45 protein-coding genes and 1 tRNA gene (2 of these 46 only partly in view) are annotated in these 57671 nt (G+C 71.1%); 21 read left to right on the top strand and 25 right to left on the bottom strand.

Annotated elements, in window-relative coordinates; genetic code table 11:
- The 4 genes from MQE23_RS32900 to MQE23_RS32915 all read right to left on the bottom strand — a co-directional run.
- Positions 1-901 carry the 5' portion of an ADP-ribosylglycohydrolase family protein gene (locus MQE23_RS32900; RefSeq protein ID WP_243381002.1) on the bottom strand. Its footprint begins 488 nt before the window's first position, so only the first 901 of its 1389 coding nucleotides appear in the window; its start codon is at positions 899-901; the stop codon falls past the left edge of the window.
- Positions 889-2058: an ADP-ribosylglycohydrolase family protein gene (locus MQE23_RS32905; RefSeq protein ID WP_243381003.1), complete on the bottom strand. Its 1170-nt coding sequence runs from the start codon at positions 2056-2058 to the stop codon at positions 889-891. The genes MQE23_RS32900 and MQE23_RS32905 overlap by 13 nt, the downstream gene beginning before the upstream one ends.
- Before the next feature lie 7 nt (positions 2059-2065).
- Positions 2066-3184 (bottom strand): ADP-ribosylglycohydrolase family protein, encoded by a 1119-nt coding sequence (locus tag MQE23_RS32910; RefSeq protein WP_243381004.1) that lies wholly within the window; start codon positions 3182-3184, stop codon positions 2066-2068.
- 86 nt (positions 3185-3270) lie between these two features.
- Positions 3271-4350, bottom strand: a complete 1080-nt coding sequence (locus tag MQE23_RS32915; protein WP_243381005.1) for an ADP-ribosylglycohydrolase family protein — start codon at positions 4348-4350, stop codon at positions 3271-3273.
- Between the two features lie 228 nt (positions 4351-4578).
- On the opposite strand from MQE23_RS32915, the gene MQE23_RS32920 reads away from it, so the two are divergent.
- The 3 genes from MQE23_RS32920 (at position 4579) to MQE23_RS32930 (ending at position 11746) form a co-directional block, all read left to right on the top strand.
- The gene (locus MQE23_RS32920) at positions 4579-5310 is read left to right on the top strand and encodes a VIT1/CCC1 transporter family protein (protein WP_020271846.1); all 732 of its coding nucleotides are present in this window, start codon (positions 4579-4581) and stop codon (positions 5308-5310) included.
- A gap of 381 nt (positions 5311-5691) precedes the next feature.
- Positions 5692-10290 (top strand): glutamate synthase large subunit, encoded by a 4599-nt coding sequence (gene gltB, locus MQE23_RS32925; protein ID WP_243381006.1) that lies wholly within the window; start codon positions 5692-5694, stop codon positions 10288-10290.
- The gene (locus MQE23_RS32930) at positions 10283-11746 is read left to right on the top strand and encodes a glutamate synthase subunit beta (protein ID WP_020271843.1); all 1464 of its coding nucleotides are present in this window, start codon (positions 10283-10285) and stop codon (positions 11744-11746) included. Before gltB ends, MQE23_RS32930 begins: the two co-directional genes overlap by 8 nt.
- Positions 11747-11851: 105 nt before the next feature.
- Here MQE23_RS32930 and MQE23_RS32935 read toward each other — a convergent pair whose 3' ends face one another.
- The 3 genes from MQE23_RS32935 to MQE23_RS32945 are packed head-to-tail and all read right to left on the bottom strand — an operon-like array spanning position 11852 to position 17822.
- Positions 11852-12307, bottom strand: a complete 456-nt coding sequence (locus MQE23_RS32935; protein ID WP_243381007.1) for a hypothetical protein — start codon at positions 12305-12307, stop codon at positions 11852-11854.
- The gene (locus tag MQE23_RS32940) at positions 12304-12645 is read right to left on the bottom strand and encodes a hypothetical protein (protein WP_020271841.1); all 342 of its coding nucleotides are present in this window, start codon (positions 12643-12645) and stop codon (positions 12304-12306) included. Before MQE23_RS32940 ends, MQE23_RS32935 begins: the two co-directional genes overlap by 4 nt.
- Positions 12642-17822, bottom strand: a complete 5181-nt coding sequence (locus MQE23_RS32945; RefSeq protein ID WP_279345168.1) for a caspase family protein — start codon at positions 17820-17822, stop codon at positions 12642-12644. Before MQE23_RS32945 ends, MQE23_RS32940 begins: the two co-directional genes overlap by 4 nt.
- Before the next feature lie 119 nt (positions 17823-17941).
- Here MQE23_RS32945 and MQE23_RS32950 point away from each other — a divergent pair, with 119 nt between their 5' ends.
- Positions 17942-18676, top strand: a complete 735-nt coding sequence (locus tag MQE23_RS32950) for a VWA domain-containing protein (RefSeq protein WP_020271838.1) — start codon at positions 17942-17944, stop codon at positions 18674-18676.
- A gap of 122 nt (positions 18677-18798) precedes the next feature.
- A complete protein-coding gene (locus MQE23_RS32955; RefSeq protein ID WP_020271837.1) occupies positions 18799-20457 on the top strand; it encodes a cytochrome bc complex cytochrome b subunit in 1659 nt (552 codons plus the stop codon).
- Here MQE23_RS32955 and MQE23_RS32960 read toward each other — a convergent pair.
- Together MQE23_RS32960 and MQE23_RS32965 are read right to left on the bottom strand one after the other, a co-directional pair.
- The gene (locus MQE23_RS32960) at positions 20429-21400 is read right to left on the bottom strand and encodes an acyl-CoA dehydrogenase family protein (RefSeq protein WP_020271836.1); all 972 of its coding nucleotides are present in this window, start codon (positions 21398-21400) and stop codon (positions 20429-20431) included. The two genes, MQE23_RS32955 and MQE23_RS32960, sit on opposite strands and share 29 nt — an antisense overlap.
- A complete protein-coding gene (locus MQE23_RS32965; protein ID WP_243381009.1) occupies positions 21400-22539 on the bottom strand; it encodes an acyl-CoA dehydrogenase family protein in 1140 nt (379 codons plus the stop codon). The genes MQE23_RS32960 and MQE23_RS32965 overlap by 1 nt, the downstream gene beginning before the upstream one ends.
- Positions 22540-22606: 67 nt before the next feature.
- On the opposite strand from MQE23_RS32965, the gene MQE23_RS32970 reads away from it, so the two are divergent.
- From MQE23_RS32970 to MQE23_RS32980, 3 genes are read left to right on the top strand one after another with little or no spacing between them, the layout of a single operon-like run.
- Positions 22607-23389: an SDR family oxidoreductase gene (locus MQE23_RS32970; protein WP_020271834.1), complete on the top strand. Its 783-nt coding sequence runs from the start codon at positions 22607-22609 to the stop codon at positions 23387-23389.
- 24 nt (positions 23390-23413) lie between these two features.
- Positions 23414-24037, top strand: coding sequence for a TetR/AcrR family transcriptional regulator (locus tag MQE23_RS32975; protein WP_243381010.1), 624 nt, complete (start codon positions 23414-23416; stop codon positions 24035-24037).
- Between the two features lie 23 nt (positions 24038-24060).
- The gene (locus MQE23_RS32980) at positions 24061-25218 is read left to right on the top strand and encodes an acetyl-CoA C-acetyltransferase (RefSeq protein WP_020271832.1); all 1158 of its coding nucleotides are present in this window, start codon (positions 24061-24063) and stop codon (positions 25216-25218) included.
- On the opposite strand, the gene MQE23_RS32985 is transcribed toward MQE23_RS32980, so the two are convergent.
- The 4 genes from MQE23_RS32985 to MQE23_RS33000 are packed head-to-tail and all read right to left on the bottom strand — an operon-like array spanning position 25202 to position 28550.
- Positions 25202-26251, bottom strand: coding sequence for a nitronate monooxygenase (locus MQE23_RS32985; RefSeq protein ID WP_243382842.1), 1050 nt, complete (start codon positions 26249-26251; stop codon positions 25202-25204). The two genes, MQE23_RS32980 and MQE23_RS32985, sit on opposite strands and share 17 nt — an antisense overlap.
- Positions 26251-26970, bottom strand: a complete 720-nt coding sequence (locus MQE23_RS32990; protein WP_020271830.1) for a CoA-transferase — start codon at positions 26968-26970, stop codon at positions 26251-26253. The genes MQE23_RS32985 and MQE23_RS32990 overlap by 1 nt, the downstream gene beginning before the upstream one ends.
- Positions 26967-27803: a CoA-transferase gene (locus MQE23_RS32995; RefSeq protein WP_243381011.1), complete on the bottom strand. Its 837-nt coding sequence runs from the start codon at positions 27801-27803 to the stop codon at positions 26967-26969. The genes MQE23_RS32990 and MQE23_RS32995 overlap by 4 nt, the downstream gene beginning before the upstream one ends.
- The gene (locus tag MQE23_RS33000; protein WP_020271828.1) at positions 27804-28550 is read right to left on the bottom strand and encodes an enoyl-CoA hydratase family protein; all 747 of its coding nucleotides are present in this window, start codon (positions 28548-28550) and stop codon (positions 27804-27806) included. It lies immediately after the preceding gene.
- Between the two features lie 54 nt (positions 28551-28604).
- On the opposite strand from MQE23_RS33000, the gene MQE23_RS33005 reads away from it, so the two are divergent.
- Both MQE23_RS33005 and MQE23_RS33010 read left to right on the top strand, forming a co-directional pair.
- Entirely contained in the window at positions 28605-29375 is a 771-nt protein-coding gene (locus MQE23_RS33005) for an SDR family oxidoreductase (protein ID WP_020271827.1), read from the top strand.
- A gap of 13 nt (positions 29376-29388) precedes the next feature.
- Positions 29389-30312, top strand: coding sequence for an SDR family oxidoreductase (locus tag MQE23_RS33010; protein ID WP_243381012.1), 924 nt, complete (start codon positions 29389-29391; stop codon positions 30310-30312).
- A 42-nt stretch (positions 30313-30354) separates the two neighbouring features.
- On the opposite strand, the gene MQE23_RS33015 is transcribed toward MQE23_RS33010, so the two are convergent.
- Entirely contained in the window at positions 30355-31242 is an 888-nt protein-coding gene (locus MQE23_RS33015; protein WP_243381013.1) for a hypothetical protein, read from the bottom strand.
- A 121-nt stretch (positions 31243-31363) separates the two neighbouring features.
- Between MQE23_RS33015 and MQE23_RS33020 the strand changes: the two genes are divergently transcribed.
- The 7 genes from MQE23_RS33020 to MQE23_RS33050 all read left to right on the top strand — a co-directional run bounded on the left by MQE23_RS33020 (position 31364) and on the right by MQE23_RS33050 (position 39340).
- On the top strand, positions 31364-31816 hold the full coding sequence (locus tag MQE23_RS33020) for a GNAT family N-acetyltransferase (protein ID WP_020271526.1): 453 nt from the start codon (positions 31364-31366) through the stop codon (positions 31814-31816).
- Between the two features lie 45 nt (positions 31817-31861).
- Entirely contained in the window at positions 31862-32212 is a 351-nt protein-coding gene (locus MQE23_RS33025; protein WP_243381014.1) for a chorismate mutase, read from the top strand.
- 142 nt (positions 32213-32354) lie between these two features.
- Positions 32355-32906 (top strand): response regulator, encoded by a 552-nt coding sequence (locus tag MQE23_RS33030; protein WP_020271528.1) that lies wholly within the window; start codon positions 32355-32357, stop codon positions 32904-32906.
- A 68-nt stretch (positions 32907-32974) separates the two neighbouring features.
- A complete protein-coding gene (gene pepN / locus MQE23_RS33035; protein WP_037668162.1) occupies positions 32975-35470 on the top strand; it encodes an aminopeptidase N in 2496 nt (831 codons plus the stop codon).
- Between the two features lie 113 nt (positions 35471-35583).
- Positions 35584-36417, top strand: coding sequence for an NAD(P)H-binding protein (locus MQE23_RS33040; RefSeq protein ID WP_243381015.1), 834 nt, complete (start codon positions 35584-35586; stop codon positions 36415-36417).
- Positions 36418-36524: 107 nt separating this feature from the next.
- Positions 36525-37931 (top strand): aminotransferase class V-fold PLP-dependent enzyme, encoded by a 1407-nt coding sequence (locus MQE23_RS33045; protein WP_243381016.1) that lies wholly within the window; start codon positions 36525-36527, stop codon positions 37929-37931.
- Positions 37928-39340 carry a SidA/IucD/PvdA family monooxygenase gene (locus MQE23_RS33050; protein ID WP_020271532.1) on the top strand — a complete coding sequence of 471 codons (1413 nt, stop codon included), beginning with the start codon at positions 37928-37930 and terminating at the stop codon, positions 39338-39340. Before MQE23_RS33045 ends, MQE23_RS33050 begins: the two co-directional genes overlap by 4 nt.
- 13 nt (positions 39341-39353) lie before the next feature.
- Here MQE23_RS33050 and MQE23_RS33055 read toward each other — a convergent pair whose 3' ends face one another.
- Positions 39354-41150 carry a 5'-nucleotidase C-terminal domain-containing protein gene (locus MQE23_RS33055; protein ID WP_243381017.1) on the bottom strand — a complete coding sequence of 599 codons (1797 nt, stop codon included), beginning with the start codon at positions 41148-41150 and terminating at the stop codon, positions 39354-39356.
- A 163-nt stretch (positions 41151-41313) separates the two neighbouring features.
- Between MQE23_RS33055 and MQE23_RS33060 the strand changes: the two genes are divergently transcribed.
- Together MQE23_RS33060 and pyk are read left to right on the top strand one after the other, a co-directional pair.
- Positions 41314-42033, top strand: a complete 720-nt coding sequence (locus MQE23_RS33060; protein ID WP_020271534.1) for an SIMPL domain-containing protein — start codon at positions 41314-41316, stop codon at positions 42031-42033.
- Positions 42034-42218: 185 nt separating this feature from the next.
- Positions 42219-43655, top strand: coding sequence for a pyruvate kinase (gene pyk / locus MQE23_RS33065; protein ID WP_020271535.1), 1437 nt, complete (start codon positions 42219-42221; stop codon positions 43653-43655).
- A gap of 6 nt (positions 43656-43661) precedes the next feature.
- Here pyk and MQE23_RS33070 read toward each other — a convergent pair whose 3' ends face one another.
- Together MQE23_RS33070 and MQE23_RS33075 are read right to left on the bottom strand one after the other, a co-directional pair.
- The gene (locus MQE23_RS33070; RefSeq protein ID WP_037668163.1) at positions 43662-44408 is read right to left on the bottom strand and encodes a hypothetical protein; all 747 of its coding nucleotides are present in this window, start codon (positions 44406-44408) and stop codon (positions 43662-43664) included.
- A gap of 107 nt (positions 44409-44515) precedes the next feature.
- Positions 44516-44590: transfer RNA gene (locus MQE23_RS33075), tRNA-Leu, on the bottom strand.
- Positions 44591-44691: 101 nt separating this feature from the next.
- Here MQE23_RS33075 and MQE23_RS33080 point away from each other — a divergent pair.
- A complete protein-coding gene (locus MQE23_RS33080; protein ID WP_037668151.1) occupies positions 44692-45348 on the top strand; it encodes a response regulator in 657 nt (218 codons plus the stop codon).
- Between the two features lie 67 nt (positions 45349-45415).
- Here MQE23_RS33080 and MQE23_RS33085 read toward each other — a convergent pair whose 3' ends face one another.
- The 8 genes from MQE23_RS33085 to MQE23_RS33120 all read right to left on the bottom strand — a co-directional run bounded on the left by MQE23_RS33085 (position 45416) and on the right by MQE23_RS33120 (position 55713).
- Positions 45416-46132 (bottom strand): ABC transporter ATP-binding protein, encoded by a 717-nt coding sequence (locus tag MQE23_RS33085; protein WP_243381018.1) that lies wholly within the window; start codon positions 46130-46132, stop codon positions 45416-45418.
- Entirely contained in the window at positions 46129-47013 is an 885-nt protein-coding gene (locus MQE23_RS33090; protein WP_243381019.1) for an ABC transporter ATP-binding protein, read from the bottom strand. The genes MQE23_RS33085 and MQE23_RS33090 overlap by 4 nt, the downstream gene beginning before the upstream one ends.
- A 5-nt stretch (positions 47014-47018) precedes the next feature.
- Positions 47019-48830: a branched-chain amino acid ABC transporter permease gene (locus MQE23_RS33095; protein ID WP_243381020.1), complete on the bottom strand. Its 1812-nt coding sequence runs from the start codon at positions 48828-48830 to the stop codon at positions 47019-47021.
- Between the two features lie 4 nt (positions 48831-48834).
- Positions 48835-49764: a branched-chain amino acid ABC transporter permease gene (locus MQE23_RS33100; protein ID WP_020271541.1), complete on the bottom strand. Its 930-nt coding sequence runs from the start codon at positions 49762-49764 to the stop codon at positions 48835-48837.
- Positions 49765-49902: 138 nt separating this feature from the next.
- A complete protein-coding gene (locus MQE23_RS33105) occupies positions 49903-51132 on the bottom strand; it encodes a branched-chain amino acid ABC transporter substrate-binding protein (protein ID WP_037668155.1) in 1230 nt (409 codons plus the stop codon).
- A gap of 764 nt (positions 51133-51896) precedes the next feature.
- Positions 51897-52769 carry a trypsin-like serine protease gene (locus tag MQE23_RS33110; protein WP_243381021.1) on the bottom strand — a complete coding sequence of 291 codons (873 nt, stop codon included), beginning with the start codon at positions 52767-52769 and terminating at the stop codon, positions 51897-51899.
- Between the two features lie 118 nt (positions 52770-52887).
- Positions 52888-53376, bottom strand: a complete 489-nt coding sequence (locus tag MQE23_RS33115) for a hotdog fold thioesterase (RefSeq protein ID WP_020271544.1) — start codon at positions 53374-53376, stop codon at positions 52888-52890.
- Between the two features lie 57 nt (positions 53377-53433).
- On the bottom strand, positions 53434-55713 hold the full coding sequence (locus tag MQE23_RS33120) for an FdhF/YdeP family oxidoreductase (RefSeq protein ID WP_243381022.1): 2280 nt from the start codon (positions 55711-55713) through the stop codon (positions 53434-53436).
- Positions 55714-55952: 239 nt separating this feature from the next.
- Between MQE23_RS33120 and polA the strand changes: the two genes are divergently transcribed.
- Positions 55953-57671, top strand: partial view of a DNA polymerase I gene (gene polA / locus MQE23_RS33125; RefSeq protein WP_243381023.1) — the 5' portion only. The gene runs 1008 nt beyond the window's last position; the window shows 1719 of its 2727 coding nt (coding positions 1-1719); its start codon is at positions 55953-55955; the stop codon falls past the right edge of the window.

A 57671-nucleotide genomic window follows, 5' to 3' on the forward strand; every position in this document is an offset into this window, starting at 1 on the left:
TCGCCGCGTAGACGCCGTTGGCGGTGTGGGTGAGGGTGGCGTCGCGGTGGGCCTGTTCCGCGGCGGTGGCCGGGTCGCCGGGGTTGGTCCAACCGTGCATGTCGGCGCGGATCAGGGCGCCGATCCATTCGCGGAACGGGTTGCGGTGGCGGGCGGTGTGCGGGGGTTCCAGGCCGGTGAGGAGGTTGCGGTAGGCGATGCGTTCGGCGGTGAAGGTGCGGCCGGCGGGGAGTTCGTCCAGCCAGGTGCGGGCCACGTCCGTGGTGGTGAAGGACTTGCCGTGGCGTTGCAGGAGGACGAGGTTGAGGAGGGGGTAGTTGAGGTCGTCGTCCTCCGGCATGCCGTCGATGTTTTCGGCGAGGGAGGTTTTCGCCGAGCGGCGGTTCCAGGGGTGCTTCTGGAGGAGGTCTTCTGGGACGCCTCGGGCTGTGAAGTAGGTGGTGAGGGGCCAGTTGCCGGTGGACTTGGCCAGTTGGCGGATGGCTTCGAGGGGGAGTTTCTCGACTGGTTTGCCCAGGAGGCAGCCGACGGCACGGCCCAGCCAGGCGGCTTCCAAGTGCTGCTGGGTTGTGGCTGGAGTTGGGGTGGGGTCGCTCGCCGGCGCTGGCGGGGTGCCGCCTGACCAAGCCGGGCACAGCGACTTGATCGCTGCCAGGTCCGTCGGCTCGTCGTCCGCCAACCTGCTTGGGAGGTCGGCCAGTTCGTCCAGGAGGTCTTCTGCCAGTTGGCGGAGGTAGCGGGACCCCGGAGTCGGGGACGCGCCTGCGGTGCGTGGGGCCTCTGGGCCGCCCGCCGAGCGCCAGCGGGCTGCGATTGCCTTGGGTTCGCGGCCGTCCTGGGTCGCCTGGTGGAGTTCGTGGCCGATCAGGTCCTCCGGCTGGACCCAGGTCAGGCGGAGCATTCCGGGCCTCCGAGGGATGCGAAGGCCTGTTCGTGGGTGCGTCGGCGGGAGATGTCCCGGGTGAAGATCTCGCGGGTGACGGCCGTGAGGGTCGTGGCCGGTTCCCAGAGGTCCAGGCGGCTGGCCTCCGCGACCGTCTTGGCCCAGTCCTGGGGGACCGGCGAGCCGAGCGCGCCCGCCAGGGCGCCGGCCATCGTGGCGATGGAGTCGCAGTCGCGGCCGTAGTTCACGGCGCCCAGGACCGCGTGCCGGTAGTTGCCCTGGGCCACGAGCAACAGGCCCAGGGCTACGGGGAGTTCCTCGATCGCGTGGAGGCGGGAGGGGCGGCGGGCGCCGAGGGACGGGGCGCGGTAGTCGGGGCCGACCGTGTCGTAGGGGGCGACCGCCTCGCGCAGGGGGGCCAGTGCCGACTCGAAGTCCGTGTGGCGGGAGGCCTCCTCGCAGACCCGCTCGATCGCGGTGCGTGTGCCGTCCTTCGCCAGGGACAGGCAGGTCGAGACGACCGAGTCCGGGGTGGCCCCCGGGGTGCACGCCGCCGCGACCGCCGCGGCCAGAACACCCGCCGCCTCGCGGCCGTACGACGACTGGTGCGCGCCGGCGATGTCGAGGGCCTCGGCGTAGGCCGCCCGCGGGTCGGCCGCGTTGACCAGGCCGACCGGGGTCATGTACATCGCCGCACCGCAGTTGACGATGTTGCCGGTGCCGGCCTCGCGCGGGTCGGCATGGCCGTAGTGGATCCTCGTCACCAGCCATTTCTCCGCCAGGAAGACGCGGTGCAGGGGGAGTGTCTCGGTCTCCAGCTCCGGGATCCAGCGGGGCTCGGTCATCAGGTCGGGGACCAGGTGGTCGGCGACCGCGTACGCGTCGAGGTGGTCGCGGACCCGTGCGTAGACGCGGATCAGGGCGTGTGTCATCAAGGTGTCGTCGGTGACGTGGCCGTCGCCCTTGTGGTACGGGGCGAGGGGGCGGGCCGTGCGCCAGTCGTCGCCGTGCCAGGGGCCGACGATGCCGTGGACGCGGCCGCCGTGGCGTTCCAGGATCTGCTCGGGCGAGTAGCCCTCGACGGGGCCGCCGAGGGCGTCGCCGACGGCGGCGCCGACCAGGGCTCCGGTGATCCGCTCGTCCAGGGTGGCGGTTTGGTGCGGTTTGGGCTGCATGGCCGCATCATCCTCCGGGGTGGGCCGGTTGTGCGGCTTCCAGGAGTTCGGCGAGTTCCACGAGGTCCGTGCCGGTGAGGCGGGGCAGGACGCAGCCGGAGAGGGTGCGGCAGGTCTCCCGCCAGGAGGCCGGGATCGAGGCGCCGCCGCCCAGCGCGCCGGTGAGGGCGCCCGCCAGGGCCGGGGCGGAGTCCGCGACGCGGGACAGGCAGGCAGCGGCGGGGACCGCCTCCGCGATGTGGCCGCGGGCCGCCGTGGCCAGGGCGAGGGCGACCGGGACCGTTTCGGCGGCGGCGATGCCGTAGCTGTAGACGTGGTCGACGATCTGGTGTTCCAGGGGCGGGACCAGGGCGAAGGCGCTGTCCGCATCGGCCGCGAGGTGCAGTGCGTGCCGGGCATTGCGGCCGATCTCCGTCTCCTCGGGCAGTTCGGCGAGCGCTGCGGTGACGCAGGCGTGGACGTCCGCGCCGGCCAGGGCGAGGGCGAGGGCCGCGGCCATCGCGCGGGCGCCGTGGACTCCGTCGCCGTCCTGGGTGTACCGGGCGTCGAACTCGGCGAGGTCGGCGGTGCGCCGAGGGTCCCCCGGGTGGGCCACGGCCAGGACGCACGCCCGTACGCAGGCCGCGTCGTCGAAGTAGTGGGGGTTGTCGTGGCCGGTGGCGGGCGGGCGCAGGCCGGTGGCGAGGTTGCCGAGGCCGGCGCGGACGGAGATGCGGGCGCGCAGGGGGAGGACGGCGGACTCGATCTCGGGTGCGCGGTCCGCTGCGGCGGCTACTTCGCAGGCGATGGCGTTCCAGGTGAGGTCGATCGCGGCGCGGATGCGGCGTTCTCGGCTGAGGTCGTTCAGGACGGTGTCGTCACCGGCGCGGAGGAGGGCTTCCGCGGCGAAGGCGGCCCATTCGGCGTCGTCGGAGGGGCCCAGGCGGAGGGGTTCCGGGGGCTGGTTCAGGGCGATGGGGACGGGGAGGGTGGTGGTCGCGTTGTGTTCGGCGAAGGTGTCCAGTTCGCGGGTGAGACGGCGGGTCCAGTCGGGCATGCGGGCGGCTCGGTGGCGGGCGGCGGGCCAGCCGGCGGCGTCGCCGGCGGCCAGGCCGAGCAGGAGGCCTTCGGCCTTTTTGTCTCCCACCCGCGCACCGCGCGTAACGGTCGCCTGAGGGGGCCTGGTCTCCGGTGGGGCGCCTTGTCCGTCGGCGGCTTCCGGTTCGTGCGTCGTCACGAGGCGGCCTCCGTTCCGTCGGCCGCCAGGACGAAGTCCGTCGGGCCCGGCTCCTCGGCGCCCACCGCGGTCCAGCCGTCCTGCGCCGGCGTCAGCAGGTCCGCCACGTCAAGGACGTGGTAGCCCGCCATCGCTGGCAGGCATGACCCCCGGGCCGGGGTGATGGCCGCCGCCCAGGCCGGTGGGATCGCCGAAATGCCCCGGGTCGCGCCCGCCAGGGCACCCGCGACCGCCGCCGTCGTGTCCGCGTCGCGGCCCATGTTCACCGCCGTCAGGACCGACTGTTCGAAGTCGCCGTCGGCCGCCGCGTACGCGCCGAAGGCGAGGGCGACCGCCTCGGGGGCCAGGTCGGTCCACGGGTAGCCGCCGATGACGACCGCGGAGCGGACCGCGCGTTCGCCGCGGTGGGCCACCGCCACCGCGCGGCGCAGGCAGCGGGCCGTCCAGGAGTCGTCGGGCACGACGGCGAGGGCGGCGGCCACGACCGCGATCGGCTGGGCGCCCGCCATCGCCGCCGCCACGCCCGCCGCCACCGCCTGGCCGCCGTAGATGCCCTCGCCGTCATGGCTCACCGAGCCGTCGATCGCCACCAGCCGGGCCGCCTCCGCCGGGCGGCCCGGCGCGAACACCCCGAAGGGGGCCGCGCGCATGGCCAGGCCGTCGCTCCAGGCGTGCCGGTGCTGGGCGGAGATGGGGGCCGCCAGACCCCGGCGGAGGTTCTCCAGCGTGCCGCGTTCGCTGAAGCCGGCGCCTCGGAAGGGGCCCTCGTCGCGGTCGGCGATCCACTCGTGCCAGGCCGCTTCCACATGCGCGGGGGTGAGTGCCGAGCCGTGCCGGGCCAGGAGGAGGCCGGAGAAGATCGCGTACTCGGTGTCGTCCGTGCCGGCGGGGTTCTCGGCGACGTAGCCGGTGATGCGGCCCCACCGGGCCCGGATCTCGGAGGGCTTCATGTTCTCGGCCGGGGCTCCGAGCGCGTCACCGACGGCCAGGCCCAGCAGGGCGCCGCGTGCTCGTTCGCGGAGTTCGGTGGCGTCCCCGGGCGCCGGGACGGAGGGAATGCAGGCGATCGATGCCATACGGGATGTGTCCCACTCCGGTGACCGCCCCGAGCCTCGGGAGCCTCAGCATCACCCGGTCGACATCTGTGCATGATCGCCATCAAGTGAGCGGCAAAGGGTAAAGCCGCAGGTTAGCGCAGCCTTTCCTTGCTGGCGGCGCCGGAATTCACGGCGTACTTTGTGTGTTGTAAAAATCTGGAACTCGTCCAGAGAAGCTTGGTTCGGTAAGGGGATCGGGGACTTTTCATGGCCATCATCGAGACCGAGGCGGCGCTGCACGAGGCGCACCGGGACAACCACACCCACCGGGACGTCAACGGCGGCTGGCTGCGTCCCGCGGTGTTCGGTGCGATGGACGGCCTCGTCTCCAACCTGGCCCTGATGACCGGTGTCGCGGGCGGCTCGGTCAGCCAGCACACCGTCGTCCTCACCGGACTCGCAGGCCTGGCCGCCGGTGCCTTCTCCATGGCCGCCGGCGAGTACACCTCCGTCGCCTCGCAGCGCGAGCTCGTCGAGGCCGAGCTGGACGTGGAGCGGCGCGAGCTGCGCAAGCACCCGAAGGACGAGGAGGCCGAGCTCGCCGCGCTCTACCGGGCGCGCGGGGTCGAGCCGCGGCTGGCCGACGAGGTCGCCCGGCAGTTGTCGAAGGACCCCGAGCAGGCGCTGGAGATCCATGCCCGGGAGGAGCTGGGCATCGACCCCGGCGATCTGCCCTCGCCCACGGTGGCCGCGGTGTCGAGCTTCGGCTCCTTCGCACTGGGCGCGCTGATCCCCGTACTGCCCTATCTGCTGGGTGCGAGCAGCCTCTGGCCGGCCGTGCTGCTGGCGCTGCTCGGGCTCTTCCTGTGCGGCGCCGTGGTGGCCAAGGTGACGGCACGGACCTGGTGGTACAGCGGGCTGCGGCAGCTGCTCCTGGGAGGCGCGGCGGCCGGTGTGACGTACGCCCTGGGCAGCTTGTTCGGGACGGCCGTAGGATAGCTCGGCTCGGACTTATGCGATGGGCCGCATAAGTAGCCGTTACTCGCTGGTTTCGAATGCGCAATCACCGGGCATGAGCCGTAAGCGCTGCGGGCAATGAGGCCCGTGGACGCACTCAGCGGGGTGGGCGAAGACGCCTGTCCCGCTCTCGGGCCCGACGGGCATCGATCTCACCCGGTCGTTCCGTACAGGCCCCCCATAGCTTCCACCGCCGGTGCGGTACCCCCGCCGCGAGCCGCCGGTGTCCGCATGTTGGAACGGATTATCCCGGTTCCCGAGAACCGCTCCATCATGTAACCTGCACGAAATTTTGCGATCACGCGAGGGCCAACGTCGTCCCTCGGCACTTGCACATGCCACATGACGACGACGGGAGAGCCGATGCGTACGCCGCGCCAGCCGTCCCAGCATTCCGCGAATGGCCAGAACTGGTCCTTCATGGATGCTCGCCCTGCTGCGCAGGGTATGTACGACCCCCGCAACGAGCACGACGCCTGTGGCGTCGGCTTCGTCGCCACCCTTACCGGCGAGGCGTCCCACACCCTGGTCGAGCAGGCTCTGACCGTCCTGCGCAACCTCGAACACCGCGGTGCCACCGGCTCCGAGCCCGACTCCGGCGACGGCGCCGGCATCCTGTCGCAGGTCCCGGACGCCTTCTTCCGTGACGTGGCCGGATTCGAACTGCCCGCGGCCGGCGCCTACGCCGTCGGCACCGCCTTCCTGCCGGAGGACTCCGCCGCCGAGGCCGTCTCGCAGATCGAGACGATCGCGGCCGACGAGGGCCTGACCGTCCTCGGCTGGCGCGAGGTGCCGGTCGCTCCCCAGCTGCTGGGTGCCACCGCCCGGTCGACCATGCCGGTCTTCCGCCAGATCTTCGTCGGCGACGGCGTGTCGGAGGGCATCGCCCTCGACCGCAAGGCCTTCGTGCTGCGCAAGCGCGCCGAGCGCGAGGCCGGCGTGTACTTCCCGTCGCTGTCCGCGCGGACCATCGTCTACAAGGGCATGCTGACCACCGGCCAGCTGGAGCCCTTCTTCCCGGACCTGTCCGACCGCCGGTTCGCCTCCGCGATCGCGCTCGTGCACTCCCGGTTCTCGACGAACACGTTCCCGTCCTGGCCGCTGGCCCACCCCTACCGCTTCGTCGCGCACAACGGTGAGATCAACACCGTCAAGGGCAACCGCAACTGGATGGTGGCCCGCGAGTCGCAGCTCGTCTCGGACCTGTTCGGTTCCGACGACAAGGCCATAGAGCGGATCTTCCCGGTCTGCACGCCGGACGCCTCCGACTCCGCCTCCTTCGACGAGGTCCTGGAGCTGCTGCACCTGGGCGGCCGTTCGCTGCCGCACTCCGTGCTGATGATGATCCCGGAGGCGTGGGAGAACCACGACTCCATGGACCCGGCCCGGCGCGCCTTCTACCAGTTCCACTCCACGATGATGGAGCCCTGGGACGGCCCGGCCTGTGTCACCTTCACCGACGGCACCCAGGTCGGCGCCGTGCTCGACCGCAACGGCCTGCGCCCCGGCCGCTACTGGGTCACCGACGACGGCCTCGTCGTCCTCGGCTCCGAGGTCGGCGTCCTGGACATCGACCCGGCCAAGGTCGTCCGCAAGGGCCGCCTCCAGCCCGGCCGGATGTTCCTCGTCGACACCGCCGAGCACCGCATCATCGAGGACGACGAGATCAAGGCCGAGCTCGCCGCCGAGAAGCCGTACGCGGAGTGGATCGAGGCCGGTGAGATCGAGCTCTCCGACCTGCCCGAGCGCGAGCACATCGTGCACACGCACGCCTCGGTCACCCGCCGCCAGCAGACCTTCGGGTACACCGAGGAGGAACTGCGCGTCATCCTCGCGCCGATGGCCAAGGCCGGTGCCGAGCCGATCGGCTCGATGGGCACCGACTCGCCGATCGCCGCGCTGTCGGACCGCCCGCGCCTGCTCTTCGACTACTTCACCCAGCTGTTCGCGCAGGTCACCAACCCGCCGCTGGACGCGATCCGCGAGGAACTGGTCACCTCCCTGCGCTCGTCGCTGGGCCCGCAGGGCAACCTGCTCGAGCCGAGCGCCGCCTCCTGCCGCAGCGTCCTGCTGCCCTTCCCGGTGATCGACAACGACGAGCTGGCCAAGCTCATCCACATCAACGCCGACGGCGACATGCCCGGCTTCAAGGCCGCGACGCTGTCCGGCCTGTACCGGGTGCACGGCGGCGGTGACGCGCTGGCCGCGCGGATCGACGAGATCTGCGCCGAGGCCGACGCCGCGATAGAGAACGGCGCCCGGCTGATCGTCCTGTCGGACCGCCACTCGGACGCCGAGCACGCGCCGATCCCGTCGCTGCTGCTCACCGCGGCCGTCCACCACCACCTCATCCGCACCAAGCAGCGCACCCAGGTGGGCCTGCTGGTCGAGGCCGGTGACGTCCGCGAGGTCCACCACGTCGCCCTGCTCATCGGCTACGGCGCCGCCGCCGTCAACCCCTACCTGGCGATGGAGTCCGTCGAGGACCTGGTCCGCGCCGGCACCTTCCTGCCCGGCGTCGAGCCCGAGAAGGCCATCCGCAACCTCATCTACGCCCTCGGCAAGGGCGTGCTGAAGGTCATGTCCAAGATGGGCATCTCGACCGTCGCCTCCTACCGCGGCGCCCAGGTCTTCGAGGCCGTCGGTCTCGACGAGACCTTCGTCGAGAAGTACTTCAACGGCACGGCCACCAAGATCGGCGGCGTCGGCATCGACGTCATCGCCAAGGAGGTCGCCGCCCGGCACGCCAAGGCCTACCCGGCCTCCGGCATCGCCCCGGCGCACCGCGCGCTGGACATAGGCGGCGAGTACCAGTGGCGCCGCGAGGGCGAGCCGCACCTGTTCGACCCGGAGACGGTCTTCCGCCTCCAGCACTCCACGCGCTCCGGCCGCTACGACATCTTCAAGAAGTACACCGAGCGCGTGAACGAGCAGTCCGAGCGGCTGATGACGCTCCGCGGGCTCTTCGGCTTCAAGTCCGACCGGAAGCCCATTCCGATCGACGAGGTCGAGCCGGTCTCCGAGATCGTCAAGCGGTTCTCGACGGGTGCCATGTCGTACGGCTCCATCTCGCAGGAGGCGCACGAGACCCTCGCCATCGCCATGAACCAGCTGGGCGGCAAGTCCAACACCGGTGAGGGCGGCGAGGACCCGGAGCGGCTGTACGACCCGGCCCGCCGGTCGTCCATCAAGCAGGTCGCCTCCGGCCGCTTCGGTGTGACCTCCGAGTACCTGGTCAACTCCGACGACATCCAGATCAAGATGGCCCAGGGCGCCAAGCCCGGTGAGGGCGGCCAGCTGCCCGGCCACAAGGTCTACCCGTGGGTCGCCAAGACGCGGCACTCGACGCCGGGCGTCGGCCTCATCTCGCCGCCCCCGCACCACGACATCTACTCCATCGAGGACCTGGCCCAGCTGATCCACGACCTGAAGAACGCGAACCCGCAGGCGCGGATTCACGTGAAGCTGGTCTCGGAGGTCGGCGTCGGCACGGTCGCCGCGGGTGTGTCGAAGGCGCACGCGGACGTCGTCCTCATCTCCGGCCACGACGGCGGTACGGGCGCCTCGCCGCTCACCTCGCTCAAGCACGCGGGCGGTCCCTGGGAGCTCGGCCTCGCCGAGACCCAGCAGACGCTGCTGCTCAACGGCCTGCGCGACCGCATCGTCGTGCAGACCGACGGCCAGCTGAAGACCGGCCGCGACGTGGTCATCGCCGCGCTGCTCGGCGCCGAGGAGTTCGGTTTCGCGACCGCGCCGCTCGTCGTCTCCGGCTGCGTCATGATGCGCGTCTGCCACCTGGACACCTGTCCGGTCGGCATCGCCACGCAGAACCCGGTGCTGCGCGAGCGGTACAACGGCAAGGCCGAGTACGTCGTGAACTTCTTCACGTACATCGCCGAAGAGGTCCGCGAGATCCTCGCCGAGCTGGGCTTCCGCTCCATCGAGGAGGCCGTCGGCCACGCCGAGGCCCTCGACGTCACCCGCGCGGTCGACCACTGGAAGGCGCAGGGCCTGGACCTGGAGCCGCTGTTCCACGTGCCCGAGCTGCCCGAGGGCGCGGTCCGCCACCAGCTGATCGCCCAGGACCACGGCCTGGAGAAGGCGCTCGACAACCAGCTGATCAAGCTGGCCGCGGACGCCCTGTCCGCCTCGGACGCCACCGAGGCCCAGCCGGTCCGCGCCCAGGTGCAGATCCGCAACATCAACCGCACGGTCGGCACCATGCTCGGCCACGAGGTGACGAAGAAGTTCGGTGGCGCGGGCCTGCCCGACGACACCATCGACATCACCTTCACCGGCTCCGCCGGCCAGTCGTTCGGCGCATTCGTGCCGCGCGGTGTCACGCTGCGCCTGGAGGGCGACGCCAACGACTACGTCGGCAAGGGCCTCTCCGGCGGCCGGATCGTGGTCCGCCCGGACCGCGCGGCCGACCACCTCGCCGAGTACAGCGTCATCGCCGGCAACACCATCGGCTACGGCGCGACCGGCGGCGAGATGTTCCTGCGCGGCAAGGTCGGCGAGCGCTTCTGCGTCCGCAACTCCGGTGCGACGGTCGTCTCCGAGGGCGTGGGCGACCACGGCTGCGAGTACATGACCGGTGGTCACGCGGTCGTGCTGGGCGAGACGGGCCGCAACTTCGCGGCCGGTATGTCCGGCGGTATCGCGTACGTCATCGACCTGGACCCCGACAACGTCAACGTCGGCAACCTGGACGCGGTCGAGGCGCTGGACGACACCGACAAGCAGTGGCTGCACGACGTGGTCCGCCGCCACCAGGAGGAGACGGGCTCGACCGTCGCCGAGAGGCTCCTGGCCGAGTGGGACACCGCCGTCGAGCGCTTCAGCAGGATCATCCCCAGCACGTACAAGGCAGTGCTCGCCGCCAAGGACGCCGCCGAGCGAGCCGGTCTCTCCGAGACCGAGACCCACGAGAAGATGATGGAGGCGGCGATCAATGGCTGACCCGAAGGGCTTCCTGAACCACGGGCGCGAGGTCGCCAAGTCCCGCCCCGTCGAGGAGCGCGTCAAGGACTGGAACGAGGTCTACGTCCCCGGCTCCCTGCTGCCGATCATCAGCAAGCAGGCCAGCCGCTGCATGGACTGCGGCATCCCGTTCTGCCACAACGGCTGTCCGCTCGGGAACCTGATCCCCGAGTGGAACGACTATGCCTACCGCGAGGACTGGGCCGCCGCCTCGGAGCGCCTGCACGCGACGAACAACTTCCCGGAGTTCACGGGCCGTCTGTGCCCCGCTCCGTGTGAGTCGGCGTGTGTGCTGGGCATCAACCAGCCGCCGGTCACCATCAAGAACGTCGAGGTCTCGATCATCGACAAGGCGTGGGAGACCGGGGACGTCGCCCCGCAGATCCCGGAGCGCCTGTCCGGCAAGACCGTCGCCGTCATCGGCTCCGGCCCCGCGGGCCTGGCCGCCGCCCAGCAGCTGACCCGGGCCGGTCACACGGTCGCCGTCTACGAGCGCGCGGACCGCATCGGAGGCCTCCTCCGGTACGGCATCCCCGAGTTCAAGATGGAGAAGCGGCACATCAACCGCCGTATCGAGCAGATGCGCGCGGAGGGCACCCGCTTCCGCACGGGCATCGAGATCGGCCGCGACCTGAAGGCGACGGACCTGAAGAAGCGGTACGACGCGGTCGTCCTGGCCGTCGGTGCCACCACGGCCCGTGACCTGTCGGTGCCCGGCCGCGAGCTCAAGGGCATCTACCAGGCCATGGAGTACCTGCCGCTGGCCAACAAGGTGCAGGAGGGCGACTTCGTGGCGCCTCCGATCTCGGCCGAGGGCAAGCACGTCGTGGTCATCGGCGGCGGCGACACCGGCGCCGACTGTGTCGGTACGGCCCACCGCCAGGGCGCGGCCTCCGTCACGCAGCTGGAGATCATGCCCCGCCCGAACGACGACCGGCACCCGGTCAACCAGCCCTGGCCGACCTTCCCGATGCTCTACAAGGTCACCTCGGCCCACGAGGAGGGCGGCGAGCGCGTCTACTCGGTCTCGACGACCCACTTCGAGGGCGACGAGGACGGCAACGTGCAGTGGCTGCACCTCACCGAGGTGGAGTTCATCGACGGCCGGCTGACCCCGAAGCCGGGCACCGAGCGCAAGATCCCCGCCCAGCTGGTCACCCTCGCCATGGGCTTCACCGGCACCGACCGGGAGAACGGCCTGGTCGAGCAGTTCGGCCTGGAGCTCGACGAGCGCGGCAACATCGCCCGCGACGACGACTACCAGACCAACGTGCCGGGCGTGTTCGTCGCCGGTGACGCGGGCCGCGGCCAGTCGCTCATCGTGTGGGCGATCGCCGAGGGCCGCTCGGCGGCGCGCGGGGTGGACCGCCACCTCACGGGCGCCAGCGAGCTGCCGGCGCCGATCCGCCCGACGGACCGCGCGCTGATGGTCTGACGGACCACCGAGAAGACGTCCCGTACAAAGGCGTACGGAACACTGACGGCGCCTGCCCCACAGTCCCCGACCGGACGAACGGGCAGGCGCTGTCGCCTTTCCCCGCTACTTTCCGCCGGGCGCGACCCAGGTGACGATCACCGCGCCGGCGACGCACAGGACACCGGCCAGGGCGAGCCAGCGCGCGCACTCGACCAGCAGCCAGATGGTCTTGGTCCGCTTCTTCTCGTACCGCAGCAGCCGGCCCGCCTCCAGCAGGACCTCCTCACCGGGCCGTCCGTGCACGGCCAGAACGCCCAGCCAGGAAGCGGCGATCAGGGCGAGGAACCCGGCGATCAGCAGCCCGGTCACCCACCAGCGGGGCGCGTCCGCCAGCTTGCTCAGATCCTCCTGGCCCTTCAGCACGAACACCGCCGCGAGCAGGCCCGTGAGCGTCGCGAGGAAGTTGCGGTACCCCTCGGCCTGGTGCAGCGCCGCCTGCAACTGCCGCTCCGGGGAGGCCATCTCGCGGCAGCGGCGGTCCGCGTCGCGGAGCTGCTGCGGCGTGGGTGTGAAGGTCATGGCGTCGCCCCGGACTGCCCGGGCGAGGGCGGCGCCGCGATGGTCAGCAGGGCGCCGCACCCCCGCGGCTCGCTCGCGGGGCGGTTCATGTGCAGGGTGCGGCACTGGCACAGGGTGTGGAACGGCGCGGGCCCCGGCTCCTCGCGCCGGTTGAAGAAGCCGCCCTTGGCGACCGGGGGCTGCCCGAAGACCCACGTCCTCGTCATCGGGCAGGTGCAGACCGGGCAGGTCCCGGAGGCTTCGTACTGGGCGTCGTCGCCGGTCCTGCGCACGACCCACCGGAAGGTGAGGACGGAGGTGTGGACGGCGTCGGGGTCGTACTCGATCGGGGGCGTCACTCGGCGGTGCCTTCCAGGTGCGGGGCTTCGGTGGGGAGTTCGAGGGAGAAGAGGGCCGCGTACCGGGCCAGCCGCTCGCGCACCTGGCTCTCGGGCAGATCCGTCTCCTCCGCGCAGAGGGTGATGTGGTCCTCGGAGACGGCGCCGGCCAGGGCGGGCGCCCGGCCGGTGAGCTGCTCCGTGAGGATGATCAGGTCCTGCCAGTCGGGGACGCGGTCGGCCACCGCGCCCTCGGGCCTGCCGACGGTGACGTCCAGGCCGAGGCAGGCGAAGGGGGCGTAGCGGTCGTACGTCTTGGCGAGGCTCCAGTCGAAGCGGCCGGCGGTGCGGACGAGTTCGAGGGGGCCGAGGGTGCAGGACTCGTCGTCGGCGCAGAGGAGGCCCGGGCTGAAGGCGGCGAGGTCGTACAGGTCCGGTTCGCGGTCCCGTACGGCCGCGAACCCGGGGGTGTCGGGAGCGCAGGGGGGCGGCGGGCCGCCGAGCGGGACGAACCGGGTGAGGTGCTCGATGGAGGCGGCGAGGGTGCGGCGCGTGCTGTACGCGTGGTGCAGCAGTCGCCTGAGCCGGAGGGCCGGCACGAATCCGTTCGACGGGTGCCGCACGAGCGCACTGACGTCCTGGTTGGTCGCTTGCAGGTCCAGGACTGCGGGATCCGGCTGAGTGACGGAGACGGGCAGTATCTGGTCCTGGCCTGTCAGCCGTTGCACGATGTCGCCGATGGGGCGCCGCTCCGTGGCGCTGAGCTGGACGAGGACCGGGGGTGTCACGCCCTGCTCGTCCAGATGGCTGCCGGACGCCCCGATCGTGTGTCCACGGGTGAGGGGGTGGTCCCAGACCTCCAGTTGCCGCACGGTCTCGTCGATGCGGTCCTCGAAGCCCGGGGCGAGCAGGCCCGCCGTACTCAAGCGCCGCAGGACCTTGTCGACCTCGTCGAGGTCGATGTCCGACCGGGGCGACAGGCTCGGGGTGCGAGAGGCTCTGCGCGTGATGACCCTGATGAACTCCCAGGGCGTGACTCCGGTGCCACGGCGACGGATCGCAGAGAGCACTTCGGCCGCCAGGGAGGAGGGGATCCAGTCGGCCACCTCGGCGGGCGGCTCGTCGGCGCGCATCCCGGTCACCGGCGTGAGGGCGTTCAGACGTGAGGCCACTTCCCGGGGCGGAGTCTGCAACTCCGCGGCGAGCAGGAGCAGGTCGGCGATGCGGAGATCGTCGCCACGCCATCTGGCCACCTCCAGGCGGCCACCGACCGAGCGAACGAACAGGGAACGTTCCATCGCATCGAGCGGACCGTGCTCGATGGCGGCAGGCGAGGGGGCTTCTCGCAGCGAGAAGCCGAGCGGCTCGAACCGCCGGACACGAGCCGCCAGGTCGCTGACCGGCACTCCCGGTTCGCCCCGGACGAGAAGATCGACGACCCCCAGCTCACCGGGCCACACATGCAGTTCCTCGTCCAGTTCCTTGCTCACCAGTAGCGCGGCGTCACCGCGAGTGGGGACCTCGGCGGCCAGGTCGGCGTCCAGAACGGGCGGAGGCGGCAACTCGGGCTGCCAGGTCCGGAGTTCCTCCAGGAGAGAGACCGCGTCCCCGAGGGTCAGGCGGTGCCGTACGGCGATCAGGAGGAGCGGGGCGTACCGGGCCGGCTCGTTCCAGGCCCCCGAGGCCAGCATGGAACGCCACATCCCGGACAGCTCCACCAGTTCCGCCGTGGGCCGGGCGGTCCGAAGTCCGCGGATGTCCGCCGCGGCGGGAACCTCCATACCCAGGATCGCGTAGCGGCGGAGGGCCTTCAGGGGCTCAGCCGACGGCGTGTGCGTCAGGTATGCGGCCCGCAGCACCGTCTCCCATCCGCGCGGGGTGTTGGCGTCCTTCGGGAAGAGGACCGCGTCCATCGCGGTCGGAGGGGGGTAGCCGGGCGGCAGGAACGCCTTTCCCTCCTGGTGGAGAGCGAGCCGTGCCTTCTGCCACTGTCTGGCGAGGGCGCTCTGGTACTCGCCGAGCAGCCCACGCCAGGGGCCTCGGCTGTTCCCGGCGCCCTCGTCCATGGGCAGGCACCCAGCGGTCGCGAGAGGCACCGTACGCGGCAGGGTCTCATGGGGGAGCGCTCCCGGGGGAAAGATGATGGCCATGGTGTCGTCGGGCAGCGAGTCGAGCACGGTCAGGGCGAGCCGGGGCGACTTCGCCGCGAGCTCCCACAGCCACGACAGGAGGACCTCCCGCCACCGCGCGGCGGCCCTCGGCGCGGCCTCCAGCAGCTCGGACGTCACCGCCTCACGGCCGTAGGAGATCAGGCTGTTGCGGTCCACACTGGGTTCCGGCCGATGCCGCTCCCGCAGATTGACGATGTGGCCGTAAGACTCCGGCGCGTCCTTGATGACCACTCCGTCCAGCAGCCACCCGCCTTGCCCCTGCACCAGCCAGATGTCGCGGGCGCCCTGGACGGCGTCTCCGAACCAGGGCTTGGGGGTGGGAGGCGTGAGCGCCCCGGGCTCCCAGCGCCGGTGCCGTACGACCGTCCGGTTGTCGTCCTTGGTGAGCTCCCGTGCCTCCACCTCGAAGTCCGCCACCCACAGGAAGGACTCGAGCGTGTCCACCAACGAGGGCGGGACGGCGGAGTCCTCGCCCAGATAGAGCCGCACCCGCGTCCCGCCGTCCAGCGCCACATGCGGATCCTGGCCGATCCGCAGCAGCCCCGAGCCCGACTGGATGTCGGCGCGCAGCGGCTCCAGTTGGAGCGTGCGGCCGTAGTGGTCCACCGGGCTCGTCCAGACGACGACTTCCTCGGCCAGCATGAAGTAGCTGAACACGCCGATGCCGAAACGGGAGTTGAGGGGCATCTCGCCGAGCTCGGCGCGGCGCCAGTTGCGGCGTTCCTGGACGAACTCGGGGTCCTGCTCGTACCGCTTGCCGGCGCGGGCGAACATCGAGGTCAGCTTGGCGCGGTTCATGCCGGAACCGTTGTCCGTGCACTCGATGTACGGCCTGCCGTCGGCGTCCCAGCCCTGCGTGAACGTGATGCTCGGCTGCCAGTCGGGCCCGGGCCGCCCCTGCGCCGCGCCGTACTGCCGGCGCATGTCACGGTAGCGGCAGGCGTCCAGGGCGTTCTGGTACAGCTCGCGCACCGCCAGCATCGGATCGCCGTAGAGCTGGGTGCCCATCAGCAGGGGCCGGATCTCGTCCTCGGCCAGCCGGAAGCGTTCCAGCGGCTGCTTGTACCGCTCGGCCACGGGGACGAGCTGGTCGGTGGTGACGCGCTCGGGGAATCCGCGCAGCAGGGCCGGCGGGGTCGTACGGGCCTTCTGGCACTCCTGGTGCAGCAGGCTCACCGTCGCGTTCGTCCGCGCGGCGAGCTCCTCGACGGCCACGTGCAGCGCCGGATGGGGGCAGGCGAACCGGACGGTGAGTTCGTAGGGGCCGTCGTCCTGTTCGCCCAGGAGCGTCACGTCGTAGCCGAAGTCGGCGGACAGGGCGGCCACCACATCGTCCGGGTCCAGGGGTTCATGGGCGCCGAGGTGGTCGACGAGGACGCTCGACATCCGGCGCGGGTCGGCGGCCTGGAGGCCGGCCGTCCACAGCAGACGGGCGAGGTCCGAGGCGCGCCACTGGTTCCCGGGCACCGGCGGGTAGGTGCTCCAGTCGTCACCGCCGCGCGCGTCGTTGATGCGCGGGCTGGTACTCGGATGGACCGTCAGATGGCCGAGGACCTGGCGCACCTGGCCGTCGATGGTGAGCCTGGTCGCCTCTCTGACCGGTGCTCCCGTGGGGGCGGCGGCCGCGTCCAGGATCGCGCTCACCAGCAGGTCGAGGATCGTGTCCACGGCCGAGTAGTCGCCCGTGCGTTCCCACAGCAGGTCCCAGTCGGTGATGAAGCGGTGCCGCAGCCAGTGGTCGGCGGCCGCCGTCTGCTCCTTCAGGCCGCGGCGGCGCAGCGTCGCGACGGTGCGCCGGACCTGGGAGTGCGCGCGGGCCACGTCGTGGGCGGCGTCCCGGACCAGGCGGTCGTGGCCTTCGAGGGCGTCGTCCGCGGCGCTCTTGACGTCCATGCCCTCGGGCATCGTCCGGCGCAGCTCCTCCAGCGCGATCGCGACGACGCCCTCCTGCACGACGGGCGCGGCGAGCAGCGCCGCCGTCTCAGCGGGCGAGAGCAGGTCGCGGCCCTCCAGACGGGCCCGCTTGACCAGCGTTTCCATCCGGTCGACCACCCGGACCGGATAGGTGGGGTCGGTCCACGGGTCGTCGCGGTGCGCGCCCTCGGTGGAGAGCGAGTCCACGATGTGCTCGACCAGCTCGCCGAGCCGCTTCTTGACCCGCTCGTGCACAGCCGGGGTGCCCGACGTGCAGTGCCACAGGGACGACTGCTCGATCATGGTCGTCCACCGGTACGCCTCCTGCGCGCCCTCGCACAGCACGGGGCCGGGGCCGTCCGCGTTGAGGCCGTGCGGGAAGTACCGGTCGACGGTGGGCGGCATGACGCCCGCGTCGGACGCGTTCCGGCGCACCGTCGTGCGGGTGTAGCGGACGAGGTCGGCGAAGGTGGTCGGCTGGGTCGTCGGCGCGAGCGCCTTGGCGAGCGCCCGGCCGAACCAACTGCCTTCCTGGGGGTCGGCGTAGGAGCGCTCGCCCCGGCTGCAGCTGTACAGCCAGTACACGTCCTCGGTGGCCGAGAGCACGGTCTTCCTGCTCTGCTCGGCCAGGGGCGTGGGCTCCTCGGTGCGGCAGATGTCCAGGCAGACGACCGTCGTCACGCCGGCGGGCAGCCCGTCGAGCAGTCCCTCGGGGTCGGCGGCTATGAGCGTGCGGTCGAGGAGCGACCGGCCACCGGCCGGGTCCATGCGGCCCGGCTGTACGTCGGCGGGCAGGAGATGGTCCCGCTTGCCGACGGTCGTACCGTGACAGGACACGTAGAGGAACGCCGTGTCGCCGGGGGAGCACTCGTCGAAGAACTCCTGGAGGGCCCCGAGCAGTTCGAAGCCGCCCGGGTCGTGCAGCGGCCGTACCTCGTAGTGCGACTGGCGCAGCGCACGGCTCACCAGTTCGACGTCCTCGACGGCGCTCTCCAGGGCGGGGAAACGCCGGGCCAGGTGCTCGTCCCGCTCCAGCGCGGGGGTCCGCCCCACCCCGACGACCAACGCCCGCCGTCTGCCCGCTCCAGGGGTCTCAGCCTGTCCCGGTTGCACACGTCCCCCTCATGCAATTCACGAGTAGGACATCATCGCAGAGCACGGGGGCCGGGGTGCCGTACTCTCAGGACCCGTCCCGGTGATCGGCAGCCGGTGACCGAGGGGGGAGGGCCCGGATGGCCGCGATCAGTCTCAGCAAGGTGGAGGAGACCGCGCCCGCGCTGGTCAGCCTGTACAAGAGCGCCGGGGTGTCGCTGCGCAAGCACGGCCTCGACGGGCTGCGGGCCGCGGTCTACCTCGTGGTCGACCACTCGGGCTCGATGAGGCCGTACTACAAGGACGGCAGTGTGCAGGCGCTGGCCGACCGGGTGCTCGGGCTGTCGGCGCACCTCGACGACGACGGCACCGTGCCGGTGGTGTTCTTCTCCACCGACGTCGACGCCGAGACCGATATCGCCCTGGCCGGCCACCAGGGGCGGATCGACCGGATCGTGGCCGGGCTCGGGCACATGGGCAAGACCAGCTACCACCTGGCGATGGACGCCGTCATCGACCACTACCTCGACAGCGGGGCGACCGAACCCGCCCTGGTGATCTTCCAGACCGACGGCGGGCCCATCAACAAGCTCGCCGCGGAGCGGTACCTGTGCAAGGCGGCGAGGCTGCCGCTGTTCTGGCAGTTCATCGGCTTCGGTGACCCGGGCAGCAAGCAGTTCGACTTCCTGCGCAAGCTCGACGAGCTGGCCGTGCCGGGCAAGCGGGTCGTGGACAACGCAGGGTTCTTCCACGCGGGTGAGGACCCGCGGAGCGTCTCGGACGCCGAACTGTACGACCGGCTGGTGGGCGAGTTCCCGAAGTGGCTCGTGGCCGCCAGGGCACAGGGGATCGTGCGGGATCCCGGCAGCCGCTGAGCCGCCTGCTCGCTCCCCTGGCCCAACCGAACCGCCCCTTGGCCCAACCGCCCATACGCCCCGTTTGCGCCGCCGCGCTGCCGTGCCACGCTGGGAAGGATCCCACGGGGAGGCGACGACGTATGGGCGACGACGGCGCACGACGGGTGTACAGGACGGCTTCCGCTCGCCGGAGCCCTCCGGCCGGCAAGGGCGAGAAGCTCGCCGACTGGGCGGACGGGCGGCTCGGGCTCTACGGGCTGGCCAGGGCCAACATGCGCAAGGTCTTCCCGGACCACTGGTCCTTCATGCTGGGCGAGGTCACCCTCTACAGCTTCATCGTCCTGATCCTCACCGGCGTCTACCTCACCCTGTTCTTCGAGCCGAGCATGCAGGAGGTCGTCTACCAGGGGTCCTACACGGAGCTCAACGGCGTGCTCATGTCCAGGGCGTTCGAGTCCACCCTGGACATCAGCTTCGACGTGCGCGGCGGGCTGCTGATGAGGCAGATCCACCACTGGGCGGCGCTGGTCTTCATCACCGGCATGATGGTGCACATGATGCGGGTGTTCTTCACGGGCGCCTTCCGCAAGCCGCGCGAGCTCAACTGGGTGTTCGGCTGGACCCTGCTGATGCTGGGCATCATCACCGGCCTGACCGGCTACTCCCTCCCCGACGACCTGCTGTCCGGCACCGGCCTGCGCTTCGCGCACGGCGCGATCCTGTCGATCCCGATCGTCGGGACGTACGTGGCGTTCTTCCTCTTCGGCGGGGAGTTCCCGGGCGACGACATCATCTCGCGCCTCTTCCCGGTCCATGTGCTGCTGCTGCCCGGGATCATGCTGGGCCTGGTGACCGTCCATCTGATCCTGGTCTTCTACCACAAGCACACCCAGTTCCCGGGACCCGGACGCAAGGAGCGGTCGGTCGTCGGGATGCCCTTCCTGCCGGTCTACATGGCCAAGGCGGGCGGCTTCTTCTTCCTCGTCTTCGGTGTCCTGACCGTCATGGGCGCGATCGCCCAAATCAACCCCGTGTGGGCTTTCGGCCCCTACCGCCCCGACCTCGTCACCACCGGCGCCCAGCCCGACTGGTACCTCGGGTTCTCGGAGGGGCTGATCCGGGTGATGCCGGGATGGGAGATCAACCTGTGGGGGCACACGCTGGTGCTCGGCGTGTTCATCCCGTTCGCGCTCTTCCCGCTGGTCATGCTCGCCATCGCCGCCTATCCCTTCATCGAGGCGTGGATCACCGGTGACAGACGCGAGCACCACATCCTGGACCGGCCGCGCAACGCGCCCGTGCGCACCGGCCTGGGCGTGGCCTGGCTGACCCTCTACGCGGTGCTGCTGATCGGCGGCGGCAACGACATCGTGGCCACGCATCTGCATCTGTCCATCAACGTGATCACCTGGTTCGTGCGGATCGGTGTCTTCGTGCTGCCGGTCGTCGCCTTCATCGTCACGAAGAAGATCTGCATGGGCCTCCAGCGCCGCGACCGAGCCAAGGTGCTGCACGGCAGGGAGACCGGCACCATCAAACGGCTGCCGAACGGCGAGTACACCGAGGTGCACGAGCCCCTGTCGCAGGCCGAGCTGTTCACCCTCACCCAGCACGAGCAGCGTCCGCCGTACGAGATCGGGCCCCTGGTCGACGCGGGGGGCGTCCGCCGCAAGGTCAAGCGGTCCGAGCGGCTGCGCGCCCGGCTCGCGAAGGCGATGTTCGGGCCGGACGCGCGGATCGAGAAGCCGACCGTGGAGGAGTACCGGGAGATCACCAGCGGCGATCACCAGCCGCACTGACGACCAGGGCCCGGCACGCGTGGGGATCGCCCCAGGCGGTGCGCAGGGCCCGGGCCTTGGTCAGCCACAGCGACAGGCCGTACTCCGCCGTGTAGCCGATCGCGCCGTGCAGTTGCAGCGCGGTGCGTGCGGTGCTGTACGCCGCCTCGCACGCGGCGGCCTTGGCGGCGGCGACCTCGGCCGGCCGCATGGTGAGGGCTGCTCCGAAGACCAGCGGGTGGGCGAACTCCAGGGCGATCTTCGCGTCGGCCAGCCGGTGCCTGACCGCCTGGAACGAGCCGATGGGCACCCCGAACTGGCAGCGCCGCTTCACGTGGGCGACGGTCCGGTCGAGGAGTGCCAGGCCCACGCCCAGGGCCTGCGCGGCGGTGGCGAGGCGGGCCCAGGCGAGGGCCTGTTCCGTGAGCGGCCCGGCGAGGAGGAGTTCGCCGCCGGGGGTGAGGGGCGTGAGGCGGCGGGCCGGGTCGAGGGACGGGCGGACGGGGCCGTGGCCGGGGGAGAGGCGGATGCCGTCGGAGGAGCAGGCGAGACGGAGACCGGCGGCGTCGCCGTCGAGGGCGTACGACCTCCCGACCCCTACCGTCGCGAGCGTCCCGCCCGACGCCAGCGGCGGCAGCAGTCGCTTGGCCGTGCCCGGGTCCGCACCGCTGAGGATCACCGCCGCCGTGACCGTCTCGACCAGCGGCCCCGGTACCGCGTGGCGGCCCAGCTCCACGAACGCGACGGCCAGCTCCACCGGTCGCGGCCCCAGGCCGCCGTCGTAGGTCTCCGGAACGGCCAGCGCGAACACGCCCGCCTGTGCGACACGGGACCACAGCGCCCGCCCGCTCGTGTGGTCGCCCCGGCTCCAGTCCCGTACCACCGCCGGTGTGTCCGCCGCCGTGAGCAGGGCGTCCAGCGAGGCGGCGAAGGCGCGCTGCTCGGCGTCGAGGAGGAAACGCATCAGCGGCGGCCCTTCGGCAGTCCGAGCAGGCGCTCGGCGATGATGTCGCGCTGGATCTCGTTCGTCCCCGCGTAGACGGGACCGGCCAGGGAGAAGACGTAGCGCTCGGCCCAGTCCGTGTCGGCCAGCTCGCCCTCCTCGCCGAGAAGGTCGAGGGCCGTCTCGTGCAGCGCGATGTCGTACTCCGACCAGAAGACCTTGTTCAGGCTGGACTCCGGGCCGATCGACTCGCCGTCCAGGAAGCGGGAGGCCGCGGCGTAGGTGAACAGCTGGTAGGCGCGGGCGCCGATCAGGGCGTCGGCCACGCGGTCCCGGGTGCTCTCCGGGCTGCCCTGTGCCCGCCAGAGCCGGTGGAGCCGGTCGGCGGCGGCGAGGAAGCGGCCGGGGGAGCGCAGCATCAGACCGCGTTCGTTGCCCGCCGTCGACATCGCGATCCGCCAGCCCTGGCCGGGCTCGCCGATCACGTCCTCGTCGGGCACGAACACCTCGTCCAGGAACAGCTCTGCGAAGGCCGGCTTTCCGTCGAGGCGGGCGATGGGGCGGACGGTCACGCCGGGGGCGCGCAGGTCGAACATCAGGTACGCAAGGCCCTGGTGGGGCTTCGGCGCGTGCGGGTCGCTGCGGAACAGGCCGAAGGCGCGGTCCGCGAAGGTGGCCCGGGACGACCAGGTCTTCTGCCCGGTCAGCAGCCAGCCGCCTTCGGTGCGCACGGCTTTCGAGCGCAGGGACGCCAGGTCCGAGCCCGCCTCCGGCTCCGACCAGGCCTGGGCCCAGATCACCTCACCGGTGGCCATGGAGGGCAGCACCCGGGCTCGCTGCTCCCGCGTGCCGTGCTCGAAGAGCGTCGGGGCGAGCAGATGAATGCCGTTCTGGCCGACTCTCCCGGGCGCGCCCGCCGCGTAGTACTCCTCCTCGAACAGCAGCCACTGGACCAGCGTGGCGTCCCGGCCGCCGAACTCCCCCGGCCAGTTCACCACCGACCAGCCGTCCGCGGCCAGCTCCGCCTCCCAGGCGCGGTGAGCGGCGAAGCCGTCCGCGGTCTCCAGGGAGGGGAGCGGCTCGGACGGCACGTGCGCGTGCAGCCAGGCGCGGGCCTCGGCGCGGAACGCCTCGTCGGCGGGGGAGTGGGTGAGGTCCACGACCGGCGTCCTCCTTCCCTCACCGACGGGCTTCCCTAACAAGTGTTTGGTAGGTTAGCGTGCTGCCATGACAAACGTCGAGGCGCCGACGAGGGTTCCCGGACACGGGCTGCTCGACGGGCGCACGGCCGTCATCACCGCGGCGGCGGGCGCGGGGATCGGCGGGGCGACCGCACGTCGTTTCCTGGAGGAAGGCGCCCGCGTGCTGATCAGCGACGCGCACCCGCGGCGGCTGAAGGAGTACGAGGCGGAGCTGACCCGGGAGTTCGAGGGCGCGGTGGCGTCCGCCGTGTGCGATGTCACCGACGAGTCGCAGGTGCGCGCGCTGTTCGACACCGCCGTCCAGGAGCACGGCCGGCTCGACGTGGTCGTCAACAACGCGGGCCTCGGCGGGACCGCGCCGCTCGTCGACATGACCGACGAACAGTGGTCGACGGTCCTCGACGTGACCTTGAACGGCACCTTCAGGTGCACCCGGGCCGCCCTGCGCCGGATGCGGGACACCGGCGGCGTGATCGTCAACAACGCCTCCGTCGTCGGCTGGCGCGCCCAGGCCGGACAGGCGCACTACGCGGCCGCGAAAGCGGGCGTGATGGCGCTGACCCGGTGCGCCGCCATGGAGGCCGCCGAGTACGGAGTGCGGGTCAACGCGGTGTCGCCGAGCCTCGCCATGCATCCCCACCTCGCGAAGGTGACGACCCCCGAACTGCTGGAGGAACTGACGGCCCGCGAGGCCTTCGGGCGCTGCGCCGAGCCCTGGGAGGTGGCCAATGTGATCGTGTTCCTGGCGTCGGACTACTCCTCGTACATGACGGGCGAGGTCGTCTCCGTCAGCAGCCAGCACCCCTAGGGCACCCCTAGGACAATGGACAGCGTGCCGACCAAGAAGAAGCCCCAGGTGACCGCCGACCCCCCCGCCGCCCCGGACCGCCGCAGCGAACTCCTCGGCACCGCCGCCGAGGTCTTCGCCGAGCAGGGCTACAACGCCACCACCGTCCGCAAGATCGCGGACCACGCGGGGATGCTCGCGGGCAGCCTCTACTACCACTTCGACTCCAAGGAGTCGATGCTGGAGGAGATCCTGCGCACCTTCCTCGACGAGCTCTGGGACGGCTACGACGCCGTCCTGGGTGCCGGACTCGGGCCCCGCGAGACACTTCAGGCCCTGGTCACCGAGTCTTTCCGGGAGATCGACCGGCATCGCGCGGCCGTCGCGATCTACCAGAAGGAGAGCAAGCAGCTCGTGGCGCAGGAGCGGTTCGCGTTCCTCGCCGAGTCGCAGCGCAGATTCGAGAAGGCGTGGCTGTCCACCCTGGAGCGCGGCGTCGCCGAACGGGCCTTCCGGGCCGACCTCGACGTCCGGCTCACCTACCGGTTCGTGCGCGACACGGTGTGGGTGGCCGCGTCCTGGTACCGCCCGGGCGGCCAGCACAGCCCGGACGAGATCGCCCGGCAGTACCTGTCGATGGTGCTGGACGGGATCGCCGTACGCGAATAGCCCTTATCTGTGAGGGAGTTGCCATGGCCGAGGCCTACATCGTCGAAGCGGTCCGCACGCCCGTCGGGCGGCGCGGGGGAGGACTGAGCGGGGTCCACCCGGCTGACCTCGGCGCCCACGTGCTCAAGGAGCTGATGACCCGCTGCGGCGTCGACCCGGCCGCCGTGGAGGACGTCGTCCTCGGCTGTCTGGACGCCGTGGGGCCCCAGGCCGGGGACATCGCGCGGACCTGCTGGCTGGCGGCCGGGCTGCCCGAGGAGGTGCCGGGCGTGACCGTCGACCGGCAGTGCGGTTCCTCGCAGCAGGCCGTGCACTTCGCGGCGCAGGGCGTGCTGTCCGGCACCCAGGACCTGGTCGTCGCCGGCGGCGTGCAGAACATGTCGATGATCCCCATCGCCTTCGCCACCCGGCAGGCCGCCGAGCCGCTGGGGCTGACCGAGGGCCCGTTCGCGGGCAGTGCGGGCTGGCGGGCACGGTACGGGGACAGGCCCGTCAACCAGTTCGCGGGCGCCGAGATGATCGCCGCGAAGTGGGGGATCGGCAGGCGGGACCAGGAGGAGTTCGCCCTGCGGTCCCATCAGCGGGCGGTGCGGGCGATCGACGAGGGCCGCTTCGACCGCGAGACCGTGCCGTACGGGGGCGTCTCCGCCGACGAGGGCCCGCGCCGGGACACCTCCCTGGAGAAGATGGCCGGACTGGGGCCGGTCATCGACGGCGGCACGATCACCGCCGCCTGCTCCTCGCAGGTCTCCGACGGGGCGGCGGCGATGCTGCTGGCCTCCGAGCGGGCCGTGCGCGAACACGGGCTCACCCCCCGCGCGCGGGTGCACCATCTCTCGGTGCGCGGCGAGGACCCGATCCGCATGCTCACCGCGCCGATCCCGGCCACCGCCCACGCCCTGAAGAAGACCGGCATGACCATCGGCGACATCGACCTCGTCGAGATCAACGAGGCCTTCGCCCCGGTCGTCCTGGCCTGGCTGAAGGAGACCGGCGCGGACCCGGAGAAGGTCAACGTCAACGGCGGTGCCATCGCCCTGGGCCACCCGCTCGGCGCGACCGGCGTGAAGCTGATGACGACCCTGCTGCACGAACTGGAGCGCACCGGCGGCCGGTTCGGCCTGCAGACCATGTGCGAGGGCGGCGGCCAGGCCAATGTGACGATCATCGAGAGGCTGTGAGGCGCCGCCGGGTGTCCTCGGCCTCCTTCATGATCCGCTCCACCAGCTCCGCGCACGAGGGCAGGTCGTCGATCACCCCGACGACCTGCCCGGACGCCATCACCCCGAGATCCGTACGGCCGTCCACCATGGACGCCTTGAGCAGCATCGGTGTGTTCGCGGCGAGCAGGACCTGGCTCCAGGTCAGGTCCTTGCCGTGCCTGAGGGCGAGACCGTCGCGGACCATGCGACGCCAGGTGAGGCCGGAGAGCCGCCGGAAGCGGGACGCCCTGCGCGTCGCGTGGAACAGGGCCCGCACCCGGCCCGAGTTCTCCAGCGCGTCCACCAGCTCCGTCCGGAGCATGCGGTGTGGAAGTCCGTCCACCGCCCTGGTGACCGTCACGTCCCGCACCGTCGCCTCCAGGTACCGCGCCTTCACCGCCTCCGGCACCGTCGAGTCCGAGGTGAGCAGGAACCGCGTGCCCATGGCGACGCCCGCCGCGCCATAGGCCAGCGCCGCGACCAGTCCCCGCCCGTCGAAGAACCCGCCCGCCGCCACGACCGGTATGTCCACGGCGTCGACCACCTGCGGCAGCAGCACCGTCGTGGCCACCTCGCCGGTGTGCCCGCCGCCCTCCGTGCCCTGCACGAGGACCGCGTCCGCGCCCCACCCGGCGACCTTCTCGGCGTGCCGGCGCGCCCCGACGGTCGGTATGACGACCACTCCGGCCTCCTTGAGCTCGCCGATCAGCTCCCGGGAGGGGGCCAGGGCGAAGGAGGCGACCCGGACGCCCTCCTCGATCAGGATCCGCACCCGGTCGCCGGCGTCCGCCGCATCGGCACGCAGGTTCACCCCGAACGGCGCGTCGGTACGCGCCCGGACCTCCCGGACGGCCGCCCGCAGCCGGTCGGGCGTCATCGTCGCGGAGGCCAGGATGCCCAGAGCGCCCGCGTTCGCCGTGGCGGAGACCAGGCGCGGCCCCGCCACCCAGCCCATCCCGGTCTGCACGATGGGGTGGCGGACGCCGGTCAGCCGGGTCAGCGCCGTCTCCATCACGCGGCGACCTCCCTGGTCCGCGTGCCGGCCGGGTCGACGACCTCGCGGATCAGCCGGAGCTCCCCGGCGGTCGGCTCGCGGGTCGGCGGCACCTCGTCGGGGACGGTCAGCTCGAAACCCGTCGCCTCCCTGACCTGCTCCACCGTGACACCCGGATGCAGCGAGGCCAGCCGCATCGAGCGGTCGGGGGTGGCGAAGTCGAAGACGCCCAGGTCGGAGACGACCCGCGGGATGCGGTGGTGACGCGCCCCGGCCGCGCGGTCGTACCCCACTCCGCAGACCATGTCGACCCGCTCGACGAAGACCCGCCGGGAGTGCCGCGGGATCCAGTAACTGGTCGGATGGTTGAGGGTGTTGACCGGTGCGCCGCGCACACCGAGCAACTGCCGCCGCGGCCGCTCCCAGTCGCCGATGCAGGAGATGTTCTGGTTGCCGAACCGGTCGATCTGGCTCGCGCCCATCATCACGTGCCGCCGGCCCCCGGTGACCAGGGCCAGATGCTGCCGGTACGGCAGCCAGCCCTCCGTCGTCCCGTCCGGGCGGACCAGCAGCGCCTCACCGTCGGTCAGCAGCAGGTCCGGCGCGAAGGTGAGCCGGGCGAGCCGGGCGCCGACGGAGGGGATCAGCCCCATGGGACTCGCGAGCACCTCACCGTCGCCCCGCCAGGCCTCGGCGCACGCGATCACGCAGTACTCGGCACGGGTGACGCCCGTCATGTCCCCTCCCTGACGGCCGTCCGGTACGCCTGCTCGTCCCCGGCGAGGAACCGGGCGGCGAACTCCGGCCAAGGTGTCGTCGCGTACGTCTTCTGGAAGGCCTCGTCCCGGCCGTAGTCGGGCGCGCAGGACGTGAAGTGCGCCCCGTTCGGCGCCTCCACGACGCCTGTCACCGTGTGCCGCTTGACCAGGAGGCTCTGCGGCGGTGCCGCCTTCGTCAACTCGGCCGTGTCGACGATCCGTTCGCAGCTGACGTACGCCGTGTCCGCCGCCTCGCAGAACAGGTCGTCGAAGTACGGGTCCGGGCCCAGGTACTGCCCGTTGCCCAGCCGGTCGGCGCGGTTCATGTGCACCAGGGCCGCGTCGAGGCGCAGGGCGGGCATCGCCACGAAGGTCTCCCCGTCCTCGTACGGTGAAGTGACCGTCCGCAGGCCGGGGTTGACCCGCATCACGTCCGAGCCGAGGCCGGCCCGCACGGGCAGGAACGGCAGCCGGTTCGCCGCCGCGCGCAGGCCCCACATGAACATCGCCTCGTCGATCTCCGTCAGCGCGAACGCGCCGCGCTCGCGGGCCGCGCGGTAGTGCGGCTCCAGGGGGATCGAGTCCAGGGTGACGAAGGCCGTGACCAGCCTCCGGATCCGCCCGGCGGCGGCCAGCATGCCGACGTCCGGGCCGCCGTACGAGACGATCGTGAGATCGGTGATCCGGGACCGGAGCAGTGCTCTCACCAGGGCCATCGGCTTGCGGCGCGAGCCCCAGCCGCCGATGCCCAGGGTCATGCCGCTGTGCAGACGGGAGACGACCTCATCGACGGTCATCGTCTTGTCACTCACCTACCTGCCCTCCTTCCCGAAGCCTGCCCGCACCCGGGCGCCCACCCCGCTGAGCCCCGCCTCGAAGGTGAAGCCCTGCTCGAAGCGGTAGCTGCGGCGCACGTCGACCGGGTCGATGCCGTTGAGGGCGGCCTTGGCCAGGCGCAGCAGCCGCCCGTCCTTCGCGGCGATCTCGCGGGCCAGCTCCAGGGCGGCCGCCCGCAGTTCCTCGCGCGGCACCACCCGCCACACCGAGCCGTGCGCGTGCAGTTCCGCCGCGCTCGCCGTACGCGCCGTGTAGTACAGCGCCCGCATCAGGTGCTGGGGGACCAGCCGGGCCAGGTGCGTGGCCGCGCCCAGCGCTCCGCGGTCCAGCTCGGGCAGCCCGAACACCGCGTCCTCGCTCGCCACGATCGCGTCCGCGTTCCCCACCAGGCCGATGCCGCCGCCCAGGCAGAAGCCCTGCACGGCCGCGACGACCGGCACCTCGCACTCGTACACCGCCGCGAAGGCCTCCGCGCAACCGCTGTTCGCGCCGAGCAGCGTCCCGTGCCCGTCGTCCGCCTGGATCTCCTTGATGTCCACGCCCGCGTTGAACCCCCGCCCCTCGGCCGTCAGCACCACGCACCGCACCTGCGGGTCGCGCCCGGCCGCGCGCACCGCGTCGGCCAGGGCGAACCAGCCGGCCACCGGCAGGGCGTTCACCGGCGGGAAGTCGACGGTGACGACGGCTACGCCCTTTTCCCCGCGCGAGGTGGAGACACCCATGGCCGCATCAGCTACCTTTCCACCAAACGTTTGTTAGGTGGAAGGTAGCAGCGAATGGAGCTGGACGGGAAGGTCGCCGTCGTCACGGGCGGGACCCGGGGCGTCGGAGCCGGCATCGCGCGTGCCTTCGTACGGGCGGGCGCCGAGGTCGTGGTGTGCGCCCGACGCCCGCCGGAAGTCCCGGTGCCGGGAACGGAGTTCGTGCCGCTGGACGTCCGGGACGCCGAGGCCGTCCGGCGCCTGTGCGGCGAGCTGCCGCGGCTGGACGTACTCGTCAACAACGCGGGCGGCAGCCCCCACCGCCCGCTCGCCCACGCCGACGCCGACCGGCACGCGCGCGTGGTGGAGCTCAACCTCGTGGCTCCGCTGACCGTGTCCCTCGCCGCGTACGAGCACCTGCGGCGGGCCCGGGGCTCGATCGTCATGATCGGCAGCGTCAGCGGAGGCCGCCCTTCCCCGGGCACCGCCGCCTACGGCGCCGCCAAGGCGGGCCTGGAGAGCCTCGCCCGCTCGATGGCCGTGGAGTGGGCCCCCGACATCCGGGTCAACACGCTCGTCGTCGGCATGGTCCGCACCGAACTGTCCCACCTCCACTACGGCGACCAGGACGGCGTCGCCGCCGTCGCCCGCACCGTCCCGCTCGGCCGTCTCGCCGAGCCGTCCGACGTCGGCCGGGCCGCGGTCTTCCTCGCCTCGGACGCCGCCGCCTACATCAGCGGGGCGAGCCTGCTCGTCCACGGGGGCGGGGAGCGCCCCGCGTTCCTGGACGCCTCGACGGCGAACGTTCCCGGACGCCCCGACCGCGGACAAGGAGACCTGAGATGAAAGGAGAGCTGGGATGAGCGGGATCTGTGACGGGCGGGTCGTCGTCGTCACCGGCGCGGGCCGGGGCCTCGGCCGCGCCCACGCTCTCGCGTTCGCCGCCGAGGGCGCGCGGCTCGTCGTCAACGACCTCGGCGTCGGCCTCGACGGCACACCCGGAGCCGACGGGATGCCCGGACCCGACAGCCCGGCCGCCCGAGTCGCCGAGGAGATCCGCGCGGCGGGCGGCGAAGCGGTACCGCACGGCGGCGACATCGCCACGACCCAGGGCGCGGCCTCCCTCGTCCGGACCGCCCTGGAGACGTACGGCCGGCTCGACACCCTCGTCAACAACGCGGGCTTCCTGCGCGACCGGATGCTGGTCAACCTCGACGAGGACGACTTCGACGCCGTCGTACGCGTCCACCTCAAGGGCCACTTCCTCCCCCTGCGGCACGCCGCCGCGCACTGGCGCTCCGAGGCCAAGGCGGGCCGCCCGCCCAAGGCCCGGATCGTCAACACCAGCAGCGGAGCCGGCCTGCTGGGCTCGGTGGGACAGGGCAACTACAGCGCCGCGAAGGCCGGGATCGTGGCCCTGACCCTGGTCGCGGCGGCCGAACTGCGCCGCTACGGCGTCCAGGTCAACGCGATCGCCCCCGCCGCCCGGACCCGTATGACGGAGCGCACCTTCGCCGACACCATGGCCGCGCCCGACTCGGGCTTCGACGCGATGGCCCCGGAGAACGTCTCCCCCCTGGTCGTCTGGCTCGGCTCGGCCGCGAGCGCGGGGGTCACGGGCCGGGTCTTCGAGGCGGAGGGCGGCCGGATCACGGTGATGGAGGGCTGGCACCCGGGCCCGAGCGCGGACAAGGGGGAACGGTGGGCTCCGGCGGAGGCGGGGGAGGCGGCCCGGAAGCTCCTGGCGGAGGCGGGCGAGCCGGGGGGCGTGTACGGGGCGTAGGAAGACCGGCGAACGATCCTTCCCCCACCCCCGCGCGCACATCTACGTGTCGCACTCCAGCACGCTCCGGCACAACGCACACCGCGCCCGCACCCGCCCCCGCACCGGCACCCTGATCCGCTGATGGCAGGTCGGACAGGGAAACGACACCCGCAGCCGCCCGCCCCCGTCGGGAGTGAACGAGTACCGCACACCCGGCTGCGGCGGCCCGGCCGGCGCATGCCGCCGGTCGCGCGCGTACCGCCGTCGCCCCGCCCACCCCGCCGCCGTCAGCGGCGGCTGCTGCTCATCGCGCCGGGCCAGCTCCATCCCCTTCACGTACGCCGTGTACGCCTGCGGGCTGGTGAACCACACCGACGGGTCCTCCCCGAAGACCAGCGCGCGCTTGGCCAGCACGTACCCGAACTCCTCCGGAGTGAGATACCCCAGCTTCTGGGACGACGCCCGGTCCTCCCGGTACGCGTCCAGCAGCAGCCAGCCCGCGCCCAGATACGTCGTCGCCGTGTCCGTCAGGATCTCGTTGTCCCTCACGCCGGGGAACGACAGGTCGAGGCGGTGCAGGTACACATGCATCACCTCGTGCGCCAGCGCCGCCCCGATGTCCCGCCGATGCGTACGGAACCGGTCGTTCAGCTCCACGAAGTACTCCGGCCCGGCCGCCAGCTCGACATTCGCCGCGTGCCGCATCTCCCGGAAGCTCACGATCAGCCGGGCGTCCGGCAGCCGGTAGTGCCGCACCAGCTCGTGCGCCACACGCTGCGCCCCCAGATACAGGTCGTCGGTGTCGCAGAACGCCACGTCGGCGGGGAGCACACTGGTCGCGAACGTCTGGATCGTGTCGTACGACAGCCGCCTGTACAGCGCCGTGATGGCGGCCCGCACCGTCTCCAGATGCGGGTAGCCGTGCTCGACCGGCCCGTCGTTCGCCACGCCTCACCCCCAAGACGCCCTGAACCCGGTTCCACTGTACGAAAGTGTGACGCCCACGGGGCCGCTCCGCCGCCGCGAAAACCGGTCGTCGCCGCCCCGGGCCGCTGGCAGAATCCGGGTCGTGACCGGCGAACAGCGCTCCGCCGCCGCCTCGCTCCGGGTGGGCGGCCAGGACGACACACTCGAGAAGCGGCTCGACGAGGAGCTCACCGCCTTCAACACCGCGGCCGCCGACGGCGCCACCACCGAGCCCCTCTCCGTCCGCGCCACCGACGAGGCCGGCGACCTGATCGGCGGGCTCACGGCCTGGACCTGGGGCAGCCTGGCTTGCGTGGACATGCTCTGGGTGCGCGCGGACCAGCGGCTCGCCGGCTGGGGCGGCCGGCTGATGCGCGCCGCGGAGGAAGAGGCCGTCCGGCGCGGCTGCACGGACATGATCGTCTCCACGTACAGCTTCCAGGCGCCCGGCTTCTACCCGCGGCTCGGCTTCCGGGAGCGGGCCCGCATCGAGGGCGTGCCCGGCGGACACGAGGACGTCTACTTCCACAAGCGGCTGAGCCCCGCCGAGTCGTGAGACGGCCCGCGGCCGCCGGGCGTGCGCCCCTTAGGCTGACCTGCCATGACCACCAGCAACACCGGCACCGGTGACGTCGACCCTGCCGTCGTTACGGAACTCGCCCGCCTGCGCGACAGCATCGACAACATCGACGCGGCCGTCGTCCACATGCTCGCCGAGCGCTTCAAGTGCACCCAGCAGGTCGGCCACCTCAAGGCCCGGCACCAGCTGCCGCCCGCCGACCCGGCCCGTGAGGCCCGCCAGATCGCCCGGCTGCGCGCCCTCGCCGAGAACGCCAAACTCGACCCGGCCTTCGCGGAGAAGTTTCTGAACTTCATCGTCGCCGAAGTCATCCGTCACCACGAACGCATCGCGGACGAGACACTCAACGGCTCGGCGCCCGGCCTCGACTGACCTCGCGCGACCACCCCCGGGGGGAGTGACACGGCGCCCCGCGCGGGGCATGCTGCGCTGTGCACAGCATGTCAGCTGACGAGTACTGCGCGTCAGTGTCCCGGACTACTCTGGATCCTCCACGAGGGAGGGGCGTCGGGCCATGCCGTCGGATACCAGGATCCTCATCGTCGACGATCACGAGGACACGCTGTACGCGCTGGAGAGCGCCCTGGCCCCGCTGGGCTATCAGCTCGGCCGGGCCACCAGCGGCGACGAGGCGCTCAAGGAGGTGCTGCGCGGCCAGGTCGGCCTGCTCCTGCTCGACGTGCGCATGCCCGGCGTGAGCGGACTGGAGGTCGTGCGCTACATGCGGCGCGTGGAACAGACCCAGCACATCCCGGTGATCCTGCTCACCGGCTTCGGCCCCGACCAGGAACTGACCACCGCCGCCTTCGGCCTCGGCGTCGCCGACCTCGTCATGAAACCCGTGGACCCCTGGGCCCTGCGCACCAAGGTCCGCTACCTCTACGACGCCCACCAGCACCACCTCGCCCTGGAGCAGGAGGTGCGCCGGCTGCGCGCCCAGCTCCGGGAGCACACCGAGACCGCCGCACACCCCCAGCGGCCCGCCCTGCCCCACCCCGAGGCGCGCGTACCGCCCCAGCGGCCCGCGCAGGCGCACGCAGGGGAGCTCGAAAAGGACCGCACGTAGAACCGGACATCGGTCGCATACCGATCCGCCTCTGTGCCATGCCAGTGCCATCAGGCAGCATGTCCTGCATGTCCGTACTGACGCGCGACGAAGCGCAGACCCGAGCAGGGCTCCTCGACGTCCACCGCTACACGATCGAACTCGACCTGACCACCGGGGACGAGACCTTCGACTCCCGCACCCTGATCAGGTTCAGCGCCCGCGCGGACGGGGACACCTTCGTCGAGGTCAGGCCCGCCGAGCTGCACTCCGTCACCCTCGACGGACAACCCCTGGACCCGGAAGCCCTCGACGGCAACCGGCTGCCCCTGAAGAACCTCACCGTCGGAGAACACGAACTGCGCGTGCACGCGCAGATGCGCTACTCCCGCACCGGCGAGGGCATGCACCGCTTCACCGACCCCACCGACGGCGAGACCTACGTCTACACCCAGCTGTTCATGGAGGACGTCCAGCGCGTCTTCGCCGCCTTCGACCAGCCCGACCTCAAGGCCGTCTTCGAGCTGTCGGTGCGCGCCCCGCAGGACTGGACCGTCCTCGCCAACGGCATCACCGAGCACACCGGCGACGGCCTCTGGAAGGCCGCCGCCACCCCGCTGATCTCCACCTACCTCGTCGCCGTCGCCGCCGGCCCCTGGCACTCCGTGCGCACCGAGCACCGCGGCCTGCCCTTCGGCCTGCACTGCCGCCGCTCGCTGGCTCCCTACCTGGACACCGACGCCGACGAACTCCTCGACGTCACGCGCGCGTGCTTCGACCGCTACCACGAAAAGTTCGACGAGCCCTACCCCTTCGACTCCTACGACCAGGCCTTCGTCCCCGAGTTCAACGCGGGCGCCATGGAGAACCCCGGACTGGTCACCTTCCGCGACGAATTCGTCTACCGCTCCGCCGTCACCGACACCGAGCGGCAGACCCGCGCCATGGTCGTCGCCCACGAGATGGCCCACATGTGGTTCGGCGACCTCGTCACCCTCAAGTGGTGGGACGACATCTGGCTGAACGAGTCCTTCGCCGAGTACATGGGCTACCAGACCCTCACCGAGGCCACCCGTTTCACGGACACGTGGACCGACTTCGGCGTCAACCGCAAGGCCTGGGGCTACGACGCCGACCAGCGCCCCTCCACCCACCCCGTCGCCCCCGAGGCCGTCGACGACACCGCCTCCGCGCTGCTCAACTTCGACGGCATCTCCTACGCCAAGGGCGCCTCCGCGCTGCGGCAGCTGGTCACCTGGCTCGGCGAGAAGGACTTCCTGGCCGGTATCAACACCCACTTCGCCCGCCACAAGTTCGGCAACGCCACCCTCGCCGACTTCATCGACTCCCTCGCCGGCGCCACCGAACGCGACGTCCACGCCTGGGCCGACGCCTGGCTGCGCACCACCGGCGTCGACACCCTCACCCCCCGCGTCACCCCCGGCGAGAACGGCACCTGCGCCCTCACCGTCGACCGCACCGGCAGCCGCCCCCACCGCATCGTCGCCGGCCTGTACGACCGGGACCTCGGCGACGACGGCAGGCAGCTCGTCCTGCGCGAACGCCTCCACCTGGACCTTCCGCACACCGACGCCCGCCCCATCGGCAAGCGCCCCGCGCTGCTCCTCCTCAACGACGGCGACCTCAGCTACGCCAAGGTCCGCTTCGACCCCGAATCCTTCGAGACCATCCGCAAGGACCTGTCCGGCCTGCCCGAACCGCTCACCCGCGCGGTCGTCTGGAACGCCCTGCGCGACGCCGTCCGCGACGGCGAACTGGCGCCCGCCGCCTACCTGGAGACCGCCCGGGCCCATCTCCCGCTGGAGACCGACCTCGCGATCGTCCAGGGCGTGCTCGCCTTCGCGTCCACGTACATCACCGACCGCTACGTCACCCCCGAGGAGCGGCCCGCCGCGCTCGCCACGCTCTCCGAGCTGTGCCGCGACCTCATCCGCCGCACCGAGGACGGCGACAACCCCGGCCTGCGCCTGATCGCCGTACGCCACCGCATCGACGTCACCGCCCACCCGGACACCATCGCCGCCTGGCTCGCCGACGGCACCGTGCCCGGCGGCCCGGAACTCGACCCCGAGCTGCGCTGGCGCGTCCTGGGCCGGCTCGCCGTCCTCGGCGCCGTCGACGAGGCCGCCGTCGCCGCCGAACTGGAACGCGACCCGAGCGCCACCGGCCTGGAGGGCGCCGCCCGCTGCCGGGCCGCCCTGCCCGACCCGGAGGCCAAGGCCCGCGCCTGGGAGTCCATGTTCGGCTCCGACGGCCTGTCCAACTACCTGTTCACCGCCACCGCCCAGGGCTTCTGGCAGCCCGAACAGGCCGACCTGGTACGCGCGTACGTGCCGCGCTACTACACCGACGCGGTCGACCTGGCCGACCGACGCGGCCCGGCCATCGCCGAAGCCGCCGGCCGCTGGGCCTTCCCCGCCGACACCGTCGACCCCGCGAACCTCCGCCTCGGCGAGGAATGCCTGCGGGACGCCGCACCGATCCCGGCGCTGCGCCGCAAGCTCGTCGACCAACTCGACGACCTGGCACGGGCGTTGCGGGTCCGCCAGGGCAAGGAGGTCTAGGACCGGCGACGTAGGGCGCGGGCGGGCCGGCTGGTCCCTTTCGACGATGCGGCGGGCCGGCCGGCCTTCATAGCCTCGGGCGGACAACGACGACCGAGCCCGAGGAGCCCTTCGTGATCGTAGTGACCGGACCCACCGGAAACGTCGGCCGTGCCCTGGTCGAACGCCTCGTCGCCGCCGGACGGCCCGTGCGGGCGCTCACCCGCGACCCGCAACGCGCCCGCCTGCCCGCGGGCACCGAGGCGGTACGACTCAGCCTCGACGAGCCGGCCGCCCAGTTCGAGGGCGCGACCAAGCTCTTCCTGTACGTCCAGGCGGGCGGCGACCGCACGGCCGGCCTCCTGGCGGCGGCCCGTGCCGCCGGAGTGCGTCACGTGGTCCTGCTGTCCTCCGGAATCATCGGCTCGGGCGCCGACGAGACCCACCCCATCCACGTCATGCACGCCACCGCCGAGCAGCAGGTCCGCGACAGCGGCCTGGAGTGGACCTTCCTGCGCCCCAACGCGTTCGCCGCCAACGCCTTCCAGTGGGCCCCGCAGATCCGCACCGGCGACACCGTCCGAGGCGTCTTCGCCGACGGCCAGGCCGCCCCGATCCACGAGGACGACATCGCCGCCGTCGCCGAACGCGCCCTCCTCGACGACGGCCACGAGGGCGCGGCCCACCGCCTCACCGGGCCCGAGGCGATCACCAACGCCGGGCAGGTCGCGGCGATCGGCCGGGCCCTCGGCCGCGAGCTGCGCTTCACCGAGATCCCACCGGACCAGGCGGGCCCCGGACTGTTCCCGCACGTCCCGCCGGACATGCTCCGGGCCCTGATGGACAGCTTCGCCGCCACGGTCGGTACACCGCCGGAAATCACCGGCACGGTAGGGGAGATCACCGGCCGGCCCGCCCGCCCCTTCGCGGTCTGGGCCGAGGACCACGTGGACGAATTCAAGGCCTGAGACGGGAGAGGTGCCTCCATCCGGTTTTCCCGTACGGAGGTACCTCCATCCGGGTCCGGTCGTTGGGCTTTCCGGGCGTGTAGCCCCCGCTCCCCGGAGGAACGCCCATGAGCACGCCACCCCTCGCCTCAGGCCCCGAGGGCCCGCGCGCCCTGCGGCCGTTGCTCGACACCGTGCTCCAGGCACTGGACGAGGGCACCCGGGCACGCGGCGGACCGCTGCCGACGGGCGGGCCGGAGGCGGTCGCGGCACGGATGCGGGAGGCAGTCGGGGACGTGCTCCCCGACCACGGCGACCCGCACGCCCCGCGCACCCTGGTCCACGCGTTCGCCGAAGGCGCCGCCGACCCGGCCCACCCCCTGTGCGCCGCCCACCTCCACTGCCCGCCCCTGGCCATCGCCACAGCGGCCGACCTCGCCGCCTCCGCCCTCAACCCCTCCCTCGACTCCTGGGACCAGGCCCCGGCGGCTTCGGAACTGGAACTGCTGGTGGCGGCGGCACTGGCCAGGGAGATCTACGGGCCCCGGCACAACCCGGGCACCGCCCCCGACTCCCTGATCACCACCGGCGGCACCGAGTCCAACCAGCTCGCCCTCCTCCTCGCACGGGAGACCCACGGCGGGTCCGTGCGGCTGGTGTGCGGGGCGAACGCCCATCACTCGCTGGCGCGGGCCGCCTGGCTGCTCGGACTGCCCGACCCCGTCGTCGTACCCGCCCCGGCCGGCACGCTCCACCCCGCCGCGCTCGACGAGGTCCTCTCCCACCTGCCCGGCCCGCTGCTCGTCGCCGCCACCGCCGGCACCACCGACGCCGGACTCATCGACCCCCTGCCCGAGATCGCCGCCCGCTGCGCGGCCCACGGCGCCCGGCTGCACATCGACGCCGCCTACGGCGGAGGCCTCCTCTTCAGCGACCGCCACCGCACCCGGCTCGCCGGGCTCGACACCGCCGACACCGTCACCCTCGACCTGCACAAACTCGGCTGGCAGCCGGTCGCCGCCGGCCTCCTGGCCGTCAAGGACCGCCGCGACCTCACCGCCCTGCGGCACCGCGCCGACTACCTCAACGCCGCCGACGACACCGAAGCCGGCCTGCCGGACCTGCTCGGCCGGTCCCTGCGCACCACCCGCCGCCCCGACGTCCTCAAACTCGCCGTCACCCTCAGGACCCTCGGCCGCAGCGGCCTCGGCGCGCTCGTCGACCAGGTCTGCGCCCGCGCCCGGGAGTTCGCCGCCCTCGTCGACGAGCACCCCGGCTTCCAACTCCACGCCCGGCCCGCCATCAGCACGGTCCTGTTCCGGCCCACCGGCGCCACCGACGACACCGTCGCCGCCGTACGCCGCGCGCTCCTCACCGACGGCCGCGCCGTCCTCGGCCGGGCCCGCCTCGACGGCCGGCTCTGGCTCAAGGCCACCCTCCTCAACCCCCACACCGGGCCCGCCGACCTGGCCGCGCTGCTGCACCTCGTGGCAGCGCGGCAAGCGACACTCGTGGAAGGACACACCCCCCGATGAACCCCGCACAGACCCCCGGCCCCGACGCCCCCCGCGACCTGGTCGGCATCGGCATCGGCCCGTTCAACCTGTCCCTCGCCGCGCTCGCCCACCCGCTCGGCGAACTCGACACCGCCTTCTACGAGCAGCGCCCCGCCTTCGGCTGGCACCCGGGCCTGCTCATCGAAGGCGCGACCATCCAGGTTCCCTTCCTCGCCGACCTGGTGAGCCTCGCCGACCCCACCAGCCCCTGGACCTTCCTCAACTACCTCAGGTCCCGTGAGCGGCTGTTCCCCTTCTACTTCGCCGAGCGCTTCCACATCCAGCGCACCGAGTACGACGCCTACTGCCGCTGGGTCTGCGAGAACCTCCCGGCGCTGCACTTCGGCCACCAGGTCGACGCCGTCCGCTGGAACCCCGAACAGGACGTCTTCGAGGTCGACTTCACCCAGCTCGACGCCGACGGAGAAGCCGAGGCCCTCGGCCGTACCCACGCGCGGAACGTCGTGCTCGGCATCGGCACCGAACCCTACGTCCCCGACCCCCTCAAGCCCCTCGTCGAGGCCCCCGGCGTGCCCGTCGTGCACGCCGCCGACTACCTCCACCACCGCGAGGCCCTCCTCGCCGCCGAACACGTCACCGTCGTGGGCATCGGACAGTCCGGCGCCGAGATCTTCCTCGACCTGCTGCGGGGCAGGCCCGCGGGACGCGAGAAGCTCCACTGGCTGGGTCGCACCGAGGCCTTCGCACCGATGGAGTACTCCAAGCTCGGCCTGGAGCACTTCACCCCCGACCACACCCGCTACTTCCACGCCCTGCCCGAGCCCGCCCGCGACCGGCTCGTCACCGGGCAGTGGCAGCTGCACCAGGGCATCGACGCCGCCACCATCGCCGCCATCCACGACGAGCTGTACCGCCGCACCCTGCACGGCGGCTGGCCCGACGCCGTCCTCACCCCAGGCGTCCGGGTCCGCACCGCCGGCCGCGTCGCGACGACCAAGGTGGAACTGCACCTGGAGCACGGCCCGCAGGACAGCCGCTCCCGCCTCACCACCGACGCCGTCGTCCTCGCCACCGGCTACCGCGAACGCCCCCTCGACCGCATCCTGGCCGGCCTCGACCCCTACATGCGCCGCGACAGCCAGGCGCGCCCGCGCATCGACGAGGACTACCGCCTCGTCCTCGACCCGTCCGTCACCGGCACGGTGTACGTCCAGAACGCCGGGACCCACGCACACGGCGTCGGCACCCCGGACCTCGGCCTCGCCGCCTGGCGCAGCGCGATCATCCTCAACTCCCTGACGGGCAGGGAGGCGTACGCGCTCCCGCGCCGCACCGCCTTCACCACCTTCGGCCTCACCCAGCGCGCGCAGGTCCCGCCGCCCCGTGAGGCACCGGCGCTGACCCCGCTCGTCGACGACCGAAGGTGACGAAGCACGCGGCTCAGAAGACGGGCGTCCCGTCCCGCGTCAGCTTCCAGTCCACCGCCGCGAACCCGGCCGGATCGATGGACCCCTTCGCCTTCACCCAGGCGATCATGGTGTTGCGGATCTCCTCCGAGTTCGACCACAGCACCGGGGCGGCGGCGACATGCGGGAAGTTGCCGCCGCCGTTGGCCCGGTAGTTGTTCACCGCGAACACGAACTTCGCGTCGTCCGCGAGCGGCTGCCCCTCGAACCGCACGTTCGTCACCCGCGAACCGGCCGGCTTCGCGATGTCGATCTCGTACGAAAGCCCGCTCACCACGTCGTAGTTGTAGTCCGGCGTGCCGTTCGCGTTCGTCAGCTTCGCCGGATCCACCGGAGCACCCGGAGCCGTCTGCACGTAGTAGTTCGCCGAGAACTCCAGGTACGCCTTCATCTGCGCACCCGTCATCAGACGCGCCTCCAGCGTGTTCTCGAAGACGTACAGACCCGCCACGTCCCGGATGGTCACCTCGCCCGCCGGGATCCGGGCCGACCGCGAGAAGCACGCCGCCTGCGACAGCACCGGCAGCGCGGCGTGCTCCGTGCCCGCCAGGGCCTGCTTCACCGTGTCCGCCTGGATGTGGTTGATCAGATCGATGATCGGCACGTCCTTGTACGGCGCCTCGGCCGACGTCATCTCCGCCGCGTTCGTGCCGATGACCTGGTTGACGTACGCCACGACCTTCTCGTGCTCGTCCGACAGCAGCCGGACGATCTTCGGGTCCTCCGCCACGGTGTTGGAGTTCAGGACCTGCGCGCCCACCTTCTCGACCGTCCAGCAGCCCTTGGCCCACACCAGCTCGAAGTCGAACAGCGTCAGCCGCTGACCCCACTTGAGCGGCTCCGACAGCACGACCTGCTTGCCGGTCTTCTTGTTGGTGACGAAGTACTCGGGGATCTCCGTGTGCGCGTGCCCGACCAGGATCGCGTCGATCCCCGGCACCTGCTCGGCCACCAACCCGGCCGCGTTCTCGATATACGGCAGCTGGTCACCGTAGGACGACGTCCCCGACGAACCGCTGTGCGCCGACACGATGACGACGTCCGCGCCCATCGACCGCAGCTTCGGCACCCACTTCGCCGCCTGCTCCTCCAGCCCCGGGAACGTCATCTTCCCCTGCACGTTCGCCTTGTCCCAGATCGCGATCCCCGGGTTCGTCAGACCCAGCACCGCCACCTTCACGTCCCGCCCGAACGGCGTGCGCAGCCGGTGCATGCTGTACGGCGCGAACGCCGGCCGCAGCGTCTTCGCATCCAGCGCGTTCGCGCCCAGCAGCGGGAAACGGCACTGCTGCTCGAACTTCCGCAGCACCGGGATGCCGTAGTTGAACTCGTGGTTGCCGAGCGCCGCAGCGTCGTAGCCCATGGCGTTCATGGCCTGCGCCATCGGGTGCACCGGGCCGCCCTCGGCCGTGATCGGGTCGACCTTCGCGTAGTAGTACGACAGCTGCGTGCCCTGGATGGTGTCACCCGCGTCGATCAGCAGCGTGTTGCGACGGCCCTTCTCCGCACGGACGCGGTTCACCAGGGTCGAGACCTTGGCCAGACCGACGTCGTTGTGGTCCTTGTCGTCGAACTCCTTGTCCGTGAAGTAGTCCCAGTTGAAGACGTTGCCGTGCAGATCCGTCGTCCCCAGCACGGTGAACGCGTACCGCTTGGCGCCGCCCTTCGCCTCGGCCGCCTGCGCACCCGGCGCCCCCACCGCACCGGCCAGCGCCACCCCCGCCCCGGTCACGGCGGACTTCTCCAGGAACTTCCGGCGGTTCAACGGCATGTCTGGCTCTCCTCGCGGAATCTGTGAACGACGCGCGTAGATAACGCGCGTAGATTCTGACCCGGACACGACCGCCAGCAACAGACCCGGCAGGTTGCGATCTGATGACCCGTCCCACCGACTCCACCCCTGTGGCCAGCCAAGACATGACAGAGTGGGACGTATGACCGCGCCCACGGCAGACGCCTCCCAGCCCGCCGTCCCCTACGGCACACCCGACGCCCCCCGCATCGCCGTCCGAGGCGAAGCCCGCCTCGAAGTCGACCCCGAGATCGCCCGCATAGGCATCACCGTCGCCGCCCGCGGCCGCGACCGCCGCTCCGCCCTCGACGACCTCACCCGCCGCAACGCCGGCGTCCTCGACCTCGTCAAGTCCTACGGCGACGCCGTCGAACGCCTGGAGACCGGCGCCTTCTCCATCACCCCCGAACTCACCAAGCACGGCCGCGGCGAACGCGTCCGCACCTACCACGGCACCGTCCACGTCACCGCCGAACTCACCGACTTCACCGCCCTCGGCGAACTCACCACCCGCCTCGCCGACCTGGAACTCACCCGCGTCGACGGCCCCTGGTGGGCCCTGCGCCCCGACTCGCCCGCCCACCGCGAAGCCCGCAAGAAGGCCGTACGCGAAGCCGTCCAACGCGCCCGCGAGTACGCCGAGGCACTCGGCACCACCCTCTCCGCCTTGGTCGAACTCGCCGACATCGGCGCCGAGAACGCACCCCCGGCCTACCCCCAGGCCCCCGGCCGCGCCCGCTCCGCCGCCTACGGCAGCGCCGCCGAGAACGCCCCCGCCGCCCCGCTCGACCTCGAACCCCAGCGGCAACGGGTCCACGCCCAGATCAACGCCCGCTTCACGATGGTGCCGCCCGAGCTCTAGGGGGCGTCAGCCTGTCAGTCCCATTTCCGAAAACCCGTCCGAAAACCCGACCGAATTCCCCTGGGGTGCTCATCAGAGCACCCCGCCGCACAATTCAACACTTGTCAATAACGTTTCATGCAAAGTCTGTTGAGTAGTCACTCACGACCAATTCTCTACCAGTCGGTAACTCATAGGCTCAGACCATGCGCCGAGCAAAGATCGTCTGCACACTGGGGCCCGCCACCGACTCGTACGACCAGATCAAAGCCCTGGTCGACGCCGGAATGGACGTAGCCCGCTTCAACCTCAGCCACGGCGAACACGCCGAACACGAGGAGCGCTACCACCGGGTACGAAAGGCCGCCGACGAGACCGGCCGCAGCGTCGGCGTCCTCGCCGACCTTCAAGGCCCGAAAATCCGACTCGGCCGCTTCACCGAAGGCCCCGTACTCCTCGAACGCGGCGACACCTTCACCATCACCGTCGAAGAAGGCGTCGAAGGCGACCGCGACATCTGCGGCACCACCTACGCCGGCCTCGCCGACGACGTCACCACCGGCGAACGCATCCTCGTCGACGACGGCAAGGTCTGCCTCGAAGTCACCGAGGTCGACGGCCCCCGCGTCCACACCACCGTCGTCGAGGGCGGCGTCATCTCCGACCACAAAGGCCTCAACCTCCCCGGCGTCGCCGTCTCCGTCCCCGCCCTCTCCAAGAAGGACGAGGCCGACCTGCGCTGGGCGCTGCGCACCGGCGCCGACGTCATCGCCCTCTCCTTCGTCCGCACCGGCCGCGACATCCAGGACGTCCACCGCATCATGGACGAGGAAGGCCGCCGGCTCCCCGTCATCGCCAAAGTCGAAAAACCCCAGGCCGTCGAGAACATCGACGACATCGTCGCCGCGTTCGACGGCATCATGGTCGCCCGAGGAGACCTCGGCGTCGAAATGCCACTGGAACAGGTCCCCATCGTCCAGAAGCGCGCGATCAAACTGGCCAAACGCAATGCCAAACCGGTCATCGTCGCCACGCAAATGCTCGACTCCATGATCGACAACGCCCGCCCGACGCGGGCCGAGGCCTCCGACGTCGCCAACGCGGTCATCGACGGCACGGACGCCGTCATGCTCTCCGGCGAAACCAGCGTCGGCAAACACGCGATCGAAACGGTCAGGACGATGGCCCGCATCGTCGAAGCGGCGGAAGAAGACATCCTCGCCAAGGGCCTGCCGCCCCTCACAGAACGCAACAAACCCCGCACCCAGGGCGGCGCGGTAGCCCGAGCGGCGGCGGAAATGGGCGACTTCCTCGGCGCCCGCTTCCTGGTCGCCTTCACCCAGTCCGGCGACACGGCCCGCCGCCTCTCCCGCTACCGCTCCCCGATCCCCCTCCTCGCCTTCACCCCGGACCAGGCGACCCGCTCCCAGCTCAGCCTCACCTGGGGCGTCGAGACCTTCCTCGGCCCGGAGGTCGGTTCGACGGACGCGATGGTCGACCAGGTCGACGAACTGCTGCTCCGCTACGGCCGCTGCGGCAAGGGCGACACGGTCGTCATCACGGCGGGCTCGCCCCCCGGCGTCTCCGGCTCGACGAACATGGTCCGAGTCCACCACATCGCCGAGGACGACAGCCCGAAGTAGGCGTCGTCAGTACTTGGGGCCTACGTGGGCGTCCATGAGGGCTACGGAGGCTTTGCGGGCGATGGAGATGTTGCATGCGTTCGCCTGCTTCCACTCGACGCCGACCCGGTCGAGGGTCGTGGTGAAGAGCCGGATGATGTCGGCCGAGTGGTTCGTGAAGAAGTACCGGGGATATTCGTAGCGCTTCCGTTCACCGCCGACGAGCCGAGTGGTCCAGTTGGTGACCCGGCAGCCGTCGGAGTGGATGAGGCCGCGAATGAACTCCCAAGGGTGGGCGTCGATGATCGCCTGCTGCCAGGGTTCGAGTGCGATGCGTCGCTCGTGCTTCTTGCCGGGGCCGTGCTGAGGGAAGAGGCACGGCCAGTGCTTGCTGTAGCTGACCACTGAGACGTAGCCCTCCGCCTGGATGCGGTGGGCACGCCCGGTTGGGTTGATGGCGCGCATGGCGCTCTCGCACGCGTCGATGAGGCCGGGCCATGAGTTCGCGCACGCGATTCTCAGGTAGTAACCGACGCCGCGAGGGTGGCCGCTGATGCAGCCATCGCCCAGATAGAGGCCCAGTAAGTAGGAGTATGCGCAATGATCGGCGGGGGGCCCGGGGTCTGGAGGCGCCAAGCGGGGCAGCGGCTCGAGGCGGTACTGCCAGGAGCGGATCGCGGCCCGTGAGATGCCTGTCTCACGGCTCACCGAATTCAGGCTGCGGCCTTGACCGACCAGCGCGAGCGCTCGCTTGCGTGTGCTGATGTCGTACATGGAGGCCACTGTGAGGTGGTGATCACGACGACACGCAGAAAGAAGCGGATGTTCACGAGAACGTGGACATCCGCTTGTAAACAGTGACCTTGGAAATGAAGGAAAAGTGCCCCGGGTCGGACTCGAACCGACACTGTATGGGTTTTGAATCCATTGCCTGCTGCCAATTGGGCTACCGGGGCCCGGGAATCGAAGGTTGACCTCGACCCTCCGCCTGACCACCATACCGCAGCTAGGTACGCTCTTGGGAGCAGTACCGGCCTGCCCCTACCAAGGAGCCCACGTGAGCGCCCCCGAGTCGCCCCAGCCTGTTGACGTGCCTGAAGACGACAAGTCGCACGTGCCTCCGATGACGACGCGGGTCGTCATCGCCGAGGACGAGGCCCTGATCCGGCTCGATCTCAAAGAGATGCTGGAGGAGGAGGGGTACACCGTCGTCGGTGAGGCCGGGGACGGGGAGCAGGCCGTGGAGCTGGCCCGTGAGCACCGGCCTGACCTGGTGATCCTGGACGTGAAGATGCCGAAGCTGGACGGTATCTCCGCGGCCGAGAAGATCGCCGAAGAGAGCATCGCGCCGGTGCTGATGCTGACGGCGTTCTCGCAGCGCGACCTGGTGGAGCGGGCCCGGGACGCCGGTGCCATGGCCTACCTGGTGAAGCCGTTCAGCAAGACCGACGTCGTGCCGGCGATCGAGATGGCCGTTTCGCGTTTCACGGAGCTGAAGGAGCTGGAGAAGGAGGTCGCGGACCTCACGCTGCGGCTGGAGACGCGGAAGCTGGTGGACCGGGCCAAGTCGATCCTTCAGACGGAGTACGGGCTGACGGAGCCTGCCGCGTTCCGGTGGATTCAGAAGACGTCGATGGACCGGCGGATGTCGATGCAGCAGGTCGCGGAGGCGGTCATCCAGGACGCCGAGGAGAAGAAGTCCAACAAGGGCTGAGAGAGCAGAGCGAGAGGCCCGCCACCCTGCGACAGGGGGGCGGGCCTCTTCGTGTTCAGGCCGGACGTCAGTCCTCGCCGAGGTACGCCTTGCGTACCGACTCGTCGTGCAGCAGGTCCTGCCCCGTCCCGGAGAGGACGACGTTGCCGACCTCCATGACGTGGCCCTGGTCGGCGAGAGAGAGCGCCGCCTGGGCGTTCTGTTCGACGAGCAGGATGGTCGTGCCCTGGGACTTCAGCTCGGAGATCGTCGCCATGATCTTCTGCATCATGATCGGGGAGAGGCCCATGGAGGGTTCGTCGAGCATGAGGAGCTTGGGGCGGGACATCAGGGCACGGCCCATGGCGAGCATCTGCTGTTCGCCGCCGGAGAGGGTTCCGGCGGCCTGCTTGCGGCGTTCCCCGAGGATGGGGAAGAGGTCGTAGGCGCGCTGGATGTCCTTCTCGATGCCTTCCTTGTCCTTGCGGAGGAACGCGCCGAGCTGGAGGTTCTCGGCGATGGTGAGGCGGGGGAAGATGTGCCGGCCTTCGGGGGAGTGGGCGAGGCCGAGGGCGACGATCTTGTGGGCGGGGACCCCGTTGAGGGGCTTGCCGTCGAAGAGGATCTTCCCGGACGTCGGCTTGAGCAGGCCCGACAGGGTGCGCAGGGTGGTCGTCTTGCCGGCGCCGTTGGTGCCGATGAGGGTGACGACCTGGCCTGCGTCGACGCTGAAGGAGATGCCTTTGACGGCTTCGATCTTGCCGTAGGAGACCCGGAGGTCCTCGACCTCGAGGAGTGCGGTCACTTGGCTTCTCCCTTGGTGCTGCTGGCGGTGCTGGGCGCGTCGGCGGCGGCTTCGGCCGCGGCCTCGGCTGCTTCGACCTCCGCGGCTTCGGCCTCTCCGGGGTCGCCTTCGAAGGGTTCGCCGAGGTAGGCGGCGATGACGCGCTCGTCGGCCTGGACGACGTCGGAGGTGCCTTCGACGAGTTTCTCGCCCTGGACGAGGACGGCGACGCGGTCGGAGAGGTTGAAGACGAAGCGCATGTCGTGCTCGATGAGGAGGACGGCGATGCCCTTGTCACGGATGGCGAAGACGAGTTCCTCGGTGGCCCGCGTCTCCTGGGGGTTCATGCCGGCGGTGGGCTCGTCGAGGAGCAGCAGGCCGGGCTCGGAGGCCATGGCGCGCGCGATCTCGAGCTTGCGCTGTTCGCCGTAGGGGAGGTTGCGGGCGAGGTGGTCGCGCTTGTGGGCGAGGCCGATGAACTCGAGGAGTTCCATGGCGCGTTCCTCGCTGGCGCGTTCGGCCTTCTTGAAGCCGGGGCCGCGCAGGAGGGCTGACCAGAGGCCTTCCTTGGTCCGCGTGTGACGGCCGACGAGGACGTTCTCCAGGACCGTCATGTTGGCGAACAGGCGGATGTTCTGGAAGGTGCGGGCGATGCCGGCCTTCGTGACGAGGTGGGGCTTGGGCGGCAGGACGGTGCCCTTGTAGGAGACCGTGCCTTCCGTCGGGACGTAGAGGCCGGTGAGGCAGTTGAAGAATGTCGTCTTGCCGGCGCCGTTGGGGCCGATCAGTCCGACGATCTCGCCGGCGTTGACCGTGAAGTCGACGGAGCGGACGGCGGTGAGGCCGCCGAAGCGCATGGTGACGCCGCGGGCTTCGAGTACAGGTGTGGGCTGTGTAGTCATGATGGTTACGCCCCCGCCTTGGTGACGGCCGGTTCGTCGGTCAGCGTGGTTTGTTTGGGTACGTCGAGTTGGCCGGTCTCGTGGAATTCGAGCTGGCGCCGGCGGTTGGCGATGATGCCTTCGGGGCGGAAGCGCATCAGCAGGATGAGGGCGATTCCGAAGGCGAGGAGCGACTTGTCCTGGAGGAACACCAGCTTTTCGGGGAGCAGGTAGAGCAGGGCCGCGCCGAGGAGGGGGCCTGCGACCGTGCCCATGCCGCCGAGGACGACCGCGGCCAGGAGGAACGCGGAGTTGGGCGGGGTGGAGCCGGCGAACTGGTACGGCGTGGGGACGACGCTGTAGGTGACGTGGGCGCTGACGGTGCCGGCGAGGCCGGCGAGTGCGGCGCCGAGGGCGAAGGCGACGAGCTTGACGCGGAAGCCGTTGATGCCCATGGCGGTGGCGGCGGTCTCGTCCTCGCGGATGGCGATCCAGGAGCGGCCGATGCGGGAGTCGGCGGCGCGGGTGTAGACGAGGACGACGATGGCCATGATGAGGACCATCAGCAGGTAGTAGTTGGCGAACCGGCCGAGGGTGAATCCGCCGATGTCGTGGGCCTGGCCGAAGTTGAAGCCGAGGAGGTTCAGGTCGGGGATGTTGGCGATGCCGTTGGGCCCGTTGGTGACGTCGGGTCCGGAGTCGCCGTCCATGTTGTTGACGGCGATGCGGAAGATCTCTCCGAAGCCGAGGGTGACGATGGCGAGGTAGTCGCCGCGCAGCCGCAGGGTCGGGGCGCCGATGAGGACGCCGAAGACGAGGGAGGCTGCGGCGCCGGCCAGGGCGGAGGCCCAGAAGGGCAGGTGGACGCCGGAGATGGTGGAGAACTCGGAGCCGGAGACGAGGGCGGCGGTGTAGGCGCCGACGCCGAGGAAGGCGACGTATCCGAGGTCGAGGAGTCCGGCGAGGCCGACGACGATGTTCAGGCCGAGGGCGACCGTTCCGAAGATCAGGATGTTGACGCCGATGTTGGCGTAGTGGTCGTCGGTCTGGGTGAAGGGGAAGGCGATGGCCGCGGCGAAGCCCATGGCGAGGGTGAAGCTGCGGTTGGCGGCGATCAGTTGGGAGAAGCGGTCGAGCAGGCCGGCGGTGTGCAGTGCCCACATGGCGAAGGTGACGACAAAGAGGTAGCCGACGAAGAGTTCGCCGTACTCGGTGTCGATGCCGTAGGTGAAGACGCCGAGGCCGATGATGGTGACGGCGGTGATCACGGCCCGCTGGACCCAGCCGCTGGTGGCCTGGGGTGCGGGGATGCGGTCGGGTTTGGCGATGTAGGCCTTGAGGGCTGCCTTGGTGCCGTCGGTGCCGGTCTTCTCCTGGGGGAGGGCGAAGGCGCCGAGGAGGGGCAGGAGGGAGGCGATGGCCGCGATCCAGCCGCCGGGTTCGAGGTTGACGACGCCGCCGAGTTCGGCGCTGATGGCGATGACCGTGAACCAGGTGACGGCGAAGCCGCCGAGGGCGGTGAGGACGAGGGGTGCGTTGTTGCGGGCGGGCAGCAGCCAGCCGAGGCCGCGGATGCCGTATGAGGCGAGCGCGAAGAGTGCGGTGAGGACGCCGGCGGTGAAGGTGAGCCACTGCAGGCCGCCGGGGTAGCCGTTGATGGTGAGGTCGCCGGGGAACTCGGCGGTCCAGGTCCAGGCGAGGAACGCGGAGGCCGCGGTGGCGATGCCGCCGGCGAGCAGGAGGGCGCGGGCGGCCGCGGCGGGCAGCGGTATGAGTCCGCGCAGTGCGGGCGGGGTGGGCACGGCGTCCGGGGCGGGGGTCTTGGTCGTCTCGGTCATGTGATCACGCCCTGTCCGCGACGCGCTCGCCGAGCAGGCCCTGGGGCCGGAACAGGAGCACGAGGATGAGGAGGCAGAAGGCCCACACGTTGGCCCAGCTCTGGCCGCCGAGCTGCGACATGCCGGGGATCTCGTCGATGTAGGCGGAGGCGAGGGTCTCGGCGATGCCGAGGACGACGCCGCCGAGCATGGCGCCGTAGATGTTGCCGATGCCGCCGAGGACGGCCGCGGTGAACGCCTTGAGGCCCATGAGGAAGCCCATGCGGTAGTCGACGTTGCCGTACTTGAGTCCGTAGGCGACGGCCGCGACGGCGGCGAAGAAGCCGCCGATGGCGAAGGCGATGACGATGATGCGGTTGGTGTCGATGCCCATCAGCTGCGCGGTGTCGGGGTCCTGCGCGGTGGCCTGCATGGCGCGGCCGGTGCGGCTGCGGCGCACGAAGAGGGCCAGGGCGGCCATGCAGAGGACGGCGGCGAGGATGAGGAAGATGTCGGCGTCCTTGATGGTGACGGAGCCGATGTCGTGGGTGGTGTCGAGGCCCGGGAAGGCGCGGGCGCGGTCGGCGCCGGGGTAGAAGTTGCGGACGACTTCCTGGAGGGCCAGGGAGAGGCCGATCGCGGTGATGAGGGGTGCCAGGCGTGGTGCTCCGCGCAGTGGCCGGTAGGCGAACCGTTCCGCTCCGACGGCGATGAGGATGGCCACGATGGCACCGCCGAGAAGCATCAGGGGTACGGCGAGGGCCATCGAGGTGCCGTCGGGGAGGATGTAGAAGTAGACCGTGAGTGCGCCGAACGCGCCGGTCATGAAGATCTCGCCGTGCGCGAAGTTGATGAGCTGGACGATGCCGTACACCATCGTGTAGCCGATGGCGATCAGCCCGTACATCGAGCCTAGAAGCAGCCCGTTGGCCAGCTGCTGCGGCAGGGTGTTCACCGCATGGCCTCCATGTCGCTGGTGGTCGTGTGCACTGGATGCGTGCGTGGTCGCGTGCTGTGTGGGGGTGTGAAAACGGGCCGCGCGGTCGGGGTCCTCCTCCCGCGCGGCCCGTGGTGCGGCTAGTGGGGGCCGGAACTACTGGAGGTCGTCGGGGGTGCCGGTCTCCACGGCCTTCCAGGCGCCCTTCTCGACCTGGTACACCGTCAGCTGCTTGTTGGTGGTGTCGCCGTACTGGTCGAAGGAGACCTTGCCGGTGAGGCCTTCGAAGTCGGACTTCTGGACTCCGTCGACGACCTTGGAGCGCAGGTCGTTGATGTCGGTGGGCACCTTGCCGCCGTTGGCGTCGGCCGCGGCCTTGACGGCCTTGATGATGGCCGTGGTGGCGTCGTAGGCGTAGGCGCCGTACGCGCCGTAGTCGCCCTTGTACCCCTTGTCCTTGTACGTCTGGATGAACTGCTTGGCCGCGGGCAGGGTGTCGGCGGGGACACCGATGGCGGTGACGAGGTCGCCCTCGGCGGCCTTGCCGGCGGCCTCGATGTAGGTGGAGGCGTACATGCCGTCGCCGCCGAACAGCGGGATCTTGACGCCGGCATCCTTGAGCTGCTTGGTGATCAGCGCGGACTCGTCGTACTGGCCGCCGTAGTAGAGCAGGTCGGCACCGGAGTTCTTGATCTTGGTGACGAGGGAGCCGAAGTCCTTGTCGCCGGTGTTGACGTGGTCGGTGCCCACGACCTTGCCGCCGAACTTCTTGAACTGCTCGTTGAAGATCTTCGCGAGGCCGGCGCCGTAGGTCTGCTTGTCGTCGACGACGAAGGCCTTCTTCTTCTTGAGGCCGTTGTACGCGTAGCCGGCCGCGAAGCTGCCCTGGAGTTCGTCGGTGGTGGCGGTGCGGAAGTACGTCTTGAACGGACGCTTCTTGTCCGTCTGCCAGTTCTTGCCCTGGGTCAGCTCGGGGGCGGTGTTCGCGGGGGAGATCTGGACCATGTTGGCCGAGGCGAAGACCTGCTGCATCGTCTGGGCGACGCCGGAGTTCAGCGGGCCGACGGCGCCGACGGCGGTCTTGTCGCCGGTGAAGGTGGTGGCGTTGGACTGGCCGGTGGCGGGCTGGGCCTTGTCGTCCAGGGCCTTGAGCTTGAATTTCACGCCCGGGACCCAGTTGTTCTTGTTGGCGTCGTCGACGGCGATCTGAGCGCCGTACTGGATGCCGAGGCCGGTGGTGGAGTTCTCACCGGACAGGGGTGCGTCCACGCCGATGGTCAGTGTGGTGGCGCCGCTGTCTCCGCTCTTGTCACCGCTGTCGTCTCGGGAGCCGCAGGCGGTGAGAGTCAGAGCTCCGGTCGTAAGAACGGAGGTAAGAATCACCAAGGAACGCTGTCGCACGATCAGTCCTTTCACAGGCAGGCCCGCCCTGGTCGGGGGGTGAGTGCCGCGCTGGTACCGAACTCCCGATGGAGCGGTGACTGGCCGTGACTCTAAGCCCGGTGTGGAGGCAGGGTCAGCGGCGTGGGGCGGCTTGTGACTTTCTTGTTATGACGTGATGGATGCCCGGCTTCGACGGAGGGGCCTCTCGGCGGGTTTGGTGGGCTTTCTCCGAAGTCCGCATTCTGAGAACGTGCACTTCCGGTTGGCCGCGGCTGGGGTCGCCGTGGTTGCCGGGTCGCGGGCGGTGCGGACCGGATCGGAAAGGTCCCGGGGGCGGGCGCGGCCGAGGGTGAAACCGCGGTGTTGTATTGCGCGCGCGTTACGGAGCGTTACAGAGAGAAAGGGATGGTCCGCGTCCATCGGCCTCCATCCGCGTCCAGGGGAGTTCCGAGCGAATGGAAACGGCTATTGCGCCGGTGGCGTCTCGGGTTTTTCGCGGGGGAAGTTGAGGGTTCGGTAAGGGCGAGGTGGAGCTGGGCGGTGGCCTTGGCGGGCCGGGGGAGCCGGGGCGCGCCGGCTCAGGCGGGCGGGGGCGCCGGTCGGTCGGGCGGGCCGCGTCGGCGCCGAGGACGTCGTACTGCCGTCCGTCTCGGTCGAGTTGGCGGGTTCGCCGGGTCCCGTACAGGGCGGTGCCCCGCCGCTTCGGGCGGTACCCGAGGCGGCGGGGCGGTGGTCGTGCCGGGCGGCCGGTGGCCGTCGGCGCGGGGTTACGGCAGCTTCGTGAACGGCGAGAGGAAGGCGCGGGCGCCGGGGGTGTCCAGGCGGTACGTCACGTTGGTCGCGTAGCAGGGGGTGTCGCCGGTGATGGTGGTGGCGGCCAGGATGCTCCTGCCGCCGATGACGGCGAAGTTGGGGCCGCCGGAGTCGCCGTAGCAGGCGCCTCCGTTGCCCTGCGGCGCCGTCATCGCCAGCCGTGCCCAGGAGTCGTTGAGGGCGTTGAAGGTGACGGGTGCCTTCATGCGGACGCCGCCGCCGGGGTGGGTCTGGCCGCCTGGGCCGTTGACGGCCTCCTGGGTGCCGTAGCCGGCGACGAGCCAGTCGGTGGCGTTCAGCCCCTGCGGGCCGAGTCGGCCGAGCTGGTTGGCGGTGGGCAGGGTTGCCGGGGTGAAGCTCCAGCGGGCTTTGACCTTGGCGGCGGGCAGTTCGATCACCGCGATGTCGTGGGTGTCGGAGGCGGGCCCCGGATAGCCGGGGTGCGTGTGGGCGGTGCCCGGGACGGCTACGGCGGCGGCCTGCGCGGCCGGGTCGCCCGGGTACTTCTTCGCCGCCGCGTCGAGCCCGGACTGCACGTCCTGGTCCAGGGACACGTAGAACCGGACGTTGTCGGGCCAGTCGGAGGTGCAGTGCGCGGCGGTCAGGAAGGTGTCCGCGTCGATCATGGTGCCGGAGCAGACCCAGTCGACCCGGTCGGGGGTCGCGGGGTCGCCGTCGTTGTCCCAGGTGGCCACGAGCGCGCCGACCTCGGTGCGTTCGGGGGCGGGTGTCGCGTTGTAGGAGTTGATGGCGGAGGACGGCAGCGCGGTGGCGAGCACGGTGGCACCGGCCGCGGCGATGACGGCGAAGGCACGTACGGAGGTCAAGAGAAACCCTTCTACGGGTGGGACGGGTCTTCTCCTGTGGGGGTGGAGCGTCAGTGAAGCGCGCGGGGGCGGCCGCGACAAGAGCGCGCCCGCCCCTCCAGGGTTTTCCCTACGTCGGTCAGCTCGCGGCGCGGATGAGCTGCTCGTCGCCCGGGGTCACGTCGCGCAGCAGGCAGGTCAGCCGGGCCGTGCACACCCTTTTGTCGCTTTCGTCCGTGATGACGATTTCGTACGTGGCGGTCGAGCGCCCCCGGTGCACGGGCGTGGCCACACCGGTGACGAGGCCGGAGCGCACCCCGCGGTGGTGGGTGCAGTTCAGGTCGACGCCCACGGCGATCTTGGAGCTGCCGCCGTGCAGCATCGAGCCGACCGAGCCGAGTGTCTCGGCCAGCACCGCGGAGGCCCCGCCGTGCAGCAGTCCGTAGGGCTGGGTGTTGCCCTCGACCGGCATCGTCCCGACGACCCGGTCCGCCGACGCCTCGACGATCTGGACGCCCATCCGGGTCCCGAGGTGGCCTGCGGAGAACAGGGCCAGGAGGTCCACGCCGAGTGCGGCGTACTCGTCGATGACCTCTTGCGGGAATTTCACATGCTGCTGCTCACCCATGGGGCCCGGTCTCCGTTCGTCCAGATCATGCGGTTACCACTATGGCTGAGCAAACGCTCAGTCGGTCGCCGATTGTTCCAGACGCACCAGGACGGACTTGCTGGCCGGGGTGTTACTGGTGTCCGCCGTGGCATCCAGCGGCACCAGCACGTTGGTCTCCGGGTAGTACGCGGCGGTGCAGCCCCGGGCCGTCGGGTAGTGCACGACGCGGAAACCGGGCGCCCTGCGCTCCACGCCGTCCTTCCACTCGCTGACCAGGTCGACGTAGTCGCCGTCCGCCAGCTTCAGGGCCCGCGCGTCCTCGGGGTTGACCAGCACCACCCGGCGGCCGTTCTTGATGCCCCGGTAGCGGTCGTCCAGGCCGTAGACCGTGGTGTTGTACTGGTCGTGCGAGCGCAGCGTCTGGAGCAGCAGGCGGCCCTCGGGCAGTTCCGGGTACTCCACGGGCGCGGCGGTGAAGTTGGCCTTGCCGGTGGCCGTGGGGAAGCGGCGCTCGTCGCGCGGGGCGTGCGGGAGTGTGAAGCCGCCGGGGCGGGCCACGCGCGCGTTGAAGTCCTCGAAGCCGGGGATCACACGCGCGATGCGGTCCCGGATCGTCGCGTAGTCCTTCTCGAACTCCTCCCAGGGCGTGGCGCTGTTCTCGCCCAGCACCCGGCGGGCCAGGCGGCAGACGATGGCCGGCTCGGACAGCAGATGCCGGCTCGCGGGCTCCAGCCGGCCCCGGGAGGCGTGCACCATGCCCATCGAGTCCTCGACCGTCACGAACTGCTCGCCGCTGCCCTGGAGATCGCGCTCCGTGCGGCCGAGGGTGGGCAGGATCAGGGCACGCGCGCCCGTGACCGCGTGCGAGCGGTTCAGCTTCGTCGACACGTGCACGGTCAGCCGGGCCCGCCGCATGGCCGCCTCGGTGACCTCCGTGTCCGGGGACGCGGAGACGAAGTTGCCGCCCATGGCGAAGAAGACCTTCGCCTCGCCGTCGCGCAGCGCGCGGATCGCGCGTACGACGTCGTAGCCGTGCTCGCGCGGCGGGGCGAAGCCGAACTCCTTCTCCAGGGCGTCCAGGAACGCCGGGGCGGGGCGCTCGAAGATGCCCATCGTGCGGTCGCCCTGCACGTTCGAGTGGCCGCGCACCGGGCACACGCCCGCGCCCGGGCGGCCGATGTTGCCGCGCAGGAGAAGGAAGTTGACCACTTCCCTGATCGTCGGCACCGAGTGCTTGTGCTGGGTGAGACCCATGGCCCAGCAGACGATGGTCCGCTCGGAGGTGAGGATCATCCGGAGGGCCTTCTCGATGTCCTCCCGGGTCAGGCCGGTCGCCGCGAGCGTCTCGTCCCAGTCGGCGGCGCGGGCGGCCTCGGCGAACTCCTCGTAGCCGTGCGTGTGCTCCCGGACGAACGCCTCGTCGACCGCGCCCTCGGTCTCGACGATCAGCTTGTTGAGCAGACGGAACAGGGCCTGGTCGCCGCCGATGCGGATCTGCAGGAACAGGTCGGTCAGCGCGGCGCCCTTGAACATGCCCTGCGGGGTCTGCGGGTTCTTGAAACGCTCCAGGCCCGCCTCGGGCAGCGGGTTGACGCTGATGATCCGCGCCCCGCCGGCCTTGGCCTTCTCCAGGGCGGACAGCATGCGCGGGTGGTTCGTCCCCGGGTTCTGGCCGGCGACGATGATCAGGTCGGCCTTGTACAGATCCTCCAGCAGGACGCTGCCCTTGCCGATGCCGATCGTCTCCGACAGGGCCGAGCCGGACGACTCGTGGCACATGTTCGAGCAGTCGGGCAGGTTGTTCGTGCCGAGCTCGCGGGCGAACAGCTGGTAGAGGAACGCGGCCTCGTTGCTGGTGCGGCCGGAGGTGTAGAAGACGGCTTCGTCCGGGGAGCCGAGGGCGGCGATCTCCTCGGCGACGATGTCGAAGGCGCGCTCCCAGGTCACCGGCTCGTAGTGCGTGCCCCCCTCGGGGAGGTACACGGGGTGGGTGAGGCGCCCCTGCTGGCCCAGCCAGTAGCCGCTGCGGCCGGCCAGGTCGGCGACCGGGTGCGCGGCGAAGAACTCGGGCGTGACCCTGCGCAGCGTGGCCTCCTCGGCGACGGCCTTCGCGCCGTTCTCGCAGAACTCCGCCTTGTGCCGGTGCTCCGGCTCCGGCCAGGCACAGCCCGGGCAGTCGAAGCCGTTCTTCTGGTTCACGCTCAGCAGCGTCAGCGCCGTGCGCTTCACACCCATCTGCTGCTGGGCGACTCGCAACGTGTGCCCGATCGCGGGGAGTCCCGCTGCCGCGTGCTGCGGCCCGGCGACCTGCGGCGCGTCCTGAACCGGATCACTCTTGGGCGGCTTCGTCGCCATCGCACGCTCCCCTTCGACTGCACTGTGAGGTACGTCTCCGATCCTCGCACGCTGCGGTGACATCGCGTGAGGGGAGGGCCGGGGCGATGGCCCGCCCCCGCGGGGCACGTGTCGGGAGGGCCGGGGAGGCGGGTCCGTTCCGGGGCACGCGTCGGGAGGGCCGGGGCGACGGTCGTCCCGGGCACACGCGGCGTCGGGGCCGGGGCCGAGTGTCAGTGGGGCGTGGCAGGATCGGGGGCGTGGCAGAGACAGCATCGAAGACGACCGACCAGACCTCCGGCGGCAGCCGCCCGCGACTGATGCTCATGGACGGGCATTCGCTGGCCTACCGAGCGTTCTTCGCGCTGCCCGCGGAGAACTTCACCACCGCGACGGGCCAGCCGACGAACGCGATCTACGGCTTCGCGTCGATGCTGGCCAACACGCTGCGCGACGAGGCGCCCACGCACTTCGCGGTCGCCTTCGACGTCTCCCGCAAGACCTGGCGGTCGCAGGAGTTCACGGAGTACAAGGCGAACCGCTCCAAGACCCCCGACGAGTTCAAGGGCCAGGTCGAGCTGATCTGCGAGCTCCTCGACGCGATGGGCGCCGCCCGCTTCGCGGTCGACGGCTTCGAGGCCGACGACGTCATCGCCACGCTCGCCACGCAGGCCGAGGCCGAGGGCTTCGAAGTGCTGATCGTCACCGGCGACCGGGACTCCTTCCAGCTGGTCAGCGAGCACACGACCGTGCTGTACCCGACCAAGGGCGTCTCCGAGCTGACCCGCTTCACCCCCGAGAAGGTGTTCGAGAAGTACGGGCTGACGCCCGCGCAGTACCCCGACTTCGCGGCCCTGCGCGGAGACCCCTCCGACAACCTCCCCGGCATCCCCGGCGTCGGCGAGAAGACCGCCGCGAAGTGGATCAACCAGTTCGGCTCCTTCGCGGAGCTCGTCGAGCGCGTGGACGAGGTCAAGGGCAAGGCCGGGCAGAACCTCCGCGACCACCTGGAAGCGGTCAAGCTCAACCGCCGGCTGACCGAACTGGAGCGCCGGGTCGAGCTGCCCAAGGGCGTCACCGAGCTGGAGCGGACCGCGTACGACCGCAAGGCCGTCGCGATGGTCCTGGACACCCTGGAGATCCGCAACCCCTCCCTGCGCGAGCGGCTCTTCGCCGTCGACCCCGGTGCCGAGGAGGCCGAGACCACCCCCATCAGCACCGACGGCGTGCAGCTGGACGGCACGGTGCTCGGCACCGGCGAACTGACCGGCTGGCTCACCGAGCACGGCACCGGGCCCCTCGGCATCGCCACGGTCGACGCCTGGGCGCTCGGCACGGGCTCGGTCGCCGAGGTCGCGCTCGCCGCGCCCGGCGGAGCAGCCGCTTGGTTCGGCCCCTCCCAGCTGGACGAGGCCGACGAGAAGGCCTTCGCGGCCTGGCTCGCCGACGCCGGGCGGCCCAAGATCTTCCACAACGCCAAGGGCGCCATGCGGGTCTTCGCCGAGCACGGCTGGAGCGTCGAGGGCGTGACCATGGACACCGCGCTCGCCGCCTACCTGGTCAAGCCGGGCCGCCGCTCCTTCGACCTGGACGCGCTGTCCCTGGAGTACCTGCACCGCGAGCTGGTCCCCGCCGCCGCGGCCGACGGCCAGCTCGCCTTCGGCGCGGACGAGGGCGCCGAGGCCGAGGCCCTGATGATCCAGGCCCGCGCCGTCCTCGACCTGGGCGAGGCCTTCGAGAGCCGCCTGGAGGAGGTCGGCGCCGCCGACCTGCTGCGCGACATGGAGCTGCCCACGTCCGCGCTGCTCGCCCGCATGGAGCGGCACGGCATCGCGGCCGACAGGCCCCACCTGGAGGCCATGGAGCAGATGTTCGCCGGCGCCGTCCAGCAGGCGGTGAAGGAGGCCCACGCGGCAGCCGGGCACGAGTTCAACCTGGGCTCGCCCAAGCAGCTCCAGGAGGTCCTCTTCGGCGAGCTG

Source organism: Streptomyces sp. HP-A2021 (assembly GCF_022807935.1).
Classification (GTDB): Bacteria; Actinomycetota; Actinomycetes; order Streptomycetales; family Streptomycetaceae; genus Streptomyces; species Streptomyces afghaniensis.

Excerpts from the sequence above, each read along its gene's own strand:
- MQE23_RS32955 (WP_020271837.1), top strand. The coding sequence starts at position 18,799 with ATGGGCGACGACGGCGCACGACGGGTGTACAGGACGGCTTCCGCTCGC.
- MQE23_RS33025 (WP_243381014.1), top strand. The coding sequence starts at position 31,862 with ATGACCACCAGCAACACCGGCACCGGTGACGTCGACCCTGCCGTCGTT.
- MQE23_RS32980 (WP_020271832.1), top strand. The coding sequence starts at position 24,061 with ATGGCCGAGGCCTACATCGTCGAAGCGGTCCGCACGCCCGTCGGGCGG.
- MQE23_RS33095 (WP_243381020.1), bottom strand. The coding sequence starts at position 48,830 with ATGACCGAGACGACCAAGACCCCCGCCCCGGACGCCGTGCCCACCCCG.
- MQE23_RS33115 (WP_020271544.1), bottom strand. The coding sequence starts at position 53,376 with ATGGGTGAGCAGCAGCATGTGAAATTCCCGCAAGAGGTCATCGACGAG.
- MQE23_RS32935 (WP_243381007.1), bottom strand. The coding sequence starts at position 12,307 with ATGACCTTCACACCCACGCCGCAGCAGCTCCGCGACGCGGACCGCCGC.
- MQE23_RS32930 (WP_020271843.1), top strand. The coding sequence starts at position 10,283 with ATGGCTGACCCGAAGGGCTTCCTGAACCACGGGCGCGAGGTCGCCAAG.
- MQE23_RS33055 (WP_243381017.1), bottom strand. The coding sequence starts at position 41,150 with ATGCCGTTGAACCGCCGGAAGTTCCTGGAGAAGTCCGCCGTGACCGGG.
- MQE23_RS32950 (WP_020271838.1), top strand. The coding sequence starts at position 17,942 with ATGGCCGCGATCAGTCTCAGCAAGGTGGAGGAGACCGCGCCCGCGCTG.
- gltB (WP_243381006.1), top strand. The coding sequence starts at position 5,692 with ATGCGTACGCCGCGCCAGCCGTCCCAGCATTCCGCGAATGGCCAGAAC.
- MQE23_RS33120 (WP_243381022.1), bottom strand. The coding sequence starts at position 55,713 with ATGGCGACGAAGCCGCCCAAGAGTGATCCGGTTCAGGACGCGCCGCAG.
- MQE23_RS33030 (WP_020271528.1), top strand. The coding sequence starts at position 32,355 with ATGCCGTCGGATACCAGGATCCTCATCGTCGACGATCACGAGGACACG.
- MQE23_RS33050 (WP_020271532.1), top strand. The coding sequence starts at position 37,928 with ATGAACCCCGCACAGACCCCCGGCCCCGACGCCCCCCGCGACCTGGTC.
- MQE23_RS33000 (WP_020271828.1), bottom strand. The coding sequence starts at position 28,550 with ATGGGTGTCTCCACCTCGCGCGGGGAAAAGGGCGTAGCCGTCGTCACC.
- MQE23_RS32905 (WP_243381003.1), bottom strand. The coding sequence starts at position 2,058 with ATGCAGCCCAAACCGCACCAAACCGCCACCCTGGACGAGCGGATCACC.
- pepN (WP_037668162.1), top strand. The coding sequence starts at position 32,975 with ATGTCCGTACTGACGCGCGACGAAGCGCAGACCCGAGCAGGGCTCCTC.
- MQE23_RS33005 (WP_020271827.1), top strand. The coding sequence starts at position 28,605 with ATGGAGCTGGACGGGAAGGTCGCCGTCGTCACGGGCGGGACCCGGGGC.
- MQE23_RS33010 (WP_243381012.1), top strand. The coding sequence starts at position 29,389 with ATGAGCGGGATCTGTGACGGGCGGGTCGTCGTCGTCACCGGCGCGGGC.
- MQE23_RS32920 (WP_020271846.1), top strand. The coding sequence starts at position 4,579 with ATGGCCATCATCGAGACCGAGGCGGCGCTGCACGAGGCGCACCGGGAC.
- MQE23_RS33090 (WP_243381019.1), bottom strand. The coding sequence starts at position 47,013 with ATGACTACACAGCCCACACCTGTACTCGAAGCCCGCGGCGTCACCATG.
- MQE23_RS32970 (WP_020271834.1), top strand. The coding sequence starts at position 22,607 with ATGACAAACGTCGAGGCGCCGACGAGGGTTCCCGGACACGGGCTGCTC.
- pyk (WP_020271535.1), top strand. The coding sequence starts at position 42,219 with ATGCGCCGAGCAAAGATCGTCTGCACACTGGGGCCCGCCACCGACTCG.
- MQE23_RS33060 (WP_020271534.1), top strand. The coding sequence starts at position 41,314 with ATGACCGCGCCCACGGCAGACGCCTCCCAGCCCGCCGTCCCCTACGGC.
- MQE23_RS33045 (WP_243381016.1), top strand. The coding sequence starts at position 36,525 with ATGAGCACGCCACCCCTCGCCTCAGGCCCCGAGGGCCCGCGCGCCCTG.
- MQE23_RS32915 (WP_243381005.1), bottom strand. The coding sequence starts at position 4,350 with ATGGCATCGATCGCCTGCATTCCCTCCGTCCCGGCGCCCGGGGACGCC.
- MQE23_RS33070 (WP_037668163.1), bottom strand. The coding sequence starts at position 44,408 with ATGTACGACATCAGCACACGCAAGCGAGCGCTCGCGCTGGTCGGTCAA.
- MQE23_RS32990 (WP_020271830.1), bottom strand. The coding sequence starts at position 26,970 with ATGACGGGCGTCACCCGTGCCGAGTACTGCGTGATCGCGTGCGCCGAG.
- MQE23_RS32985 (WP_243382842.1), bottom strand. The coding sequence starts at position 26,251 with ATGGAGACGGCGCTGACCCGGCTGACCGGCGTCCGCCACCCCATCGTG.
- MQE23_RS32960 (WP_020271836.1), bottom strand. The coding sequence starts at position 21,400 with ATGCGTTTCCTCCTCGACGCCGAGCAGCGCGCCTTCGCCGCCTCGCTG.